At 42.5% G+C, this 51,241-nt stretch carries 40 protein-coding genes and 2 pseudogenes; 16 read left to right on the forward strand and 26 right to left on the reverse strand.

Annotated features, from left to right (window positions below):
* On the forward strand, window positions 1–284 hold a 284-nt coding region (locus tag Q7J63_RS10565; RefSeq protein ID WP_370691891.1), incomplete at its 5' end, for a Fic family protein.
* Window positions 265–3,369 carry a type I restriction endonuclease subunit R gene (locus Q7J63_RS10570; protein WP_304885976.1) on the forward strand — a complete coding sequence of 1,035 codons (3,105 nt, stop codon included), beginning with the start codon at window positions 265–267 and terminating at the stop codon, window positions 3,367–3,369. The genes Q7J63_RS10565 and Q7J63_RS10570, both read left to right, overlap by 20 nt.
* Window positions 3,370–3,688: 319 nt before the next feature.
* Here the strand turns inward: Q7J63_RS10570 and Q7J63_RS10575 are convergent, their stop codons facing one another.
* The 8 genes from Q7J63_RS10575 to Q7J63_RS10610 all read right to left on the reverse strand — a co-directional run bounded on the left by Q7J63_RS10575 (window position 3,689) and on the right by Q7J63_RS10610 (window position 8,345).
* Entirely contained in the window at window positions 3,689–4,438 is a 750-nt protein-coding gene (locus tag Q7J63_RS10575) for a hypothetical protein (RefSeq protein WP_304885978.1), read from the reverse strand.
* Window positions 4,428–4,907: a hypothetical protein gene (locus tag Q7J63_RS10580; protein ID WP_304885980.1), complete on the reverse strand. Its 480-nt coding sequence runs from the start codon at window positions 4,905–4,907 to the stop codon at window positions 4,428–4,430. The genes Q7J63_RS10575 and Q7J63_RS10580 overlap by 11 nt, the downstream gene beginning before the upstream one ends.
* Before the next feature lie 2 nt (window positions 4,908–4,909).
* Entirely contained in the window at window positions 4,910–5,584 is a 675-nt protein-coding gene (locus Q7J63_RS10585) for a hypothetical protein (RefSeq protein WP_304885982.1), read from the reverse strand.
* Between the two features lie 24 nt (window positions 5,585–5,608).
* Complete coding sequence (locus Q7J63_RS10590; RefSeq protein ID WP_304885984.1) at window positions 5,609–6,046, reverse strand: hypothetical protein; 438 nt, start codon at window positions 6,044–6,046, stop codon at window positions 5,609–5,611.
* A gap of 134 nt (window positions 6,047–6,180) precedes the next feature.
* Window positions 6,181–6,405, reverse strand: coding sequence for a DUF6140 family protein (locus tag Q7J63_RS10595; protein WP_304885985.1), 225 nt, complete (start codon window positions 6,403–6,405; stop codon window positions 6,181–6,183).
* 39 nt (window positions 6,406–6,444) lie between these two features.
* Window positions 6,445–7,662 carry a hypothetical protein gene (locus tag Q7J63_RS10600; RefSeq protein WP_304885987.1) on the reverse strand — a complete coding sequence of 406 codons (1,218 nt, stop codon included), beginning with the start codon at window positions 7,660–7,662 and terminating at the stop codon, window positions 6,445–6,447.
* Window position 7,663: 1 nt separating this feature from the next.
* On the reverse strand, window positions 7,664–8,110 hold the full coding sequence (locus tag Q7J63_RS10605; protein WP_304885988.1) for a hypothetical protein: 447 nt from the start codon (window positions 8,108–8,110) through the stop codon (window positions 7,664–7,666).
* Between the two features lie 13 nt (window positions 8,111–8,123).
* Complete coding sequence (locus Q7J63_RS10610; protein ID WP_304885990.1) at window positions 8,124–8,345, reverse strand: DUF6140 family protein; 222 nt, start codon at window positions 8,343–8,345, stop codon at window positions 8,124–8,126.
* Between the two features lie 410 nt (window positions 8,346–8,755).
* Here Q7J63_RS10610 and Q7J63_RS10615 point away from each other — a divergent pair, with 410 nt between their 5' ends.
* Entirely contained in the window at window positions 8,756–9,283 is a 528-nt protein-coding gene (locus tag Q7J63_RS10615) for a transposase (protein WP_304885992.1), read from the forward strand.
* A gap of 329 nt (window positions 9,284–9,612) precedes the next feature.
* On the opposite strand, the gene Q7J63_RS10620 is transcribed toward Q7J63_RS10615, so the two are convergent.
* Together Q7J63_RS10620 and Q7J63_RS10625 are read right to left on the reverse strand one after the other, a co-directional pair.
* Entirely contained in the window at window positions 9,613–12,621 is a 3,009-nt protein-coding gene (locus tag Q7J63_RS10620; RefSeq protein ID WP_304885994.1) for a sensor histidine kinase, read from the reverse strand.
* Window positions 12,611–13,351, reverse strand: a complete 741-nt coding sequence (locus Q7J63_RS10625; protein WP_019598169.1) for a LytTR family DNA-binding domain-containing protein — start codon at window positions 13,349–13,351, stop codon at window positions 12,611–12,613. The genes Q7J63_RS10620 and Q7J63_RS10625 overlap by 11 nt, the downstream gene beginning before the upstream one ends.
* Before the next feature lie 569 nt (window positions 13,352–13,920).
* Here Q7J63_RS10625 and Q7J63_RS10630 point away from each other — a divergent pair.
* Complete coding sequence (locus Q7J63_RS10630) at window positions 13,921–14,130, forward strand: hypothetical protein (protein WP_304885997.1); 210 nt, start codon at window positions 13,921–13,923, stop codon at window positions 14,128–14,130.
* Window positions 14,131–14,598: 468 nt separating this feature from the next.
* Here the strand turns inward: Q7J63_RS10630 and Q7J63_RS10635 are convergent, their stop codons facing one another.
* Window positions 14,599–14,913, reverse strand: a complete 315-nt coding sequence (locus tag Q7J63_RS10635; RefSeq protein ID WP_304885999.1) for a hypothetical protein — start codon at window positions 14,911–14,913, stop codon at window positions 14,599–14,601.
* 190 nt (window positions 14,914–15,103) lie between these two features.
* On the opposite strand from Q7J63_RS10635, the gene Q7J63_RS10640 reads away from it, so the two are divergent.
* The 5 genes and pseudogenes from Q7J63_RS10640 (at window position 15,104) to Q7J63_RS10660 (ending at window position 19,620) form a co-directional block, all read left to right on the forward strand.
* The gene (locus Q7J63_RS10640; protein WP_304886001.1) at window positions 15,104–16,783 is read left to right on the forward strand and encodes a sodium-dependent transporter; all 1,680 of its coding nucleotides are present in this window, start codon (window positions 15,104–15,106) and stop codon (window positions 16,781–16,783) included.
* On the forward strand, window positions 16,780–16,938 hold the full coding sequence (locus Q7J63_RS10645; protein ID WP_154654332.1) for a hypothetical protein: 159 nt from the start codon (window positions 16,780–16,782) through the stop codon (window positions 16,936–16,938). Before Q7J63_RS10640 ends, Q7J63_RS10645 begins: the two co-directional genes overlap by 4 nt.
* A 281-nt stretch (window positions 16,939–17,219) precedes the next feature.
* Window positions 17,220–17,606, forward strand: a pseudogene (locus Q7J63_RS10650) (transposase).
* 426 nt (window positions 17,607–18,032) lie between these two features.
* On the forward strand, window positions 18,033–19,139 hold the full coding sequence (locus tag Q7J63_RS10655) for a mechanosensitive ion channel family protein (protein WP_304886003.1): 1,107 nt from the start codon (window positions 18,033–18,035) through the stop codon (window positions 19,137–19,139).
* 277 nt (window positions 19,140–19,416) lie between these two features.
* A complete protein-coding gene (locus tag Q7J63_RS10660; protein WP_026333677.1) occupies window positions 19,417–19,620 on the forward strand; it encodes a YwbE family protein in 204 nt (67 codons plus the stop codon).
* 108 nt (window positions 19,621–19,728) lie between these two features.
* Here Q7J63_RS10660 and Q7J63_RS10665 read toward each other — a convergent pair whose 3' ends face one another.
* Together Q7J63_RS10665 and Q7J63_RS10670 are read right to left on the reverse strand one after the other, a co-directional pair.
* The gene (locus tag Q7J63_RS10665; RefSeq protein WP_304886005.1) at window positions 19,729–20,139 is read right to left on the reverse strand and encodes a response regulator; all 411 of its coding nucleotides are present in this window, start codon (window positions 20,137–20,139) and stop codon (window positions 19,729–19,731) included.
* Window positions 20,139–22,841, reverse strand: a complete 2,703-nt coding sequence (locus Q7J63_RS10670; protein ID WP_304886007.1) for a two-component regulator propeller domain-containing protein — start codon at window positions 22,839–22,841, stop codon at window positions 20,139–20,141. Before Q7J63_RS10670 ends, Q7J63_RS10665 begins: the two co-directional genes overlap by 1 nt.
* A gap of 456 nt (window positions 22,842–23,297) precedes the next feature.
* Between Q7J63_RS10670 and Q7J63_RS10675 the strand changes: the two genes are divergently transcribed.
* The 3 genes from Q7J63_RS10675 (at window position 23,298) to Q7J63_RS10685 (ending at window position 27,175) form a co-directional block, all read left to right on the forward strand.
* Window positions 23,298–24,293: an LLM class flavin-dependent oxidoreductase gene (locus Q7J63_RS10675; protein WP_304886042.1), complete on the forward strand. Its 996-nt coding sequence runs from the start codon at window positions 23,298–23,300 to the stop codon at window positions 24,291–24,293.
* A gap of 203 nt (window positions 24,294–24,496) precedes the next feature.
* Window positions 24,497–26,413 (forward strand): fumarate reductase/succinate dehydrogenase flavoprotein subunit, encoded by a 1,917-nt coding sequence (locus Q7J63_RS10680; RefSeq protein ID WP_304886009.1) that lies wholly within the window; start codon window positions 24,497–24,499, stop codon window positions 26,411–26,413.
* Window positions 26,414–26,434: 21 nt separating this feature from the next.
* Window positions 26,435–27,175, forward strand: coding sequence for a succinate dehydrogenase/fumarate reductase iron-sulfur subunit (locus Q7J63_RS10685; RefSeq protein ID WP_304886011.1), 741 nt, complete (start codon window positions 26,435–26,437; stop codon window positions 27,173–27,175).
* A gap of 690 nt (window positions 27,176–27,865) precedes the next feature.
* On the opposite strand, the gene Q7J63_RS10690 is transcribed toward Q7J63_RS10685, so the two are convergent.
* From Q7J63_RS10690 to Q7J63_RS10735, 10 genes are all read right to left on the reverse strand, one after another.
* Entirely contained in the window at window positions 27,866–29,245 is a 1,380-nt protein-coding gene (locus tag Q7J63_RS10690; RefSeq protein WP_304886012.1) for a hypothetical protein, read from the reverse strand.
* A gap of 726 nt (window positions 29,246–29,971) precedes the next feature.
* On the reverse strand, window positions 29,972–31,675 hold the full coding sequence (locus tag Q7J63_RS10695; protein WP_304886014.1) for an amidohydrolase: 1,704 nt from the start codon (window positions 31,673–31,675) through the stop codon (window positions 29,972–29,974).
* Window positions 31,676–32,074: 399 nt separating this feature from the next.
* The gene (locus Q7J63_RS10700; protein WP_304886015.1) at window positions 32,075–33,691 is read right to left on the reverse strand and encodes a hypothetical protein; all 1,617 of its coding nucleotides are present in this window, start codon (window positions 33,689–33,691) and stop codon (window positions 32,075–32,077) included.
* Window positions 33,688–35,937, reverse strand: a complete 2,250-nt coding sequence (locus tag Q7J63_RS10705; RefSeq protein ID WP_304886017.1) for a hypothetical protein — start codon at window positions 35,935–35,937, stop codon at window positions 33,688–33,690. Before Q7J63_RS10705 ends, Q7J63_RS10700 begins: the two co-directional genes overlap by 4 nt.
* Window positions 35,934–37,112, reverse strand: a complete 1,179-nt coding sequence (locus Q7J63_RS10710) for a BatA domain-containing protein (RefSeq protein WP_304886019.1) — start codon at window positions 37,110–37,112, stop codon at window positions 35,934–35,936. The genes Q7J63_RS10705 and Q7J63_RS10710 overlap by 4 nt, the downstream gene beginning before the upstream one ends.
* Window positions 37,112–37,981 carry a DUF58 domain-containing protein gene (locus Q7J63_RS10715; protein WP_304886021.1) on the reverse strand — a complete coding sequence of 290 codons (870 nt, stop codon included), beginning with the start codon at window positions 37,979–37,981 and terminating at the stop codon, window positions 37,112–37,114. The genes Q7J63_RS10710 and Q7J63_RS10715 overlap by 1 nt, the downstream gene beginning before the upstream one ends.
* A gap of 9 nt (window positions 37,982–37,990) precedes the next feature.
* Complete coding sequence (locus Q7J63_RS10720; protein ID WP_304886023.1) at window positions 37,991–38,965, reverse strand: MoxR family ATPase; 975 nt, start codon at window positions 38,963–38,965, stop codon at window positions 37,991–37,993.
* Between the two features lie 6 nt (window positions 38,966–38,971).
* Window positions 38,972–39,586, reverse strand: coding sequence for a DUF4159 domain-containing protein (locus Q7J63_RS10725; RefSeq protein WP_019598141.1), 615 nt, complete (start codon window positions 39,584–39,586; stop codon window positions 38,972–38,974).
* Window positions 39,587–39,641: 55 nt separating this feature from the next.
* Entirely contained in the window at window positions 39,642–40,958 is a 1,317-nt protein-coding gene (locus Q7J63_RS10730; protein ID WP_304886027.1) for a TldD/PmbA family protein, read from the reverse strand.
* 17 nt (window positions 40,959–40,975) lie between these two features.
* Window positions 40,976–42,619, reverse strand: coding sequence for a TldD/PmbA family protein (locus Q7J63_RS10735; protein WP_304886029.1), 1,644 nt, complete (start codon window positions 42,617–42,619; stop codon window positions 40,976–40,978).
* A gap of 683 nt (window positions 42,620–43,302) precedes the next feature.
* On the opposite strand from Q7J63_RS10735, the gene Q7J63_RS10740 reads away from it, so the two are divergent.
* Window positions 43,303–43,728 (forward strand): VOC family protein, encoded by a 426-nt coding sequence (locus Q7J63_RS10740; RefSeq protein ID WP_304886032.1) that lies wholly within the window; start codon window positions 43,303–43,305, stop codon window positions 43,726–43,728.
* A gap of 260 nt (window positions 43,729–43,988) precedes the next feature.
* Here Q7J63_RS10740 and Q7J63_RS10745 read toward each other — a convergent pair whose 3' ends face one another.
* Together Q7J63_RS10745 and arfB are read right to left on the reverse strand one after the other, a co-directional pair.
* A complete protein-coding gene (locus tag Q7J63_RS10745) occupies window positions 43,989–44,750 on the reverse strand; it encodes an EcsC family protein (RefSeq protein WP_019598135.1) in 762 nt (253 codons plus the stop codon).
* Between the two features lie 251 nt (window positions 44,751–45,001).
* Window positions 45,002–45,418 carry an alternative ribosome rescue aminoacyl-tRNA hydrolase ArfB gene (arfB, locus tag Q7J63_RS10750; RefSeq protein WP_304886036.1) on the reverse strand — a complete coding sequence of 139 codons (417 nt, stop codon included), beginning with the start codon at window positions 45,416–45,418 and terminating at the stop codon, window positions 45,002–45,004.
* Window positions 45,419–45,812: 394 nt separating this feature from the next.
* Between arfB and Q7J63_RS10755 the strand changes: the two genes are divergently transcribed.
* From Q7J63_RS10755 to Q7J63_RS10765, 3 genes are all read left to right on the forward strand, one after another.
* Entirely contained in the window at window positions 45,813–46,505 is a 693-nt protein-coding gene (locus Q7J63_RS10755; RefSeq protein ID WP_019598131.1) for a hypothetical protein, read from the forward strand.
* Between the two features lie 435 nt (window positions 46,506–46,940).
* Entirely contained in the window at window positions 46,941–49,379 is a 2,439-nt protein-coding gene (locus Q7J63_RS10760) for a TonB-dependent receptor family protein (protein WP_304886038.1), read from the forward strand.
* 637 nt (window positions 49,380–50,016) lie between these two features.
* Complete coding sequence (locus Q7J63_RS10765) at window positions 50,017–50,889, forward strand: hypothetical protein (RefSeq protein ID WP_304886040.1); 873 nt, start codon at window positions 50,017–50,019, stop codon at window positions 50,887–50,889.
* A 245-nt stretch (window positions 50,890–51,134) separates the two neighbouring features.
* Here Q7J63_RS10765 and Q7J63_RS10770 read toward each other — a convergent pair.
* Window positions 51,135–51,241, reverse strand: a pseudogene (locus Q7J63_RS10770) (DDE transposase); the annotation flags it as partial.

Genomic DNA, 51,241 nt, shown 5'->3' on the forward strand with positions numbered 1-51,241 from the left:
CACATGACACCGCACATGATCGTTTGTTTCTAACTTTAGAATACCTACCATATCGGTTACTTTGGATTTTGGATGGTGAGTTGAGCAGAGGTGAAATGATGGAAAGGCTGGGACTAAGCCACAGAACAAATTTTAACGAAAACTACCTAGACCAGGCATTTGAAAACGGCTGGATAGAAATGACAATTCCTGATAAACCGCAAAGTAAAAAACAACGCTACCGATTGACTCAAGCCGGAGCCCTAGAAAAAGAAAAAATCGCCAATGACTACCAGCCAGACTAACGAAGTCGCACTAGAATCTACCATTGAAAAACGACTTACCGGAACCTCTCTTGAGGATTTGAAAGATCAAAATATTTCCGTTAATGCTGTAAATGGAAGATCTGAGTTGTACCGTTCCGGCAATGGCTATTACATCGGATCTCCAGAAGATTTTAATGCAAAATTCGCGATCGATGAACTTCGCTTTTGGGATTTTTTAGAAACCACCCAAAAAGAGGAACTCTCCAAACTCCAAAAGCAGAGCGATTGGAAATTGAAGATTGTAGAACGCCTGGACCGGATGATCAAAAAATATGGCATCCTGCGTTCGTTTCGAAAAGGACTCGATGTGGATGACGCGCATTTTACCTTGCTTTATCCCCTTCCTTTGGCAAGCAGCAGCGAGACGGTGAAGGCAAATTTTGAAAGCAATCAGTTCAGTGCCACCCGTCAGCTTCGCTATTCCCTCACCAATACCAAAGAGGAAATAGACATGGTACTTTTTGTAAATGGTTTGCCATTTGCCACCATGGAATTGAAGAACCATTGGACAGGTCAGAACGCAAAAGTGCATGGCCAAAACCAGTACAAAACCAAACGAGACATCACGCAGCCCTTGCTCAACTTTGGTCGCTGTATTGTCCACTTTGCAGCAGATACCGATGAAGTGTATATGACTACCAAGCTAAACGGGAATGACACCTTCTTTTTGCCCTTTAATCTGGGTCAGCGCGAACCCTTGTTCGGTAAGGGAAACCCGCCAAATCCGTTTGGGCATAAAACAGCTTATCTATGGGAAGAGATTTTTACCCGGAAAAGTATCGCCAATATCATTCAGCATTTTGTCCGGTTTGATGGCAAAGACACCGATCCCTTGAACAAGAAAACCTTGTATTTTCCGCGTTACCATCAATTGGATGTCGTGCGCAGCATTATTGCCGATGCGAGTAAAAAAGGAGTAGGACAAACCTATTTGATTCAACATTCAGCCGGTTCTGGCAAATCCAATTCCATTACCTGGGCAGCCTATCAACTAATAGAAACCTATCCGGAAAGCGATACCATTCCCGGAAGTAAAGGCATTTCAAATCCCTTGTTTGATTCGGTCATCGTCGTAACCGACAGGAGATTGCTGGACAAGCAACTTCGGGAAAACATCAAGGAATTTTCGGAAGTGAAGAATATTGTCGCACCTGCTTACACTTCCAACGAGCTAAAACAAAGTTTAGAGAGCGGCAAAAAAATCATCATCACCACGATTCAAAAATTCCCCTTCATCGTCGATGGCATTGCCGATTTGAGCGACAAGCGATTTGCTGTCATCATTGACGAAGCACACAGCAGTCAAAGTGGAACTGCCGCAGGAAAGATGAATCAGGCGATGGGCAATACTTCTGAAGAAAACGAGGAGGAAGAGCGAGATCCTCAGGACATCATATTGGAAGCCATGCGATCACGCAAAATGCGAGGCAATGCGTCCTATCTCGCATTTACGGCAACTCCAAAAAACAATACACTCGAACGTTTTGGTGTAAAACAAGCAGATGGAAAGCACAAACCTTTCCATTTGTATTCTATGAAACAAGCCATTGAAGAAGGGTTTATTCTCGATGTGCTCGCCAATTATACTACCTACAAGAGCTATTACGAAATTGAAAAGTCGATCCAGGAAAACCCATTGTTTGATACCGTAAAAGCGCAGAAGAAATTGAGGAGCTATGTGGAGCAGAACAAACAAACCATCGTGACCAAGGCGGACATCATGCTCGATCATTTTGTGACCAAACTGGTTAACCCCAAAAAGTTGAAAGGGAAAGCAAAAGCGATCGTGGCCACACAGAGTATTGAATCCGCCATCAACTATTATTTCGCCCTGAGCACACTGTTGGAAGAAAAAGGCAATCCATTTAGAATTGCCATTGCCTTTTCGGGTATGAAGAAAATAAAAGGCATTGAATACACAGAGGACAGCATCAATGAATTTCCTGCACATTTGGACACCTCCAAATCAGGTGATCCCGGATACATCAGCGATAAAATTTCCCGGTATGTAGAAATGGAAGAATACAGGATTTTGGTGGTGGCAAATAAGTACCTAACGGGTTACGATCAGCCCAAGTTAACCGCGATGTATGTTGACAAAAAATTACAAGGCGTCATTGCTGTTCAGGCCTTGTCAAGATTAAATCGCTCCTCTGATAGGCTGGGCAAGAAAACCGAAGACCTGTTTATCCTTGATTTTTACAATGCCACAGAAGACATCAAGAGATCCTTCGATCCATTTTATACAGCGACTTCATTGAGCAAAGCCACAGACATCAATGTTTTGCATGAATTGAAATCGAATCTGGATGACCCTGGAGTTTATGAACAGCATGAGGTAGAGGATTTTGTTGAAAAATACTTCAAAGGGGTAAATGCCCAGGAATTGAGCACCATCATCGATATCGCTGCCGAGCGCTTCAATACCACTCTGGAAATGGAAGACAATGCAAAGGCAGATTACAAAATCAAGACAAAGCACTTCGTGAAAATCTATGGACAGATGGCTTCCATCATGCCCTATGAAGTTGCTGCATGGGAAAAGCTCTTCTGGTTTTTGAAATTCCTGATTCCCAAACTCATCATTGTAGACAAGGAAAAGGATGCCTTGGATGGATTGTTGAATTCAGTGGATCTCTCTACCTATGGATTGGAAAGGGTAAAGCTGAATTCAAGCATCACATTGGAGGCCGCAGAAACAGAAGTGGATCCACAAAACCCCAATCCAAGGGGCGCTCACGGAGGTGATTCGGACAAAGACGAATTGGATTTGATCATTAAAAGTTTCAACGAACGCTGGTTTCAGGGATGGGAAGCCACCCCAGATGAGCAAAGGGCAAAATTTATAAATCTTGCCCAGAAAATGAAGGAGCATTCCGATTATAAAGAGAAGTATGCCGACAATTCCGACCAACAAAACCGATCCATCGCCTTCAACAAGATTTTTGATGACGTGATGGGCAAGCAACGAAAAAATGAATTGGATCTTTACCGGCTAGTTTCAAAAGACGAAGGCTTCAGAATCGCCATGCAGGACACGATAAAAAGGATGTTGGGTGCTTGAGAATTTGGGGAATCGGAGGTGTCCGGTATTTAGCAAGCCTTATTTAAAAGATAATGAAGTAAATTTAGGTTTTGAATGATAGGAATATAACTTAGATCATTGTTAAGAATTTCTACAAGAAAATTTATGAAGCTAAAGGTTAATATAACATTTATTATGAAGCAGATAATTTGGGCAGATATTCAAAAGAAGCAGATACACTTATCTAAGTTGGTTACCGCAACCTTGGTGGGCCATTTGAAAGTGAAAAATTAAACTTTCTTTCAATTTTTAAGCATTTATTCGAAGTGATTTATAAATTAAAGCATTGGTATTTCATTTAAAATTTTATAATTAATCCTAAAAAAATATCTATTTTTTCTTTTGTAACAGAATTATAATTTGAATTCACAATGCCTCCTGGAAACTTAATACTGGCAACTAAATTAAAAGTTTTTTGCAAAGAATGAGTTAATGATACTTCCTGAGATAATTCAAAAATCTGGTTTCCTGTTTCCTTACTTTCTTTAACCATTTCGAATAAATTTTTCAGAAATGGATCAGAATGTAATCTACTTGATTTTAATAACCGCATAGCTTTATCAAAATCAGGATTTCCTCCATAAAATGTAGCATTTACATTGATTTGATTTTTCAAATTTTCAATTTCAGCTTGTTGTGCTTTTAAAGATCCAGATATTATGTTGTATTCAGCATCTAGATTCAATTCCTGATGTTTTTCTTTGTCAACAATTTTAATGTTTTTAACTGATACAGATTTTGCACCTAACAAAGAACAAAAACGAAGAGTTAAGGACGCTTTTTCAATAGCAATTAAACTTCTTGCATCTGATAATTCTACATAAGTATTGTCGTCATATGGTGACATTAATAACAACATTCCTGGCTGTGGCATTATACCTCCTAAGAGAGTAAATTTTTCTTCAAATTCTTCAGAATTTTTAATAGGATAAATGGTGACTTCCTGATTTTTCAATAAATTTAATCCTTCGGAATCATGTTCTAAACCATCAATATGAACATCCGTGGCAATTAAAACTAACCGCCTTCTCCATTTTTCAATATTCATTTATAAGATATTTTAAGGTTATAATTACAAACAATACAATAAGAAATATTAATATAGATATTTTTAATTTATTGTTATTTAAAGTTTTTTCTAAATGACTTAATATAGAATTTAATTTATTATTGTCAATTTTAATATTTTCTTCACTCAAAAGTAGATATAAATTTTGAACATCTAAATAAGAATATTTCTCATTTTTTGATTTTGATATTAATAAATCAACGGGTACTATTCTGTTTACCCTATCAGTATTTATAGACCACAATTCAATCAATACATTATTTTTACTTTTTAATATTTTTGCGCTAAAAGTTTTATTTTTAATTACTTTCCCATTTTTTTCTGTGAATTCAAATAGATTTTTTATACAACTTCTTCTTGTATCATCTTCAGATAGAATTTGTCCATTTTTAATAATTAAACTATATTCCGAACTTTTTGTTCCTTGAGAAAATATATAATAATCCACAATTAATCTTGGCTAATTCTTATTAAAACATCTCTTAACAATTTTTCTATACTTACTTTAGTTGCTAAAGATCCTATAAAAATATTACTAGGGCTTATACTGCCTTGAAGAAATGCTGGCTTAATTTTAACTCTTATTTTTTCTTCAAACTCTTGTACATTTGATTCATTTAATTGGTTAAATTCAGGTATCTTATCAGAAAATCCTCCAATCATAATAATTTTTGGATTTATATTAAGTTCCTCCTTCCAATTATTAATGTGCGTTAAATGAAAATAAATCTTTTCTATATAATCTAAATCATTATTATAAATTTTATATGTATCAAACATATAAAAACAAATATCACTAGTCTTAAAAACATTTTTCCAATCACTCATGTAATCCCTTTGTCCAGAAATATCTATCCCTTCCTTTATATTTATTTCCAATTCACCAAGTTTAAATCTGTTTTTAGAAACATTTACTTTTTTAGTGGAATTATGAGTGACAATAACTTCACCTTCTCTTAAATAAGTATGCATGGTAGATTTACCTGTTTCAATTGATCCTAATATGGCAATATTTTTACCCTTGAAGAATATAATTAAATCATCCCAGTATGCAGCTACTGTAAAGAGGCCGGCAACTGTAGACACTCCTACAATTATGATTGGAATTAAAAATGGTATTGGCATAGTTTTATTGTTTTGATATGAATTTTATTTTAAAATTTTGATTGTCAATTCATTTATCCCCCTATCCGCCTTCTCCAAAACCTTCCTCACCAATTCCAGATCAATCCCAAAATCCGCCACAACAGAAGGCTGGCGTATCCAATCCTCCATGCGTTTCTTTCCTTTGGAAATATTGATGCTGCGGAGGGTGACCCCCAAGTTTTCGGGGCAGTTGACGACTTTGGCGATTTGGTCGTTGGTCAGGCGGTCCCGGTATTTCATGAAGATTTCTTCGGAGGAGCGGATATGTTCGTAATCGTAGGGATCGCCGCCGAAGAGGACTTTTCCGGTATATGAATCCTGAAAAATTGCTCTTCCTCCGCCCCTATTGGTTGCTTCCTGGTGCATTTTGGACTTGACCTTGGCGAATTCCCTATCTATTTCTGCTCTCCAATATGGCCGATTCGGATCTGGATGACTCATTTGATTTTCTGATTTTGTGATGTGACCCAAGCCAGGATTAAATTCCTAAAGCTTTAATTTTGACAAATAACATTCTATTGTTCTCTCCCTCCAATTCATTGTCACCAGCTGTCACTGTTTGATTTGTCCGGGTTCTATTTTATCTCCACCACTTCCAAAATCGCGCTGTTCACCGCATTGGCCTTCCTCAGATCGACGGCCCAGATGCGCTGAAAAGCATCGACGATGGCTTCACCATTCTTATAGTGCAGGGGATAATGGGCGGCACTGATCATGATGACCTGAACACTCATGCCTTTTTCGAGGCGGATGCCGTTGCGGAACATCGGGTTTTTGACGGTGATTTTGAATAGAGCCATGTTTGAAATGAGTTTTAATAAGTCATTTTTCTATGAATATTATAGGGTTATTCTTTGACCCAATGTTAGAAAGTATTGTCTATAATTGTCTTCTTTCTTCATGTATTGCTTTTTTGCATACCATAATGTACCTAAACTAGCAATTTGTAAAATAAACCCAAAAATTGTCTCAGATAAAGATTTAACCTGAAAAAAAGTACGTTCTCTATTAAGATAAGATAGCATTTTATCCATTCCAAATATAAATGGAGTCACAAATAGGGACAGTATTAATGAAAACACCAGTGATTGAGTAATCACTAATGAAAGGAGCCCTACTCCAAAGAATATATATTTTGAGTACTCTATAAATGCAGATTTCATTTTTAAAATATTTTTAATTTCTTTAAAAAATACATTTCGGCTAATCCAATTTATATTGGGATTTTGATCATCATCTTCATAAAAGCTGTTTACTTGATTTAATATAGAGGTAAGCGCTATAAAATTTGCTTGATCCCAAATTCTCAACTTTTCTTTTTCTTTCGGTAAAACCGCATTTGCATGTACATTTACAAAAATTGAACCCAATAACCCATCATATTTTGAGAAAAGATACATAGACCCTGTTTTTTTACCATCTTTAAACAAATCCTTCAATCCAGAAGGCGCGAGTACTTCATCGATAATCTTAGACAAAGAATTATGCTTTAAGGGTTTAGGCAAATCACTGTTATGTTTGGAATTTTCCCAAGCTTCAAACTCTTTAGTCATAAAAAAACAAACATCATAGAGGTACAGAGAAAATGTATACATTTCAAAAGCTGAACAGCAATCTTTTCCATGAATCTCTTCAAATTCTTTTCGAAAAATTTTGCTAAAATCTCTATTTGCTTCTTCAGACAGTAGTTTTTTAAATCTTGGAAGTTTGGATTCAAGACTATTCAAATGATGAAAAATAATTGTTTTCTTATTCGCTGCGAGGGCCTGCTTTTTTGGAAGTAATTTCATGAGTTCATACTCTTCCTTAACCAATGAAACCCCCTTACCAAGGAGATTAACAGCAAATCCAGCTATTTTAACAATTTGACCTGCTCTTTGGTCTTTAAACGCTTTAGTAAACACCTTAGATAAACCCTGAATTTCCTTAGAAATGACGCTGAATTTATCAGAAACTTCTGCGGCTAATAAAGATGCTTCCTCCACATCCTTACGAATATCTATTAAAATATCTTCAAGCTCTTTTGATTGTTTTTCTTGTACAGATTCATTCATCATTTTAATATTTCATAAAAGTTATAAACATCATTGCTAAATTGTCAGAAGTATTTCTTAATTGTTCAAGTAATTCTGACCTTCTCTTTATATAATTTGGATCATCGGTTATTTCATTCATATCCAAAACCGCATCTAGAAGTTTGTCAACAGTAATTGAACATCTATCTAACGTCGTTTGAATAATTTTGGCATTTACCTTAACCTTTTCAATTCGCAAATCATATTCTTTACTCCTAAGTGCAAATTCTGCTTCAATTGTTTTAATCTGAAGATTTAGACTTTTTACATTTTCAATTGTAGAGGTTATAGACTGAACAGTATTCAAAATCAATTCGCCAGTTCCATTTATTCTGGTGAGAAACAATTCTGCTTTTTCAATCGATGAATTCAATTCATAAGTAACTTCCTCAGCCTCAACCTTAATGATTTCTGATTCTTTATTTCCCATATTATCAAATTTTTTAGAGTTTAACCACTTCCAAAATCGCGCTGTTTACCGCATTGGCCTTCCTCAGATCGACGGCCCAGATGCGCTGGAAGGCATCGACGATGGCTTCACCGTTTTTGTAGTGCAGGGGATAATGTGCTGCGCTGATCATGACGACTTGAACGCTCATGCCTTTTTCGAGGCGGATGCCGTTGCGGAACATCGGGTTTTTGACGGTGATTTTGAATAAAGCCATGCGTTGGGTGTCTTGCTTGGTTTTAAATGTATAGGTTTGGATCTTGGCTTTTTCATCAAATGTATAAGTGTGCCTGTTTTACCTATAAGTGTGTGTCAACATCCTTAAAAGTGTAATTTCTGAGGGTTGAAGGTTTGCTGGTCGAAATTTGCAATTTCGGAAAAACCTGCTATTTCACATTTGCAATGTCGAATCCAGATAAATGGGATTTGCAATCCCATTTTCGCTAACTCATGACCAGGATTGCAAATCCTGAAATATCTACAGTTCGAGATTATAAATCTCAAACAGCTCCACGATTGCAAATCCTGAAACATCTGCTGTTCGAGATCTTAATTCTCAGACAACGGTTTGCATAGTTTCGGATAAAAATGTAATTTCCTTAGGTTTAAAATTTTAACTCACTTTTTATGGGACATTCCTATACCGTCAAAGATCAGACTGCCATTCATTTTGTAACCTTTACTGTCCACCAATGGGTGGATGTTTTTACGCGGCAACTGTATGTGGATATCCTGCTGGATAGCATCCGACATTGTCAGGAGCACAAAGGTTTACAAGTATATGCATGGGTGGTAATGAGCAACCACTGCCATTTAATCATCAGCAGCACCAGAGTTCCCTTATCTGATATCATCCGAGACCTGAAAAAATTCACGGCCAAAAAGATCATTTTGGCTATCGAGGAAAATGAAAGGGAAAGCAGAAAAAGTTGGTTGCTGTGGCTCTTGAAAAAGGATGGGAATTTATGGTTTTGGGAACCCGGCTACCACGGCGAAGAAATCAACACCAAAAAATTCCTTGACTCCAAGATCCAATATATCCATTCCAATCCCGTAAGGGCGGGAATCGTGGAAAAGGAGGAAGAATACCTAAACGGAAGTTGCGGTGAATTTTATGGAATCAGAAGGAGTTCGCTAGTACTCGCGGAGGTTTAAATGTGCTATTCGACATTTGCAATGTCGAATTAAGATATAAGGGATTTGCAATCCCATTTGTCGAAAACGAGACCAGGATTGCAAATCCTGAAGTATCTGCAGTTCGAGATTATAAATCTCAAACAGCTTCCCAAACAGCTTCCGCACAGCGACAAAAAAAATGGTGAGTCCATCCCAGTACCCTACTGCATGGACCCACCTTGTTTATAAAAAGTTGGAAAAAGTTTTACGCTCATTTGCAAAACAAATATGGGGCATTGCCCGCTTCCAAATGGAGGAAATAAATAAGTGTAGCTTTTTTGGCAATAACTGCTGAAACCGGGATGCTTTCAGTGAATGGGTATGGTAATTTCTACAGTGGTTCCGTTTGGAGAATACTGTATCGATAAGGGTTCGGCTACAACACCTTCCAACAAACGGAGTCTTTCCAAGACCAGTTTTACTCCCTTTGATTCGTGGATTTTGAATTTTTCCCGGGCCTGCAGTCCCATGCCATTGTCCCGGATGGTACAAAAAAGCTGATTTTCGGACATAAGCCCGAAGTTTATCCGGATACTGGGGTTTTGGTGGCTTTCGGTGAAGGCATGCACGAAAGCATTCTCCACAAAAGGTTGGAGCAGCATGGGCGGAACATTGATCTTATTGGGGTCGAGCTCGGGATCCAAATCGATCTGGAGCTTCACCCTGTTTTCCGTTCTGGAATTTTCGATGGTGAAATAGGCCTTCAAATAGCTGGTTTCCTCCTCCAATGTGATCAGCAGTTTGGAGCTGTTGTCCAAAGTGCTGCGTACCAAACGGGAAAATTTATTGACATAGTCCAAGGCCTTTTCCGTTTCGTTTTTCAGGATAAAATACTGGATGGAACTGATGGCATTGAAAATAAAATGGGGGTTCATCTGACTCAGAAGGGCTTCAAGTTTTGTTTCGACAAGCCTTTTTGAGCTGCTGGCAATGTTCCTTTCCTGTGTCCTCATGTTTCTGATCCGGCGTTTATAGACTTTCATCCCTATCAAAATCAATAGGATAAGGCTGGGAAGAAGAAACCACACCTCAAAATAAAAGGGTTGTTTTACTCTGATCGTCAGCAGCGTGAAAATATTGCTAACGCCGGTATGACTGTCCTGAACTTCCACTTCGACGGGATACACTCCGGGGGGAAGATAGGGAAGGGACAGCTTGTTTTCCTTGCTGAATGGACTCCAGGCAGCATCGGATTTGAGCCGGTAGCGGTAACTCAGCTTTCCCGGGAATTGGTGCCCGCTGGGTTGGAAGCTTATGTAAACCGTATTGCGGTCGTGAGGGACCACAATTTCTTTTTGTTGTAGCACAAACCACGAAAAGGATTCTGCAGGTACTGGCTCATAGTTGATGGACAATTCATCCACCAGCAGTTTAAGAGGAGGGGATACCGGAAGCAACAGTCCGGGTAAATGTACTTTGTAATATCCTTCGCTTGTTCCCAGCCAGAGCACTTCCCCGATCACCTTGGCGGTTTGAAAGAGCTTGGAGGTAAATCCCTGTTCCTCGTCGAAGAACCTGGTTTTCCCATCCCGATAGACGGTCAAGCCCTTCTCCGTGCCGATCAGAATATTTCCCTGGTAGGATTCCAGAAACTGGATGGAATTTCCCTCAATGTCGTTTTTACCGATGGTTTCTTTGATGGTGAATCCATTTTTATCATCCGCAACAAATACATCCCCGAATTCTGAGGCGATGACAAGGCTGTTGTCTTCCATCAGATGAAGGACCTTGAGTTTTTCTTCGGACCACTTTTTTTCCCTCAGGTAGCTTGTAAACACCCCTTTTTCCCAGGTATAAAGCCCATGGAAAACTGAGGAAAAGTAGGTTTTATCTCCGCTATGGACGATTTGGGACAATTGATGGGGGATATGGGGGAGCGTATCGGAAAAATATTGGTAGTCCATTTTGGCCGGACTTTCATAAATCCTGAGTCCTCGATAGGGATTGGATTCGATGAATCTGCCATCCGGCGTAAAGCCCATCACAAAGGTATGCACGGGAATATAAGTCAAAAACTTCCCTGCTGCATTCAGCTCAAAAATACCGATGTTGCTGCTGACATAGAGCGAAGAATCCGTATGGATCAGTCCATAAAATTCCACATCAGCGGCATCAAGGTCGAAGTTCATCTCAAAAAAACCGTCTACATTTTTCGGGAGATTTTTGTGATTTTTCCGCAGATAATCCAGTTCAATCCGTTTGAATGCCTTTAAATCCACCTGATGGATTACTTGGTCTTCTTTGTCCAAGAGGGTAAGGCCAAGCGTATGCAGGACAGCTGTCTTGCCGGAAATTCCCGCAAATCCCAAAACGGAATTTTTATCGAATTCCGCATAAGCAATGGAGGGATTAAGGCTGATGGCAAAAAGTCCTTTGTCATTTGATCCCGCATAGAGCATATTGGTTTGGGGATTATATGCTGTAGCCAAAATCACTTTAGAGCTCACCCCAAAGGTTTTGCCCATATCCACCATCTTGTTTCCCGTGATTTTAAACAAGCCTCCATCTTTGTTGAAAATTCCCCAAGCGCCAGCGTAAAGATTATCTTGATTATCCCTGGCATAATCCCAAACCACGGATACGCCAAATCCGTCCTCCATTGGTTTACTGGAAGTGAGATCGGCAGGAGCAAAACGCTGGATGGCGCCGATATTGCTCAATAAGAGGCTATCACTGTCCCAGCCCAAGGCGTATATCTTATCGTGGTCCCTGACTTTTTTGATGGTGAATTCGGCTTTTCCGGTTGGCGATATGCTATAAATGCCATAGCCAAAGGTGGTGTAATGCAGCAGGTTGTCGTGGACAAAAAACCCGGAAGTATAGGACCTTCTTCCGGAGAAAACGCTTTTCTCCAAGCTGATGATTTCGAGTGAATGCACATCGATGGCCGCGATTCCGTCTTCAGTCCCCACCCAAATTCTGTCTTCAAAATAGAAGAGTTTTCTGATCTTGTCGTTGATCAATCCGGATTTGCTGGTGAAAGTATGGAAAAAACGACCATCATACATGGAAACGCCACCTCCATAACTCCCAAACCACATCCGCCCCATAGGGTCTTCGGCAATCACCCAGCAGCTGTTGAAAGCCATTCCATCGGAGGTATCAAAATTTTGGAAAGTATTGTTTTCCATTTTGGAAATCCCGTTTTCGGTCCCGATCCAGAGCAATCCCCTGGAATCGATAAAAAGGGAACGGATGGCATTGTTTGGCAATCCATCCAGGGTGGTGTAATTTCTGTTGGGAAACTGTTGGGCTTGGTTTTGCACAACAACACAAAAGACCAATACGAGGCAGGCAATAAAAAATCTAGTATGCAAAATACTTTTTCAAATCTTTCATCTTTCGACTGGAACCGGAAAGCTGTATTCCACCCTTTAATAGAACAAAATCTTCTTTTTTGTCAATCCGCAGGATCTGCTTCACATTGACCAGCAATTTATGGTGCATCCGGATAAATTGTCCGATTGGAAGTTTTTCCTGAATCACCTTCAGGTTTTTGCTGACCAGGATTTGAGAGCCATCCGCTTTGTGGATAGTGGTATAACTCATGCTGGCTTCGCAATAGAGGATTTCATCAAAATGAACAAATTCGATCCCGGATAAGGTATTATAGGCCTGGATTCCCAGGTTTTCCATGTTCTCGGACATTCGGTCCAACTTCACAATCAGGGAGCCCTGATCCTGTTTTTCAAAAAAGCGGTTCATCAGGTTTTGAAGCTCACTGATATCGATCGGTTTGAGCAGATACCCGAAAACCTTACCTGCCGAATTCCAAGCCTGGAGGGCATATTCTTTATGGGCAGTGGTGAAAATGATATCAAAATCAATTTTTTTCACTTCCTCAAAAATGGCAAAACCATTTTTTTTTGGCATTTGCACGTCGAGAAACAGGATGTCCGGGCGCTCCATTTGGATCGACTTTACGCCTTCATCGATGCTGCTGCACTTGGCCAAAACCTTGAACTGGCGTGGGAAATATCGGTCCAAAAACAATTCCAGAGTCTCTTGGGCCTTTTTCTCATCGTCTATAATAATTACCTTGATCATGGTTTAACCTTTAAAAGAATTTTTTTGCCCCCATTAAAAACGATGTTAAAGTATGCACTTTATTATCCATAATCAAATCGCTTTCGATAAGCAACCCTAAGAAACGTATCCATCCGACTCAATCCATATTGTTTGCCCCGCCCGCGATGCAAAAGATTATAGGTGGAAAAATTAGGCATCTGAGTGTGTTTTAGGCAATACCAGGCTTGAGTTCCGTGGATATAGTCGCAAGGCGGTCTTTAAGAGTGGTCTGCTCGACTGCTTTTCTTTATTCCTCAGAGATTTTCCCTTCGGGTAAATTGCTGCCTTTTTGAACAGCATTTATGGAATTCAGCAATACAATAGTGTTTAGACCAATGCGCATCACTTTAACCCGTCTTCTCCATTCCCTACTCAAGACCAAAATCACCAAATAATCAGCCTTTGCATTCTGCCTTTGACAGCAACATATCGGACCTATATGCTATATAAATAGCCTGATTTTCTTGCTGCTTCAAACGGCGAGGAAGGCCAATGCATATTTTGGGGTTGAATGGAATTCAAATACAAACTTTTTAATTTCTATAAAAATGAAATCCCACATCCAATTCTTTGCAGGATTGTGGGTCGTATTTTTGAATTATTCCTTTAGGAACTTCCAGAATATCGAAAATATCGAACCCTTTTCCGACCAGAGCAGAGAAGCATTTTTGCTGGTTAAATTTGAGAAATTTGTTCTTAGAGATGAGGTAAATTCAATCCCCGCAAATGACAGAACCCTATTCCTTTATTTTTCCTAGTTGAGGGCGACAATATAAGAGGACGGATAATCAAATCAATCCTACATCAGGATTGATTTGATTATCCTTGTGGGAAATTTGCAGGCAAGGGGCAATCATTCACTCAGGGTATCTAGGATCAATGGGCTGGCGACAACTTCCCTAGCCCATCTAGTGCTCACTCGGCATTCCATTGTGTTTTTTTCTGGCTTTGATGAATAATCATCTTTCAAATTTTTCGGATTTGGACCTTTTGTCCCCTAATTATCACATTGTAAAATGGAAGCATTTTAAGATACTGCTGAGGCATTTTGCGCTTTCGATTTGGAATTGATTTTTCTGTTTTTAAGAAAAAAAATCCGCCCAAAAAATAATTCCCCACAATCCATATTGAACACTCAAAAAAGGGTTTACATTTGACAGCTTATTGCCTCAAATAGACATCTACGCTTGCTTCCTTTCAGTTCCGACACCGTGAAAAAAGCCTTCCTATTTATCTCCCTCTTCTGGTTGATTGGTGTTTTTTTGGTCCCCATACCGGATGTCAGCAATTGCCAAGCTGAGTCTAGTCCGACAGCTTCTGAACTGTCTGCTGTGGAATGGGCTGACCAGCATTCTCCATTGATTTTTCAGGGTCATAGCCAGTTTTATTTTGCCGGAAAACAACAATTCCATCCTACTGCATTTGAGCTCTTTGGCCCAAAGCCCAATCATTTGATTCAGTTCTCCTCCGCTTCTACCCTCGTGGTCGATTGGGAAAATTTCTCCACGGATCAGAGGTTGAATACCCTCTTCCCCTTCCATTTTTTCTTCTGAACCCCTTGAATTGAATCCTGTTCAGGTTTTCAATCCAAATTTCTCCCTCAGCATCTCGCCCAAAATCCCCGATATTATTCCAATGCAATTGGATGAAGGATTCTTTGGTACATGCATTTCAAAAAATCCTACTTCGCTTGCTATAAAAACACGGTACCTAATCAAGCACTGAAACTCAATGAAGGACAATACAATAGTCAAAGAAGCCTGGGGTTCCAGGTTGGGGTTGATCCTGGCAATGGCAGGAAATGCAGTCGGACTGGGGAATTTTCTCCGCTTCCCTGTTCAGGCCGTCCAAAACGGTGGGGGCGCCTTTATCATTCCCTACCTGATCTGTTTTTTGGTCATGGGCATTCCACTGCTCCTGATCGAATGGTCCACGGGCAGGTACGGCGGAAAATCCAATAACCACAGTACGCCCTACATCATGGACAGCATGGGGAAAGGTAAAATCTGGAAGTATGTGGGTGTTTTCGGGATATTTACCAATGTGGCCGTGGTGGCGTACTACACCTATATCGAATCCTGGACCCTGTCCTATGTGCTGCATTCGATCTTGGGCACCTTCGAGGGAATGTCCCAATCTGAAGTGGCTCGGTTTTTTGAGGATTACATCGACATCGGCAAATCCACCCTTGGCATTCCCTACGAGGCAGTGGTCTTTTATGTGTTGGTCCTGGCCTTGAATGTATTTATCCTTTCCAAAGGCTTGGGTGGAATAGAAAAGGTGGCTAAAATCGGAATGCCCCTGTTGATCCTATTTGGGGTGCTCTTGTCCATCAAGGGATTGAGCCTGGGAGAATCCGGTCAATCCGAGCAATTTCCGGATGCGAGTGCCTGGGACGGATTGAATTTCCTTTGGACTCCCCAGTTCGATTCCCTCACCAATCCCAAGGTCTGGTTGGCCGCTGCGGGACAGATTTTCTTTACCCTATCCGTGGGAATGGGCACGATCCAATGCTACGCCGCCTATATCAAACCCAAGGAAGATATCGCACTGAATGCAGTCTCGGCGGGTTTTATGAATGAATTTGTGGAAGTCGTCTTGGGAAGCTCCATCGTGATCCCGATCGCGGCAGGCTATTTGGGACTGGATTGGGTGATGGAAAATGCAGGTTTCGGCATGGCCTTCCAGACCATGCCTTTCCTCTTCCAGCAATGGGGCGAGATCGCAGCGGCCTTTGCGGGGGTATTTTGGTTTGGCTTGTTGTTTTTTGCAGGCATCACCTCCTCACTCGCGATGGGCACGCCCTGGATGGGATTTATGAAAGATGAATTTGGCTGGAACAAGAACCAGGGCGCTTGGTCCTTTGGCGCCTTGGCTTTGGTCATGGGACTTCCGACGGTGTTGTTTTACCAATATGGTGTTTTTGATGAATACGATTACTGGGCAGGAACGGTGAGTTTGGTCGTTTTTGCACTTCTGGAATCGATCCTGTTTTCCTGGGTTTTTGGGATCAACAAAGGTTGGCGGGAAATCAATGAAGGCTCGGATATCTACATTCCGAATTTCTACAAATTCATCATCAAATATGTCACGCCCTTGTTGCTCCTGATGGTTTTTGTAAGCGCTTTGATCACACCGGAAAACAATGACTGGGCGCTGAGCCTTCAGGGACTGGGCGAAGGTCAGGCATGGCAGTTGGACAACAGTTCGATCATCCGCCAAATCTCCCATTTTGGGTTGAAGGAACAGCTGGCGCTTGACTTACCCGGCGACTTGAAACTCGAAATCGAGAACAAGATCTTCTATTCCAATCTGGCCAGAACACTGCTGGTGGGGCTGTTTTTGTTTATTTCATTACTTGTATACCTGTCACAAAAGAAACGTCAAAAAGAAGGGAGAACCAGATCATGATGAACACACAAGCATTGGTATTGATGATCCTGACCCAAGGTCTGGTCATCTGCACCACGGGATTCTTGCTTTATAAGGTGGTCTTTGGTATTAATGGAAAAGCACATTTGGAAAAGAAGGCAAGATTGGAGGAGGAAAAGGAGGAGATGGAGTAGCTTTTTCGGTTGATAAATTTATTGGATTGAAGAAGCCTGCTCCTGGTTTGGGGGCGGGCTTTTTTGTTTGAATTGGATGGATCTGGGATGATTTTTCCACTGCTTATTTTATTTTTTAATGGATAGATATGGGTTGAAATGCTGAGGCTATTGAGTTGAGTCGTACTGATAACTGAGAAAATTGATCCATCATGGCCAATACCTACACTCAAATTCAAGTTCAGATGATTTTTGCAGTACAAAATAGGGACTGGGTCATAAGAAAATCATAGAAGGAAGAATTGTCTAAATATATGACAGGAAGTATCCGAAATCATGATCATAAAGTATTGGCTATAAACGGAATGTCTGATCATGTCCATATATGAATTGGCATGAGACCTACCCAATCAGTTTCCGATTTGATGCAGGACATAAAAGGAGACAGTTCCAAATGGATTAGCCAAAAAGGTTTTGTCACGGGGAAGTTTTCGTGGCAAGCAGGTTACGGAGCATTTTCATACAGCAAGTCGCATGTGGATCGGGTAATTGATTACATCAAAAATCAGGAAAAACATCATGGAAAAAAGAGTTTCATGGATGAGTATCGCGATTTTTTAGAAAAGTTTGAAGTGAATTTTGACGAGCGATACATTTTTAAAGAAATTGCGTATGAGAAGGAAGAGTGATTTTGATGCAAAAAAATCCTAATCCTCTCTGCCGTTAGCCATTCAATGTCGGTAGAAACCACAAATGAAGGAAAGATCCCAGCCCATATGGCACAGGGTTTGGAAATGAAGTCAAAAGCCGGATTTATTGCCCGGCAGACCCTTTTGGTTCTTATTTAAATTGAAATATTGGTTCCAATTGATGTGACTCAAAAAGGAAAATAAGCCCAACAATCATTTGCGAAAAATTAAGAGCGAAAGTTTTAAAAAAAATTAGTCTTTGCTTTAGGGTCAAGATTACTTACCGATAACCAGATGATTCCAGATGAAAAATTTTTAGATTGGCATAGCCAATTGGCTAGGGATCCAAGCCAAAAAACTGGCAGAATATCAAAAAATAGTTAACAAATTTAACTAAGATTACATCCGACAAATTGGACAAGAAGTATGGAAAGTTCAGAACATATAGAAGACAAAGAAATAGAAGACATAAAAAAGGATGAGAAGGTACAAAGAGCCCTGATCGAAAACTCAATTGTTGTCCAAAAAGATAGCGTTGATGCTTTAGAGAAAGAAGCTCCATTGGTGGGAATCACCGCCATCATCTTTTTAGTCTGTGGTGCGCTTTATTATCTTTTGGGCTGGAAAAGTTTGCCTATTTCCAGCATGTATATTCCGCTGGCGCAAAAAATTGTCCTTGCCATCATGTTGATCTCTTTGGTGTTGATGGCAACAAGGCTTTTGAAAAAAGTATTTGACCGCAAAATTGAAAATAAAACCACTGTATTTAATTTCAACCGGATTGCAGACTTGTTTGCCGGTCTGCTGATCCTCGTGATTGTCCTCTCGCTGCTCTTTGCGAACTGGTATGCCGCCATGGTTTCATTTGGGATTGTCTCCCTGATCCTTGGCTTTGCCTTACAAAACCTGATTACCAGTTTTTTTGGATGGATTTACATTCTTACCCGTAAGCCTTACGAAGTCGGTGACCGCATACGGATTGGCAGTGTCTTCGGCGACATCATCAATGTTGGCTACCTTGATACCACCCTTTGGGAATTTAATGGCGATTATTTATCAGGCGACCATCCCAGCGGACGCATCATAAGATTTGCCAACTCAAAAGTATTCAGTGAATATGTATACAATTACTCATGGCCTTTATTTCCTTTCATTTGGAATGAACTTAGTTTTTTTATATCCTATGAAAGTGATTTTAAATTTACCACCGATACCGTGAAAAGTGTTGTCGAAAAAGAAATCGGTGAAGCCATGGTAAGACGGGTAAAGCGTTTTAAGAAAATATTGGCCGACACCCCGGTGGATGAACTGGACGTAAATGAATATCCTTCTGTTATTTTATCAGCAAATCCCAACACATGGATACAAGTGACTGTGCGCTACTTGGTGGAACCAAAAAATTCAGGCAGGGTCAAGAATAAACTATTTGAAGCGGTGATGGCCGAACTGAAGAAAAATCCGAAAAAGGTGTTCTTTCCAAATTCAAAAATAAAAGGCGATGAACCTATGGATATGCCACAAAAAATGGGGTGAAACTTGGCTCGTACTTCGCTGATTGTCAATGTAATCCGAGTGATGAAAAAAAAGGAAGGTCCGGGACCTATTATTTTTCATAGTAATAAAATTCTGTTTTAAGATTTATGGACACTCAAATTCCTCCTTCATGCAACTGGTATTGGAAGTAGCTGAAGCCAAAACAAAGGGAGGAATTCCGGAGGCTTGTCATGAATTTAAATATAGCCAGAACCTGATGGCAGTGCAATGGGCTCCTTTATCCCTCATTTCCCGGGCAATCCCTTATATTTGCAACATGGACGGAAAAAACAGAAAAGACATCAACATTGGACAGGAAGTGGAAATTGTAAAAAAAGAACATCAGCGAACGGGGGAACTTACACAGGGTCAGATAAAGCGGATCCTCACCAAGGTAAGTTTCCATCCACATGGCATTAAAGTCCAACTTGAAAGTGGGGAAGTTGGCCGGGTGAAAAACATTTTAGAAGAACCTTCCTAAGAACAAAAAAAGGGGATTGGGATTTTTCGGGATTTCAGAGCCTCTTTGGCTCCTTTTGATATCAAAAAAATATAGGAGAGGACAAAAAACAGGCGGAACAACAAAAATTTAAGAGGTCGTCCCAAACCAATCTGAATATCTTTCCTGAAGAAGGATCGCTTGGTCTTCGCTGATCGGTTTTTCCCAAAAATCAATTACAATAGGATATTTTTTACACTTTTCCCTGTCGATCCTGCTCAGAGAAGAAGTCACCATCACGACTTTGATATCTGCCTTCTTAATTTTCAAATTCAATTCATTTAAAAATTCCCAGCCATTCATTTTAGGCATATTGATGTCCAGAAAAATCAGAAGCTTTAAATCGGTCCGGTCATTTAAAAGAATGGAGTCCAATGCTTTTTTTGCATCGGTGTAGCTTTCAGGATGGTCTGTCAGTTTGGTTTCCTGTATGATGATCTCATGGAGGAACACCACTCCCGGATCATCGTCTATGATGTACACTATCGGTTTTGTCGGCATCAGTCCTCTCCCAGATTTTCTGATTTCCTATGCGTTTCCCTCACAATGGCATCAAGCTGCTGCAGTGCCGTGAGCATTTCCTTCTCCAGTTCCTCCCGGCTTTTTCCAATTTGGGCATACTTGGGATAATTGATCAACAGCTGATTGATACCCATCGCTTTGGTGAGAGGAGCCCTGACCAAGTGCGATTGATTCCAAGTAATTTCTTTGAGTGTGGTGTTTTGAGTTTCTATTTCCCGGACAGCTTGTTTCAGCTGATGATTCGTATCCCTGAGCTCCAATGTCCTTTGATTTACCTGTGTTTCTAAATCAATCTTCATTTTTATATTTAAGTAATATTTAACTATAAAGTAGGTCAATAAACAGAGAAATACAAGAGAAAGAATTTTAAAACTTTTAGTTTCAAAAAAGAAGGCTTCTACTTCAATCGGTATGGATTGGATAGATTCAATTTTTCCATATTTCAGAACTTGGATTTCGAGGAGATGGTTACCTGGTTTAAGCCCGTTAAAGAAGAATTGCCTTTGATTCTTTACAGGTAACCAAGCATTGTTTTCCCCACCTATTCGGTAGAAGAGCGTATACTGCTGTGGATTTTGGAAATCAATGCAGTTGAAGGAAACCTGAAACATATTTTCCCCTGCAGGTATCAATATTTTCTTGTCTATAGGGATTTTTTTTTCTCCATATACCAATTCATCCCATTGGAAGTTTATGGGTTGCTTTTCCAATACAATCTCCGAAGGATCAATGATCCCAACACCTTCAACGGTCGGAATCCAGATTTTTCCGGTAGCGTCTTTAAGGGCTGAAGGGTAAATTAATCCGTTGGTCTCGGCATTCGGCATTCCGTGGCTTTGATCGTACAAGATGGATGATATGAAAAAATCTTCGTCCTGACTTTCTTTGAATCTTTTGAGTTCTTGAGGAGAGATATACTGGACACCAAAGTTATTGCTAATCCACATTCCGTTCCTTTCATCTCTGGTCATGCTGAAAACACTTTGTGATTTCAAACCCTGTGATTTTTTAATCCTTTTGAATTGTCCTTTCGAGTAAAGGACAATTCCCCCATGGCTACCGAACCAAAGGTCCCCATCTTGATCTTCAACCATGCAATAAATGACGTTTTCTCCCGGAGCCAATGGAAGTATCAGGTTTTCGGCAAATTTTCCATCCACCAACCGGAAAACACCCTGTCCAATGGAGCCGATCAAAATGTCCTTATTTTTCAATTCCATAATTCCGATGAAATTGGTGTTGGAAAACTTCGCAGGGAGTTCAACTTTTTGAAGCTGCTGCTTTTGATCCAAATAATGCAGGCCACCATATCGGGTAAGTATCCATACCCGAGCCTCAGAATCCCCTAAGATCGCATTGACATAATTGCTTGCCAATCCATCATCCTGCGTGATTTGATTGATCACCTTTTCTGAAACAACATCAATTACCGATATACCTGAAGTTGACCCTACATACAATTGGTTTTTGTTCGCTCCTATGGTGTTGACACCGTTTTGTATCAATCCATCTGAGGTGGATATGGAGGTGATTTTTCTGTTTTTTATTCGGTAAACCCCTTCTGATTTGGTGCCTACCCAAATGCTTTGTTCATCAGAAGAGAAAATTGCCTTGATGTTTTTTTGCTGAAGTTCCGGATGGTTCGGCTGTTTTACTTTGGCAGGCTTGATTACAACCAAGCCTTTTCCATGCGTCCCTAGATAAAGGATATCCTTTTCGTGAATCAGTTTTCGGACTGGGTAATTATTGATTTCTGGATAATAAAAGCGGCTGACTTTACCGTTTTCTATCATGATAAGTCCTTTTTCAGTAGAGCTTGCCCAAATCCGATTGGAAGAATCAGTGGTCAGACTGCTTAAATTCAAGTCTCTGAGCTCGGTGATCGCATTTTCGAGCTGAAGATTGAAATCCTTCCCCAACCGATAAATCCCCTTTTCAGGGTTCGCGATAAAAACATTTTCAGGCGTTCCGAATATCCTGTTTCCGATAAAATCCTCCGATGAGATCAATCGAACGGTTTCGGTCACGTAATTGATGATATATAATCCTTTGGTCGTGCCCGCAATCATCTGGGAATTCCCCAAATGAAAAAGGCTTAACATTTCTAAGGGACCCTCTGGTTTCCAATAATCCAATTCTTCAAAAACCCCAACCTTCCACAAGTGAATTTGCCCCTCCCTGTTGCTGATCCAAATATTCCCCTTTTCATCTTCCGAAATGCCTCTGATCCAGGAATTTTCGGTAATGTGGGCACAATCCACCACCTTCTGGATGTTCTTTTCCAAAAGAGCAATGCTCCGGTCTCCCGAGGCCCAGATTCCACTTGTGGTTTTGAAGAAGGTGTAATAGGTCTGTTCAAGCATTTGAGGATTATTTTCCTGGTCAAACACCTTTGCAGAAGAACCGTCCAATCTTGTCAAACCTTCTTCTGTGGCCAGCCACAAAAAACCGGTGTTGTCTTTCCCCATGGCATAGACTGCATTCTGCGGAAGACCGTTGGAGTTATCCCAGGTTTCCACTACATAATTTTTTTCTTGCAAAAAGGTTTCCCGGAGACTGCTGTCCATGGGATATAGTCCCTGAATATCGTTGGCCAATAAGGTGGCTACAGGAAAAAAAACCAGCAACCACAACAGGCTAACATTGAATCTGGTCAAAACCTGTGTATTACGGGTGTTCAATTTAGGCGTAGCTTTAGAAATGAAGATGGGTGATCTTTCACAAGCCTATTGAGTTTTCCCTGATTCAATTTTCGAAAACTAAAATAGGCTTGATTCAATCTGAAAAGTAATGATTTTTCAGATGTTTTTTTAGGGGAATGAAAATAAAGATTTCGGAAATAATTTTCAGAATATTATATTGAATTTGAATTCCCTCCACTGATTATCCTTGGCTAAATGTCGCCATAGCCAAAAATGAAGGAAATCAAAACTTCTTACCCTAGCAATGAAAAAAATTCCAGAGGGCGCATGGAATGAACAGATAAAATAGCCGGTATACCGCAAATCGATTTGTGATCCCTAAATCCTATCCGATTCTCCAGCAGCATTTTGGCGGTAGCTTTTTTGGCTTAGGAACGATTCCAAAAATTTGGCTGTTTTTCCAACAAGCCCATCAAAAAAACAAAAGTTTTGACAATAAATATCCCCTATTCTGTATTGGAATTGGCCATCCTCCGAGAAAGTGAAGATGCCAAAGATGCTTACGACCGAAGTCTTGACCTTGCCCGACATGCCGAAAAATGGGGATATACCCGATTTTGGCTGGCCGAACACCACAATATGGCAAGCGTGGGAAGTTCCTCCCCTGCCCTCTTGATCGGTTACCTCGCCAATGGAACCTCCAAAATCCGATTGGGATCGGGAGGCATCATGCTGCCCAACCACAGTCCACTGATGGTGGCTGAGCAATTTGGTACCTTGGAGACACTTTTCCCGGGACGAATCGACCTGGGTTTGGGACGCGCTCCGGGGACCGATCAGACCACTGCCCGAGCACTGAGAAGAGGCCGAGTGGAAACCGTGCAGGACTTCCCCCAGGATCTGGACCAACTCCAATTGTATTTTTCAGACGACAATATGGATTCCAAAGTTCGCGCTTTTCCTGCTGAGGGCTTGGACGTCCCGATTTATCTGCTGGGATCAAGCATGAGCAGCGCAATCTTGGCTGCTGAAAAGGGATTGCCTTACGCTTTTGCCAGTCATTTTGCACCGACCTATTTCTTGCAAGCCATCAGACATTACAAGGCTAATTTTAAGCCTTCCAAATATCTGTCAAAACCTTACGTGATTTCCTGTATCAATGTCATCGCCGGCGATACCGATGAGAAAGCCAACAGCATGGCCACCTCCTTTTACCAGATGGCTTTGGGCATCATCCGCGGAAAATCCTACCCGCTCAAAAAACCTGTAAAAAGCATGGACAACATTTGGAGCCGTGACGAAGCTGCCGCAATCCAAAATATGATGGCCTGTACCTTTGTGGGAAGCAAAGCGACCGTCAAAACAGACCTCGAAAGATTCATCAAGCAAACCGAAGTCGATGAAATCATGGTCAGCACCAATATTTATGACAGCGCCGATCGATTGAGATCCTACGAATTGGTTGGGGAAATCATGCAGGAAGGAAAATAATTCCTTTTGCTTAAAAGAAGAGGCAATCTATAACCGCAAAACCCGCCAAATCGAATCAATGGTTTTATTCAAAACCACATCCATGGAAACCGTAGAAGCAATTTGAAAATGCACTTTCCTGAAAATTAAAAAATAAGGAGTGTGTTTCAATTTTTTAGCAGGATCATGACTCAAGGCAAGCATATTTTGAATAACTTGAGGACATGCTTGAATCCAAAATTCCAGATGGCCCACTTGAAGATAAGTGGCAAAAATATAAGGCCCATGCCCAGTTGATCAACCCAGCAAACCGCAGAAATTACAAGATTATTGTGGTGGGTACAGGCTTGGCCGGCGCTTCGTCTGCGGCAAGTCTGGCGGAACTGGGTTTTCAGGTAGAAGTATTTACCTTTCATGATTCTGCCAGAAGGGCGCATTCCGTGGCCGCCCAAGGCGGTGTAAATGCAGCCAAAGATTACAAAAACGATGGCGACAGCGTGTGGCGCATGTTTTATGACACGCTCAAAGGCGGCGATTTCAGGGCACGGGAAGCCAATGTGTACCGCTTGGCAGAATGCAGCATGGCATTGATCGATCAGGCAGTTGCACAAGGCGTCCCTTTTGCGCGGGAATACAGTGGCTATCTGAGCAACCGATCTTTTGGTGGCGTTCAGGTAAGCCGAACGTTTTACGCACGGGGTCAAACAGGGCAGCAACTTTTGCTCGGTGCCTACCAGGCATTGATGCGCCAAAATGCGGGCAGCAACCTCACCCTCCACACACGCCACGAAATGCTGGATGTCATCACCATCAATGGGGAAGCAAAAGGGGTGACCATTCGCAATCTGGACACGGGAGAACTGACCTCCCATCATTGCGATGCACTCCTATTGGCAACAGGTGGATATGGGAAAATTTATTATTTGAGCACGCTTGCCATGAATTGCAATGCTACGGCCATTTGGCGCGCGCACCGCAAAGGTGCGTTTATGGCGGCACCAAGCTGGACCCAGTTTCATCCCACATCCCTACCCCAACTTGGAGATTACCAAAGCAAACTTACCTTAATGAGTGAATCGTTGCGGAATGACGGCAGGATTTGGGTGCCAAAATTGGTGAATGAGAAACGTGCGCCTAAGGATATTCCAGAAGATGAGCGCGATTATTATCTGGAGCGGCGATATCCCTCTTTTGGGAATTTGGCACCGCGCGACATCTCCTCCCGTGCCGCCAAGGAACGGATTGATGCAGGTCATGGCGTGGGCCCAATGAAAAATGCCGTGTACCTCGATTTCAAAGATGCCCTCAATCGCGATGGACAACCAGCCATTGCACAACGCTATGGCAATCTCTTTGACATGTATCAAAAAATCACCGGAATGAACGCATACAAAGAACCCATGATGATCGCTCCGGCAGCGCATTTTAGCATGGGGGGTCTGTGGGTGGATTACCGATTGATGAGCAATTTGCCCGGACTTTTTGTGTTGGGTGAAGCCAATTTTTCCGATCATGGCGCCAATCGCTTGGGCGCAAACAGTTTGTTGCAATCCTGTGTGGATGGTTATTTTATCGCCCCCAGTACCGTGATGGATTATTTGGCAGAAGTAGGCTCCGCAAAATCCAAAAAAGATGCCACATGGGAAGCCGCCGCAGCCCTTTCCAAAGCCGAAGTGAGCAAACGACTTGAACATCTACTGAAAATCAAAGGAAACACCACCGCCGAAGAGTTCCACAAAGAACTTGGACAAATTCTCTATGTAAAATGTGGCCTTTCCCGCAACCAAACCGACATGGAGGCAGCCCGAGAAGCCTTATTTGCACTCCAAAAACGTTTTCAGAAAGAATTGCTTATTCCTGGAAACGCATCAGAAATCAACTTTGAATTGGAAAAAGCGGTTCGCGTAGAAGACTATCTGGAAATGGCGATCCTTATCGTTGAAGATGCTCTGCAGCGAGAAGAATCCTGTGGCGCGCATTTTAGACAAGAATACCAGACCGAAGACGGAGAAGCCTTGCGCAATGACGGGGATTTCAAATATGTAAGCGCTTGGGAATACAAGGGCGACAATCAATATGCATTGCACAAAGAGCATTTGAATTTTGAATTCGTGGAGTTAAAAAGCCGCAGTTACAAGTAAGTGCCAAAAAACAACGAAACCATGAAACTTGAACTACATATTTGGCGACAAGCTGGACCGAACGTAAAAGGTTATTTTGAAGACCACATACTGGACGATTTGGATGAACACATGTCCGTGCCGGAAATGCTCGATCATCTCAATACCAAGATCATCAAATCCGGAGGCAATCCAGTTGCCTTTGAAAGCGATTGCCGGGAAGGGATTTGTGGGCAATGTGGCTTTGTCATCAATGGTGACGTTCACAGTCCCAACAAGGGGACGACTACCTGCCAGACCCATTTACGCAGTTTCCAAGATGGGCAAACCTTATATTTAGAGCCTTTTCGCGCAGGAGCTTTTCCGATCAAAAAAGACCTTGTGATCGACCGTTCGGCATTTGACAGAATCATTCAGGCAGGCGGTTATATTGGTGTCAATACAGGCCAAGCGGCTGAGGCCAATACGCTCTTGATCAATCATGAACTTGCCGAGAAAGCATTTGATGCCGCGGCCTGCATCGGTTGTGGTGCTTGTGTGGCCACTTGCAAAAATGCCAGCGCGATGTTGTTTACCTCCGCCAAAGTGAATCATTTGTCCATGCTTCCCCAAGGCAAGCCAGAAGCCTCCAATCGTGTCAAAAACATGGTTGCTCAAATGGATATGGAAGGCTTTGGTTCCTGCTCTGCCACCGGTGCCTGTGAAGTGGTCTGCCCCCAGGGAATCACAATGACCAATATAGCCGAAATGAATGGTCGGTGGTTGTGGCAAAATCTAAAGTGAGGTCAGGTGAGGTAAAGCAATTTCACAAGGATCAGACAATTCCTCTAACATGTACTTTCTGCTTTGGCGGAAGATCTTTGGGATTCAATTTTTTTATTTGGCCAAAGACAAATGACTACGGGAAACCATTAATCCCCAGGTTTCGCCCGGGGCTATTGAAAAGTTGAAGCCTTTTGGCTTCCTACCATATTTCAAACTCAATTGAAAATATGATTGAGAGAACGAAAATTAAGCATCCATGCTTCCTCCTGAAGTATGGGCGGCCTAGATTTATTCGGTTTTTGGAAAGCATCGGAGCATGTTTGCTTGTTTTCTAGACAGCGAAGATTTAAGTCGTGCTGCTGGCACTTTGACCATCCAAAAGAATTCTGCCTTTCCCCAAATGAATTGTGGGATTAAGATTTGAACCAAGCCTATGGCTTTTGTAAGCGTAGATGTCGTGTTTTAAATCGCGTATCGATGAGAGAAATCTTAACCGAGGATTTTAATCCTCGGTTATAAGGATCACACTTTTTTTAGAATCCCATAGGGATGGGACAAATATTTCTCCACTTTAATTCAGTAATCCAAGCCTGATAAATTCATATTCAAAGTTGTCAAAAACTATATTGGGAGACTTATAGATAAAGGGAGACACATTTCCCGACTGAACCCTGTTTTTAAACATACCAAAAGACCGGGCCTAATATTTTAAAATTTAAAATTCAAGTTGATGATTGGGTTTGACAACAGGGAATAATTGCTGAACAAGGTTGCTCCTGCTTGAAGTTTTTGGTTTACGATGTAATTTTCAGGACGGAAAGTCAAATCGTAATTGATCCCTTTAACAGCGCTTGATCTTGACAAATTGAGGTTCAAGTTCTCGTTTCTGTACTTCGCAAAAAGATATTCTTGCGTAACAAGTGCAAAACCTGAAGCGAGACCCAAAATAACAGCCGGGGAGTCGCTTTGTACTATTGCCGCAATTCCGAGTCCAAGTAAAGCTGCACCGCCTGAGGCATAATTTATGGTGCTCCCCTGTCTGCCCGTTAGATTTACACCTTGAGCATTTCTTTGGCCGATGATTGTACCCAGGACTCCGAAGCCTGCAGGAATAAGAATAAGTCCTTCTCCACCATCACCATTGATCGCTATTTGACTGGAAATTGCAAACCCGATACCCACACCAACACTGCTCATATTGGTTGCATAGCGCGCATCACCTCTGGTATATGCATACTTTTTGGAGGCCATATTTCCCAATGCCAGCCCTACTGTACTCCCAACTAAAGCTCCTATTCCAAAAGGACGTCCAGTTTCTCCTTGAGCAGCTGCCACAACAGAAAGACCTCCAAAAGCTCCTAAAATCCCATGATGCCTCATGATTTCAATATGACCATCCGAATATTTTCTGTTTTTCTGCATTTGGAAAGCAACCTCTCCCAAAGCGATACTTCCTACGGAAGACATGATGAAAGCAGCCCTGCCTTCATCACTGCTATTCCCCACAGCGATCAAGCCGAGAGAACCTCCATAAATTAAACCAAGAAATTTACCAGCATTGGCAGCTCTGACAACCGACCGATCTATATTATCGTATTTTTTTGGGTTTAAAATTGGACCAAGTGCCCAAAGCCCGCCAGTCACTAGCGGAATACCAATAGCCCCTGCATTGTCTATTTCAAAAGCCGATACCAAACTGGCACCATAATAAATACCATAGCCAATATTAACGGCCCTATCTATTCCTCTCCATTCAAATTCTTCTGGTTGAATGATGGTTTTTTGGGGAGCTGTAACTTCCCTGTCCCATTCCACCCGCATTTTTTCGTATTTCGCTCTTTCCTCAGGAGACATTTTCTCATAATAGGAGGCCAAGAAAACTTCAAAATCATTTAAATAACCTATTTCGTCATCGGAAATCGGCTCTCCGAGAACCTGTTTTAGTTTGATTTTTTTGTAAGTAGGCTTATTGGATTCTTCCCAAAAACCTCGGGCTGTATAAACACTTTGCGCAGACAACTCCAAACTTAAGCCCATCAAGATCAAAACGATGATCAAGGAAAACTTGATTTTTAAACATCCATTCATATTCGGATTTCGCTAATTGGTTAGGTGATAGGGTAAACTCAAATAAAATTGTTGCTGAAAAATCTCAAATGAAGAAGAATTAATTTCAACAAAACAATTGCTAACTTAATAGTTTTTAGTCAAATATGGTAATAATTCACAGAAAAAAATGTATTAATACCGTGTTATGGATTGCCTATTTCATTCCAGACTGTAATTTTGAAAAAATATCAATCGGGAATTTACAATCATTGACTTCACCCTATCGGTTAAAAGCACAATTCTCTAAAAGACTGATTTTCATACAATTTCATCCCTTATCAAAAAATATGAGGATAAAACGGGTTTAAGGGAATTGGAAAACCTAAACCTACATATTGCTGATTAAAAGGTTTTTGGTCATGAAAAATTATTGGAGAAGACAGGCTTCTCTCCCAAATATCTGGAACAAAAGGCCTTGAACAAAAATGTTCAATTGTACTGTGTAGATTTCACTTTGGTAACAAATTAAACCCGTTTTATGCATTACAAACTCAATTCAATACTGTAATTTACTGATAATCAATTAGGTGTAGACTATTTTTGACTTCACCCTATTGGTATCAGGAATTATTCTCCCAATGGTCTGATTTTCTTTCCGTTTCAATCCCATTTGGAAACCCATTGCATATTTCGGGTCAAAGCTCCGTCCAATATTTAACCAACAAGAAAACCCAAAAGACCATCGAAAGTAAAAAAAGGCAGAAATCAATCTGCCTTGTACACAATCTTTCCACCCACTACCGTCATCATCACCTTGGTGTTGAGAATTTCGTTTTCCGGAACTTCCATGAGATTCTGGTCAAAGACCGTGAAATCTGCTGCTTTTCCCACTTTGATGGAACCCTTGAAATCTTCCTCAAACTCGGCATAAGCACCACTCAAGGTATAGGATTTCAATGCTTGGTCCCTGGTCAATTTCTGATCGGGTTCGTAGCCTCCTTCGGGTGTCATTTTTAGGGTTTTTCGGGCTACAGATGCATAAAAAGAGGGAATGGCATCCAGTGGTTCTACCGGGGCGTCTGTCCCGTTGGAGATCACTGCACCCGAACCGAGGAGTTTCTGCCAAACATAAGCACCATCCTTAATCCTTTTGGCGCCCAACCGACCGATGGCCCAAGGCCTGTCCGAACTCATGTGTATGGCTTGAATCGCTGCGATCACGCCCAATTCACCAAATCTGCTGATGTCATCCGGATGTAAATGCTGGGCATGTTCGACGCGGAATCGGTGGTCTTTTGCCTCTGGAAATTTGGCAAAAGCAGCTTCGTATCTGTCCAACACTTCTCTATTGGTTCTGTCCCCTATCGCATGGGAATTCACCTGAAAACCAAGCTCCAATCCTTTCTCAGAAATTTGTGAGACCAAGTCGATCGGCATGGTTTCATGTCCTCTTTGACCCGGCTTGTCGGCATAATCTTCCAATAGCCATGCTCCCCAGGGACCGAGTGCTCCATCCATGTTGAGCTTGATTGAGCGAACAGTCACCATGTGCTGTGGATCTATTTTCGGGCCCTTCTTGTACCAGGCTTCAATTAGTTCGGGAATACGGCTGGAAAGCATCACATACATCCTGGAAGTCAACCTGCCTTCTGCTTGAAATTTTTCCAAAAGATCGATCAAATCCTGATTGCCACCTGCATCATGAAAAGAGGTGATCCCTTTTTCCGCAAGTTCCTGTAATGCCAATTCCAAGGCTTTTTCGGCTCTTTCCGGGGTGTCTTTTGGAATCAATTTGCTGACCAAGCCTGAGGCTCTTTCCACCAATACACCGGTTGGGTTGCCGATTTCGTCGCGGATGACTTCACCCCCTTCCACTTCCTGCTTGGGCTTTTCACTACCCAAAGAGGTGATGCCTGCCATTTCCATGGCTTTTTTATTGACAAAAGAAGCATGACCGGAAGCATGCGCCAGGTACACGGGATTTTCGGGCGTGACCGCACTCAATTGATCATGGGTTTGAAAGCCATTGACTGACTGAGCAGGCATTTCGATCCACTTGTCCTGATGCCACCCCCGACCCGTGATCCATTCTCCCGGCTCGGCTTTGCTCGCTGCCTCGGCAACTTTTGCAACCAGTTCATCATAGGTTTTGACGTACATCAGGTCTATATCCAGTTTGTTGTATCCTATCCCCATCAGGTGCGCATGGGACTCGATCAAGCCGGGTGTCATGGTCATCCCCTGAAGATCGATGGTCTCAGTGTTCTTTCCGACAAAGGCTTGAATTTCTGCTGTGGTTCCAACCGCGATGATGATTCCGTCCTTGATGGCGACGGCTTCTGCGGTGGGTTGCTCCTCTTCTACGGTGTAGACGATTCCATTTAGAAATACCTGATCCGCGGTTTCTTTATTCTTTCCGCAAGAAAAAAGAATCAGCATGGCTAAACTTAACAGTATTGTATTTTTCATAAGGGTCCTATTCTTCACTAAATTTAAGGGTTTTTGAACTGCTGCTCCAAACCATCCCTGTAAAGTCTTTGTATTGATAAATAATCTTTTGGTTCATAATTGGCAATTATATGTTTTAGAACAAAAAAGTTGCTGTTCGGATGAATTTCGTGCAAATCAAATTTGGTGAGAACTTTAACCCAAAATATGCATTCCGTTTCCAAATAAGATCGAAACTAAAGGAAAATCAGACTATTTGGAGAATAGGGTTAAGTACCAAAATAGTGAAGGCACATATAGCAAACAACTTACTGATTACTAGACAATTTCAGGTTGAAAGAGAAATGGAAATGCATAACAGGGGTTCACCAATTTTACCCAAAACAAAGCCCAAAAACCAAATCCTGAGTTTTGTTCAAATCAAACCCTCGGTTCCAGCCAGACCAACCCAAAGGCAACCATAATCAAAACCAACCAAACCCAATCCCCGATTTTTCTGGCTTCCATCACCGTAGCAACGGCGGGAGTTGAGGATTTCGATGCTTTCAAAAAGGCCGACATGGCTTTGATCGGTTCCAGACCTGCCCATTCTGCCAGCCCGTAACTGTATGTGTCCAAGGAGTCATTCAATGAAATCCATCCACTTTCCGCAGGCTGCCAAAGACCGGATGCGCTCAAGGGATTGATCAGGGATGCTTGGAGGAATACGGTATCCTGACCGAGCACAGCAAATTCATCTGGCCCATTTTTTTGATTTAGGGAAATCCTATTCAGCGTATGTGAGAAAGCAGGTTGGGGGATGTTCCAATTCGTTTCTTCGTCCACCGCCATCGTACCCAAAATCTGATCCCAAACCTTGTTGTAGCCAATGCTGTCTCCCTGCAACAGAAGCGGAAATGTGCCTTCCAGCAAGCTGATGCCTATTTTGGAATTTCCGGTAGGTTGAAAAGCAAATGCACCTTCCAACAAGTCATTTTGACCCATTTTGGAGACAAAGCGATCGGGAAAAGCAGACAAACCATTTTGAATTTCCCTTTGCTCGCCAGTACCTATTGACTCTAATTCAAAATCTGTCTTCAAAAGTTTATTGATCATCGGGATTTCCCTGGAAGGAGCCGAAAGATTCATAATCAACAGAGAGGCTCCCTGTTCCAAAGCGACTTTAATTTTCCTGTTGTTCAGCTGGGAAACTTCGGTAATCACCAGCTGCGTGCTGTCTTTCGAAACAGTAGCGGTGACGACGTCCAAGCTTTGGGAAACCTGCGTGGTGGAACTGACCTTCTCCCCTTTCTCGGCCAAATACTGTGTCAAAAACCGGATTTCCGGATTGGGAAAGCCAAATTGGAAGACAATATTTTTGGGAGTCGCCTCTTGGACAAAAAAGTGAATCGCCCCCAATCGTTCTCCACCAAGCAGCAATTCCACCTCATTTTTGCCGGGGATCTTGCCCGTGAATTCCCACTGGAAAGTAGTTTGGGAAGGTCCCAATTCTTGTGTATCTATCGTTTCGCCATTCAATTGAAGTTCGATCTTCGCAGCGTCACTTTGAAAAAAACTCCCGGAAACCTGTTGGATTTCACCCTGTCGAATCATTCCTTTCCACTCAAGGAAAGACAATTGACCCTTGGGAATGTCTGGGATCCAATGGATGGTTTTTCCTTTCAGGGATTGGAGAAAAGGCATTCCATAATCCTGACCCAAAAGATAGACAGGATTTCCCTCCTGATTGTAGTCTTGCTTCGCAAGGATCTTATCGACCTTCAAACTGTCCTTCAGCAAATCGCGCTTTTCCTTTGGGATTTTATCGGAATAAATAAGAACAGGTGCCGAGGATTGTGAAGTTTGCCAGTTGGGTTGTAACAAGAAGGCAATCAAAACTAGGGTCAACCAACTGCTGAGCAGTGATTTTATGGCTTTCCGCTTTCCAGAAGCATGGGATTTCCAGAACCAAAACAGCTGCAAACCCCAAAGGACCACAAGGACAGAAACGAACAACATTGTCCAGGAAAAAGGAAAATAAGGCGTAAAATCAATCATTTAAGGTTTTTCCAAAAGGCTTTCTGTAAATCTTTATGCGCAATGGAGGAGGCATCCAATTGCTTGCTGTTGGCGATCAAGGGGTAAAGTTTGTTGTGCAGCGCATTTCTGCCTTTTGCATCGAGTTCGCCTGCACTAAGTTGCTGCAAAAGCAGCAAAACCGACCAATCTTCCATTCCTGAATATTGCATTCTTTCCGTCCACAGCCTTCCAAAGGACTGGATGGTTTCTTTGTCCCTTGGGGAAGCCGCTTCCTGATGCAGCATACTCAAAATGGAGCCCGATAGCGCGGAAAGCTCATTTTGAACAACAGTCAACTCCCGTTGGATATCTTTGTCCAATCCTTTCATTTCGCCTTTAAGCCGCTTTTCTTCCTCTTTGATGGGAGGCGGATCGAAGCCGGTTCGCTTCACATAGACCCGGGATTTTTGCTGGACAGTTTTCAAATAATCCAAGGCCTTGTACTGAAAGGGAAGTGCTTTTTCGGGTTCAAACAATCTCAAATGCAACTCGGATTGCCACATTTGTTCCAAGGCCATTTTCAGCAGACTACGGGTGGATGCCTCATACAGCGTATTCATTTCCTCGGAATCATGGTTGTGCAAATACTCTTCGAGCAATGCGGCCAAGTCGCCACCTTCTTCATCGCCGTGGTGATGATGGTGTTCCTCCTCGATATTGAGATCCCGTAGGATTTGATTGTCCACCTGCGGTCTTTCTCCTGTAGGATTGATGCCAAAAAACCGCTTGGTCTTTTCTTCTGACACCTCAGTGTCCTCCCCTTCATGGTCATGGTTGTGCATAAAACTCTGCAGTATATTCTCGGCATTGTCCTGACGCATTCCTCCACCGCCTGCAGTGCTTTCGAATTCCTCCCCCAAATACTGCCCATAGCGCATCCGAAGCAGTTTTTGCTCAAATCCGATTTCATTGGACGTGCTGTTGAATTCCTTTTCGGCAATCGTTTTTTTCGCCTTCAGCAATTTCTCCGTATCGATGATGATCTGCCGCTGGCTGCGGAAATATTCGGGCAGCACGTGGATCGCCATGCCCGGCAATTGGGATTCTTCCAGTCCTGAGGTATCGACGTAATGGATAAAATAGGTGTCTGATCGTGAAAAATTCGGCTCCGGTTTTTGATTGTCCAAGGCCGCCCAATAATAATAGAGCTCATCACCGGGTTTCAGTCCCAATAGATTCAGGTCCAGCTTCTGGGTTAATTCTGCACTCGCAAAATCACTTTTCCCTATCGGAATTTTGGTTTCCCTGAATTTTACATTCTCCCCGGATCCGCTGGCGAGTGTTGCCACGAGATAGACCTCTGTCACCTTGAAATCATCGGAAACCTTAGCGGCAATGTTAAATTGTTTGGCATCGTTTTGAAAATGGTAGCGGTACAATTCCTTCTCCCCAGGGAAAATCAAGGGGGGTTTGTCCGTCACGGCCTCAAGGGAATGGTAGGCACTCTCGAATGCCAAGACCTCATTTTGGTAGGCCCTGATGGCATAAATTCCAGAGCCGGTCAATTTGTCCTTCAAGAAATACCTCCCACTTTTCTCCGCAAATTCCAGTTCTGCTCCCTCCACATTGACAAGGGCAACCTTCAAGGCATCGTCTCCCTCAAAAGTCACTTTCCATTCCACCACAGCCCCTTTCAAGGCCTTGATGTTCAAATCCGTTTGCCTTCGGGTAGCTTGGCCCGTATAGGACGGTGGTGAAATGACCACCTCAAACGCGTTCATCTGCAAAGGTTTTGATTCAGAATCAAGCAGAATCGTGTTCTCTTCAAATCCCATTTCCACAGGATTTTGGGACAATGAACGCCAATCCAAAGTCCCCAGTTGATTCGCGATCAAACCCGTCAGGAGAAAAAGCACAAAAGGCCAAAGCTTTCGCTGAAAAACCCAGGGATTCTGCCTTTGGCCGAAGCTTTCATTGATCCGGTCCCATTGCAGCATTTCCACCATATTTTTCTGCTTCACATCGGCGAGCTCAAGGCTGAATTCCAGCATGGGGAATTCCTGATGCAGGATCTCAATGGCTTCTTTTTTCTTGTCCTTAAAAACACCAAAAAATACGATGCCCCCAATAAGGCCTGTTCCGCCCAATGCGACAAGCAACCAAACCGGAAGTCCGAAGACTGAAAGCAACAGTCCCATTCCCAAACCGATACATAGGGCTTTCAAGAAGCCATTGGTATGGAGTTGGAGCCCAAGCGATGCGATATGTTTTTCCAATCTGCTCATATCCCTTTTGTCTGTGAAAGGTATCTTTCGGTCATTAAAATCAATAAAAACAAAACCATCAACACCGCAGCAACATTTGCTTTTTTGTTTTGGCTTGGGCTTTCCTGAACCAGAAACCTGGCGGCGATTTGGGATGCACTCAGCGGAACATCCATTTTCTCAAATCCGATCTTTTCCAACAAGCCTTCCCAAATGGCTTCCGGCAAGCTGCCTTTTGCCAAGTCATTTGGGTTTCCGGTCCCAAATCCAACCGGTAAAACAATTACACTTGGATCGATAGAAAATGAATTGGGATCCAAGGAAAGATAAATTTTATCCGGAGTAATCTCTTTCGGCAGGCCTTTTTCAAAAACCAAAGTAGCATCGGCCAATGTGTTTTCCAAAGGAAATTCGATTCCATAAATTTCTGTGATGGCCAGCAAAGCGGCGACAATAAATTGCTCTTCTGTATCGGTATAATCCGAAAAATAGGTTGGGAAACTCTTTGGCCCCAAGCTGGATTTTTTGCTGTTTTGAGGGAATTCTGACTGAGAAATCAATAACCCTTTATCATTGATTGTCAATATTTTGTTTGCCTCTATTTGAATATATTGTTTAGATAAATTCCTTCCCTCAAAACCCTCCAGAAAAAGGATGGGTTTTACCGGACTGATGAAGAATCCATCTTTCAGAAAACTTGTCGATTTGTTCAGATAAACCCTCAATTCATTTCCCTCCACCACCAATGCATCAAGCGCTTTCTGCAAATCGGAATTGTCTTGGTCCAGAAAATCAGCAGACGGTTCAAGTGAAAGCAGAGGCGTCAGTTCAGGATCGAACCAATGGATCTCCTCCCCTTTATCCAACGCCTGCTGAAGCTCAAACCTAAATGCAGCTGTCAGTTCCTGATGGGGTTGTACCAAGTGGACAACTTTTGATGTTTCTTCTTTTTCGAATGCGGGAACAAAAAGATGGGCAAACAACAAAACGAGCAGCAGAAACAAAAACAGCCTCAAGAGCAAGACGAGCCATTGGTCTATCCTGAGTCCCTTTACAGGTTGGTTCTCCTTTTCGGAAAGCCAATGTGTGGCCGCCCACAAAATGGGTTTCCCCTGTCTTCCATTCCAAAGATGGATCAGGATAGGAATGCCCAGGCCGAGCAATCCCCAAAGAAAAACAGGTTGGAGCAATTCCATCAGTGCAATTGGTTTTTCAGTAAATACTTGCTGATTACTTCCGCGATACTTTCGTGGAAAGTCGTTCTCAAAAGATGAACTTGTGGCACATGAAAAGCTTGATCAAGTTCCTGCAAATATTTTTCGATGGCTGCATTGTACGTTTTCTGGACGGATTTCCCATCCATTTTGATGATATGATCCGTTTCCAGATCTTTGAACATGTAATTCCCCTTCAGGTCAAAATGCATTTCCTGTTCTCCCAACACCTGAAAGAGGACAATCTCCTTTTTGGGATGCCGCATGGAGGCAACGATATCCACCCATTCATTCTCCTTCTGCAAAAAATCAGAAACCATGATGATCAATTCTCTTTGGTTACTTTTCAAAACGGGAAAGTCCTGTTTCTGTATCGGCCAACTTCCAGAGGCCTTATCGGCATCCAGATGATAGAGGATTTTCTGAAAGCTCTTGGGTGAAGGCGCTACTTTTTGGAGAACAGCACCGTTTTGCAAGGTGAAGAATGTCATGGGATCTCCTTGCTGATGGGCCAAATAGGCAAGTGAAGCCAGCAGATTTTTGGCAAAATCCAATCTCCGTATCCCCTTCTCCTCATAGTTCATCGAACCGGAAAGATCAAGGATAAAGCGAATGTGAAGGTTGCTTTCCACGGGGGATTCCTTGACCATATATTTGTCCGATCTGGCAAACAATTTCCAGTCGATCCTTTTGGTATCGTCACCGGGTTCGTAATGTCGATATTGTTCGAACTCACTTCCCGCACCAATTCTTTTACCCAAATGAACACCGTTTTTCAACTGCCTGCTGATGATTTTGGCAGCCAATTTAAGGTTGTTCAATTTGATGATTTCCAAAGGATTGGCCTGCATCAGTTCATGTTATTTTAGAAGTTGGGAAATGATCGTGTCTGGCTGAATATTTTCAGCCTCTGCCCTGAAATGCAGAGAAAGGCGATGTCTCAAAACCGGGAATGCCAAGGTCTTGATATCCTCCGGAATGACCGCAAACCTGCCATGGATCAATGCCCTTGCCTTCGAGCAAAGGATCAAAGCCTGACCAGCGCGTGTTCCCGCTCCCCATTCCACATAGTCCTTTACGGCCTGAACCGTCGTCGTGGCGGGCCTTGAGGATCGGATCAGTTTGTTGATATACACGAGCAATTCCGAATCAATATGTACCTGACGGGTCAAATCCTGAAGCTGTTTGATCTCCTGTCCTGACAACACTTTCTTATGGTCGGGTCGATACGTCCCCGTGGTTTTTTCCAAGACTTCCAATTCCTCTTTTTCGGAAGGATAACCCAATTGGATGTACAGCATGAATCTGTCCAACTGTGCCTCGGGAAGTGGGTAGGTTCCTGCCTGTTCGATTGGGTTTTGGGTGGCGATGATCAGGAATGGATCAGGCAAGGCATGGTTTTGCCCCGCGTAGGTAACCCGTTTTTCCTGCATCGCTTCCAGAAGTGCCGCCTGGGTTTTGGGCGGAGTCCTGTTGATTTCATCCGCCAGGACCATGTTGGCGAAGATCGGCCCTTGGTTGAACTGGAAGAATTTCTTTCCGGTCTCGTGATCTTCTTCCAGGATTTCGGTCCCCAAGATATCCCCCGGCATCAAATCTGGCGTGAACTGAATCCTTTTGAACTGCAATTCCATGACTTCTGAAATGGTTTTCACCATCAATGTCTTGGCCAATCCAGGTACGCCTTCAAGTAAGCAATGCCCTCCGGCCAAAAGTGCAATGAGAATTTCTTCCACCACCCCTTCCTGTCCGACGATCACCTTTGCTATCTCCTTTTTCAAAAAGGGTAATTTACCGACCAGTTCCTTGAACTTGGTCAAATCGTTATTTTCCAATTGCTATCAAGTTAATGCATATACAATAATGTTGACTCCGAACTTGGTGTTGTCCTCTTTGAGAAAACGTTTGTTCCTGAAGTCATAATCCCATTCACAGCCATAGTCCTTGTTGCTGTAAAGCACCGCTATCCTTCCTTTCACCACGATGGCTTTGAGATAATCATGGACAAGGTCATCGCCCCAGCCATTCAACTCAAACGAAGTGGTCGGAGGACCCTCTTCAAACTTAAAAAAGCAATTGTAAATGGGATGGTCATTTGGGATTTTCTGAAGTGCTTCACTTCCGAAGGTTTTGGCCATTTCCGCTTCAAAGGATTTGGCAAACAATCCATCGATGTCATGGTTGCAGTCGTCGGCAAAGACAAAACCGCCATTTTGGACATAGGTTTTGAAATTTCTTCTTTCCTGTTCGGAAAACTCCACCAGCTTATGTCCACTGAGGTAGCAAAATGGACTTTTAAAGATTTCATTGCTGCTCAGGTCTACGATTTTTTCCTTTTCATCAATGGGAATGGTCGTGTATTCCACCAGGGAATTGAGCAGGTTCACAGGCATTCGCTGGTCGGTGTCCCAGTTGCCTGAATTGTATTTGATTCTGGTGAAAATGAATTTCTGCATGGAGAAATTAAATTAACCCCGACCAGATTTGCGGTCGGGGTTATTGTTCCTAAGCTTATACGGCGTCGGACAAACTGGTAAACGTAAAATCCCTGATTTTCATTGCAGGAATCATGCTTCCGCTGACACGCTCCGCTTTGCCCAATGCCTCGATGTTGTTGAGCATGATGATTGGGCTTTCGTTGAACCTGAAGTTTTTGACCGGGAATTTGATTTGTCCGTTTTCGATATAAAAAGTACCGTCCCTGGTCAATCCCGTGTAGAGCAAGGTTTGTGGATCCACAGCCCTGATGTACCAAAATCTCGTCACCAAAACACCTCTTTCCGTGCTCTTGATCATGTCGGCAAGCGATTGATCGCCACCTTCGATGATGATGCCTGATGGGGAAGCGATAGGCTCCACGCCTTTCAATTCCGCCCAATAGCGGGAATAGTACATGTTTTTGACCACACCGTTTTCAACCCACTTCGTTTTTTCCCTTGGTAGCCCTTCATTGGTCCAAGGCGAGGATGGGATGTCTGGATGGGTCGGATCTGAGTAGATGTTGACGCGCTCGTCAAAGAGTTTTTCGCCCAAACGGGTTCCCCCGCCTTTTTTGCTCAGAAAACTCCTTCCTTCGTCCGCACTCCTGGCATCCATGCTCCTACTGATCAACCGCAGCAGATCACTGGCAGCTGTTGGTTCAAGGATCACCGTGTATTTACCCGGTTCAATGGCTTGCGCACTGGTGGAAGCCATGGCTTTTTGCATGGCGATGTTGGTTACGTTTTTGGTATCCAAAAGCGCGGCATCGTTGAAATCCCGGATGGCATAGCCAGAACCGGTTCCATCGGCAGTTCTTACGGTCACGGAAAAGTCCACTGAAGTCCTTTTGTTGTACCCAAACATCCCCTTGCTGTTACCCATGGCGCTGAAACCCGAGTAATCCTCAAGGTAACCTGCTGCAGTGAGGTCTTTCTCTTTGCTTGGTTGGATGCTGTCTATAGCCGCTTTTGCCCTGTATTCTGGATTGATTTTATCCGTTGCTTCTGCAAATGTTCTGGATTCCGCATATTTCTGGGGACCCAACATGGGCATGTACTCGGGATTTTCCGGAGCCAGCTGGGCAATTTCCTCAGACCTGGAGACGGCTCTTTTCAGAGATTCATCGTCCAGTTCGTTGATGGTGGCGGAACCTGATTTCTTCCCATAAACAGAAGTGATGTTCAAGTTGATTTCATTGGATTCGCCGCTGGTGTTTACCGTATTTCGGGCATAACGGATGTTTCCGGTTTTTCCGCCGGAGATATTGACTTCTGTTTCGTCTGCCTTGGCATACGAAAGTACTTTATCTATGATTTGCTTCGCTTGTTCTTGCGTTAAAATAGCCATGATTTTACATTTAATGGTTAAATCCTTCTTCCCGTATTGATCACATTGACACCGTTGAATCTGGTGGTGGAACTTCCATGGGAAACCGCCGAAACCTGTGAAGGTTGGCCTTTTCCGTCGAAGAAGGTTCCAAAGAGTCTGTAATCATCCTGGTCACAAATCTGTGCGCAAGAGTTCCAAAATTCCTGGGTATTGGACTGGTAGGCGACATCTTCCAACATGCCTACGATTTCACCATTTTTGATTTCATAAAACAACTGGCCTCCAAACTGGAAATTGTACCGCTGTTGATCGATGGAATACGAACCTCTTCCCACGATATAAATCCCCTTTTCCACACCTTTGATCATGTCCTGAACGCTCAACTTGTCTTTTCCAGGCTTGAGCGATACGTTTGGCATGCGTTGGAATTGTACGGAATTCCAATTGTCTGCATAGCAGCAACCGTGCGATTCGCTTTCGTCAATGATCTTGGCCTGATCCCTGATCGCTTGGTAATTCACCAAGACGCCATTTTTGATCAAATCCCATTCCTTGCATTTTACGCCTTCGTCATCGTAACCTGTCAGACCCAAAGAGAAGGGCTGCACTTTGTCCGCGACAATATTGACCAAATCGGATCCGTATTTGAAATCCTTGGTTTTCCATTTGTCCAATGTGGCAAAGCTGGTTCCCGCGTAGTTGGCTTCGTAGCCAAGTACCCGATCGAGTTCCAACGGATGTCCCACCGATTCGTGGATGGTCAGGCCCAAATGGTCTGGATCCAAGACGAGATCATATTTTCCGGGAGCAACAGATTTGGCAGTCAGTTTTTCGTTGGCATGCTTGGATGCGGCGATGGCATCTTCCACCATGTCATAGGAATTCCTGTAACTGATCAATCCTGCTGGCCCTGCCATTTTTTCGGAAGCCAATCCGTCCAGGTACTCGTAGCCCATTCCCATGGGAGCACTTAAGGATTGGCGGGTTCTGAATTTTCCCTCGGCTTTGTCAATGGCTGTCACCGTGAAGGTTGGCCAGATCCTGTGGATATCCTGATCGATGTAGGAACCGTCGGTAGAAGCGAAATATTTTTGTTCATTGACCATAAACAAATTGGAAGTGACGAAAGCCGCTCCGTTGTCCATGGCTGAATTGTTGACTTTAAGCAACAAATCTATTTTGTCCTTTACAGGAATTTCGAATGCATTTTTGGTGATGGGCGTGGCCCAGGAAACTTCCCCAAATCCCTTCACAGGTGCGAGGATTACCGGCTCAATCTGAAGTTTTGCATTGGCCTTGGCAATCGCAACGGCAGTTTCAGCACAGGCTTTGATCCCGTCAGGCGTAACATCGGATGTGGCCGAAAAGCCCCAAGTTCCGTCTGCAATGACGCGAATACCCACGCCAAAGGACTCAGCATTGCTGATATTCTGCACATTTTTTTCCCTTGTAAACAAGAACTGCTGCAAATACCTGCCGATCCGAACGTCTGTATAGGTTGCCCCTTTCGACTTCGCGGCATTCAAGGCGATATCCGCCAATACTTTTTTGGCGGCATTGGCCAACCCTGGTTGAAGCAGTTGCTCTGCCGAAACCGTGTTTCCCATCATCATCAAACCCGGAGTCATCATGGCTCCAAAGCCCAAACTGGATAGCTGGATAAAATCTCTTCTTTTCAATTGACCTCCTTTTTAAAGTAACCTTGTTCAAATAAATTGCTGTAATTTTTACTAGTTGACGCTTAAAATTATATTATCCATCCGTCTAAAGCAAAGAAGATGTCTTCCATCTGTTTTTAATTTTACTGGTTGAAAGAATCTACTTTTATATGGTAAAGTGGGCTTTTGAATGGAATAAGGATACTCATGGCTTACCGGCATCAACAAGGCCTGCCGACGAAAGCCCAAACTCAAGTCCCTGGATGTATCCTTCGCTGTACTGTATCTTGAAAGATGAGGGAATCAATAGCTGAAAATTAAGATTTCTTGTCTTTGCCAAAATGATAATCATAGTCTTCCTTCTTCGGGTTGCTCTTTTCTAAGGTTGCAAAAATTGTTCAGCTAAACCTAAAGAAGAATTTTCCAGCCTCAAGAATGGGAAGGCATTGATCCTCTCCGATTTTTGTTTTTCCCTTAATTCTCAACACGGATTGAAATAATGATTAATTGGATTTTAATCCATTCGGCTTTATTCAAAGAAGGTAACATCGGATTTTATCAATGCAATATTGTTTCCGGAAAATATTGAATGGCTTTTTGAAATGGATGTAATTCCCATCAAAAAGAATTAAATTTAAGCAGCACAATTTTGAATAGGGAAATCCCTGTCTCGCTATTTTCAACTTATCTAAACCGACAAAACCATGCTAACAGCCAACATCTATCTCAACTTTCTGGGCAACTGTGAAGAGGCATTCAATTTTTACCAATCCGTGTTGGGCGGGGAATTAGAAGACCTCACCCGATTCAGCGAAATGCCTCCACAAGAAGGAATGCCTCCATTATCAGAAGAAATGGCCAATCAAATCATGCATGTTTCATTGCCCATCAGCAAAGAAACTTTCTTGATGGGAAGTGATACCGGTGGGGAATGGGCCCCAAAATTCATTCAAGGAAATAATTTTTCGATATCACTCAAGACGAATGACAAATCCGAAGCGGACCGTCTGTTCCACGGCCTATCCGTTGAGGGGCAAATAACCATGCCCATGGGCGACACTTTCTGGGATGCTTACTTTGGCATGTTCACTGACAAATTTGGCATCAACTGGATGATCAGTGCCGAATAATGCTTTCAATGTTTCGAAATTATTGAACCCGAAACAAGCATTCCGCTTCCCAATTGACTGATGTTTAAGTAAATTCTGACCCGAGTAAAAATGTTAATGCATAGCACAGGTCAAATAAAATTGCTTTGAGTTTTAGATAAAAAAATTGAAGCTGTACTCCAAAAATTGTCATCAAAAGGGAATGGTTCCAGACCAAAAATCTCGGAACCCTTCCTTATTTTGAGTGTGTTTTTGAAGAAGTTTTTTTACAAGGGAATAACTTACTCCTTTGCCCCCATCGTTCGGTCAAAATACCGCAACCGATAAGCGTTCATGGCATTCTCACCCAGCATTTTGGTCATTTTGTAATTGGCGATCGCTCCCACTCCAGCACCGATGATGGGAATTAACTGTGCCAACTTGGCCAGATCCATATAATCGCGGTATTCCAGCTGGAAAGTCCTCCAGTCAAAATCGTCCATGTTTTCGGGGAGGGTTTTGCTGAATGCTTCCCATTTTTCCAAAATACCGACGGCCTCAATTCTGGTGTCTTGGCTGGAAAAGGTGACTTTGAAGATATAGAGGATAAAAAACCTTTCCTTAAGATCCTTGACATTGTAGCCATAAGCAGATGCCATTTCGAAGAGCATCTTCATCTTGATGGCCAAGAAAGCTGGCAAATCCGCAAAACCCATCAAGATGCCACCGGCTCCGGTGATGGCGCCTTCGGCAGAAGCCGTCTTCGTATAGATGGATATCATTTTCTTCACTTTGATTTCCGCGGCCCAAAGTTCCATTTCGGCTTGTGGTGTCGAGGTGATGAACTTATTGCCAACCAATACGCCTTTCACCATTTTTTCGATGGCATAGGTAATGGCCTGATGTACTTTTTCGGGAATGAGGTTATTGATCTTGTTTTGGATTCCCTTGGCTGCCCGATTCAGAAGTGAGGCCTTCTTTTTGTTTTTATACAGCCATTCGTTCAACTCCCTCAAGGCGATCTCCTCGTACCAAAGTTGTTTTTTTTCGATCTTCGTGACCATGATAGCTGTCGGGAAAGGTTGAAATGGATATAATTGACGTTTAAAACCCGGAAAATTCCTCCTTTGGGTTTTGACAGATGCCTGTTTGAAATTTCATTTGGGAAGATTTGACATCAAGAACAAATTCGTTTTTCATGTTTCATCTCGGACAAAACCTGGAATCCACAGAGTGTCGAACGGGAATCCTTGTCGTGGGTTTTGGTTCTGATTTTTTGAATACCTTATTCCAGGTCAAAAAATCATGCCCTCCATTATTCCAATCGCCTTCTGTTGGCTTTCTTTTCCCCATGCGCTTTTTTCTCATTCAGCCGTTTTTGGACTGCCCCCTTACCCGGCTTGGTTTTCAAGCGGATTTTTTTGGGTTTGAATGCTTTCGAAAGCAACTCATAGAATTTTTGGATGGCAAGCTCCTTGTTTTGGAGTTGGGATCTTGTTTCCTGGGCATCGATGATCAAGACACCTTCCATGGTCACTTTGGATGCGTATTTTGTCAGCAGGACTTGCCTTTCCCTATCCACCAAAAATTCGGAGTTATGGATGTCAAAACGAAGGCTGACCTTTGTATTCACTTTATTGACGTTTTGCCCACCCGGGCCACTGCTGCGGGTGGCCTTGAATTCCAATTCGGGATCAAATACCCGCTCTGCTATTTTTTTTAAGATGTGCATGCCTCAATATACTCAAAACGGGGCTTTTTGTTGGGAAAAATTTGGAACTTATGCCCTACCGATTGGACAATAGTGCAGGTTTTTTGGGAAATCCAGGGATTGGCCCCTTGTAAAAATATTGTGAGGTGTGTAAATAACTCCCGGCATTTTTGAATATTCCTTTGTGGATCAGGATGTATCCTATATTTTTAAATCGAATATCCCATTCATTCGCAATGATTGAATTGTATTCACGCGTAGTTTCATTTATCTTTCCCCAATTGGACAATCCAAAGAAGTGCCCAATTCCATGTATCAAAAACATGAACTGGCCTAATTATTGACCAAATTTTGAGTCTTGACATCAATTCCGCTCACAAATTGATTTTTCAATCCATTCCATTCACCACTCGATATGTATAAAATTCTAGCCCTTACCTTTCTCCTATTTGGTTTTTCGGAAGCCCTCCATGCCCAACAATCTAGAGATCACGTTTCATTAGGCGTCGGTCCATCAATGGTTTATGGTGAAAACACAGGTGACTTTAGCTCCTTCAAATTCAAGATGCTTCCAGCAATGGCATTTTCCTACAACAAACAACTCTCACACAGATTTGACCTGAAAAGCACTATTGGTGCGCAATGGATGAACAGTGGAGGGTACGAAAACATCTCTGACCAAACTGTGATCGAGTGGGGAAACAACGGGCAGGCCTTTGATTTTAAGGGCATCGGATTTTTTGCAGATGTCATGCCCGTCTATAATTTTAACCCAGAAGTGCGCAACAGAGTGCCAGATGTGGTTAGTTTTTATGCAGGCTTGGGAGTTGGTGTCATGCATGTGGTGCGCGAGCAGAAAGTGACTAATTTTACACCAATGAGCGGAAATGTCATCGAGATTTCCGATAAATCAACTACGGCTGCCTATATCCCCTTTAGGTTTGGCGTTAGCTCCAACTTGGATTTTGATTGGGATTATGCCCTGGAATTCACGGCAATTACCATGACCAACTCGGAAATTGATGGCAACAACATGAAAAACAAATTGGTGAATCCCGATATTTTGATGCAGGTCCAAATCATTGTCAAGAGATATATCGGCTGGTAAATAGAATAAATTAGGGTTGTTCCAATCCGTAAATATTTACAAATCCTGACTATTTCCCCTCCCATTTTTTAATCTCCCAAAAGAGAATTATCCTGGTTTTGAGTTTTTATTCTTTTGATAATTCACAGGGATAGCGGGTTTATTCATTTTTTTCAGGATCAAATTTGGCGATCAAACAACCATAGATTGTTTTGTCCGGAACAACAGGATATACTTTTTTTTGCATGAATGGAGATTCTTTAAACTCAATCTTAAAATGCCCTATTTTTAAATGTAAAAAACACGCTTCCATCATAAATCTGCACAAACCCTCATCAGGAAAGAATATATTGCATTTAGGTTTTTACACCGAACATATTAAAACAACCAAGATCATCGTACTGCATTGCTATTGGTTTTATCTCATTTACCCAGAACATTAAGCCTCATCCTTTCATGAATTTCATTCCCTCCATTAGAAAGAAAGTAATCCTAGGAATCTTTGCGCTTTCACTGTGCACTTCTTTCACTTCATTAGGTCAGCAAATCCCCCGCAAAGGAAAGATCCAGGGAAAGGTAATGGATGCGGTTTCCTCCACTCCTCTTTCTTTCGCAACCGTGGGAATTTATTCTGATCAGGATGTTTTGGCAGAAGGGAATATCACCGATGACGAAGGGGTTTTTCTCCTGGAAATCCCATTTGGTAGCTATTATGCGCTTATCGAGTTTATGGGCTATGATGCTTTGAAAACCGCAACTTTTGAAGTCTCCAAAGACAACCTATCCATTGACCTTAAGGAAATCAGGCTCAAGCCAACCATTGGTGATCTAGACGAAGTTGTAGTCCAAGGAGAAAAAACCCTGATGGAGCTTTCCCTGGACAAACGGATTTTCAACGTGGGTAGAGACCTTGCAAATGCCGGTGGAACGGCTTCCGACATCTTGATGAACTTGCCCTCGGTTTCGGTGGATCCCGAAGGAAACGTGCGGCTCAGAGGCTCCGGAAATGTCCGGATTTTGATCGATGGAAAACCCTCCGGTTTGGTCAGTTTCAAGGGGAGCAGCGGCCTGCAACAATTACCTGCCAGCATGGTGGAGCGGGTGGAAGTCGTCACCAATCCATCCGCAAGGTATGAGGCCGAGGGCATGGCCGGGGTAATCAACATCGTCCTGAAAAAAGAAAACAACCAGGGTTTCAACGGTTCCTTTGAGGTCATTGCCGGAAATCCTACCAATTTGGGTTTGGCTGCCAACCTGAACTACCGGCACAAAAAAATCAACTGGTTTATCAATTATGGAATCGCCCATCGCAGGGTGCCAAGGGTAGGTAACCTCTACCAGGAAGTCTTTGGGGGGGATACTATTTTCATTTCAGACCAAAACACCAGCGGAACTGTAAAAAGTATGAACAACAATATTCGAGGCGGTTTGGATTATTATTTCAATGAAAACAGTATTCTGACAGCTTCTTATCTTCTCCGAAGAAGCGATGCAAGAAGGATTACGGATATCCGCTATGACGACTATTACAACTCCAAAAGCGAATTGCAAAGCTATTCCCAAAGAAGACAGGTAGAGGATGAAAAAGAACCCAATTCCGAATACATCCTGAGTTACAAAAGGTCCTTTGCCCAAAAAGGACATGAGCTCATCGCTTCTTTCACGCATTTGGACTACTGGGAAAATTCGGACCAGGTATTCACCCAATTCACCTTCAAACCCGATGGAACGCCAATACCTTCTCAATCGGAAGTCCAAACCTCGCTGAACGATGAGTTCGAAAAACAATATCTGCTACAGGTAGACTATACCAAGCCGATCGGAAGCGAGGGAAAATTCGAGACAGGTTTGAGGACAAGCTTCAGGAATATGGAGAATGATTTTGTCGTCAAAGAACAAAATGAGGCAGGTGAATTCATTGCCCTTCCGGGTTTGGATAATATTTTCCTATACCAGGAAAATATCCATGCTGCTTATGGGATTTTGGGAAACAAAACGAAAAAACTGAGTTATCAGGGAGGTGTCAGAGCCGAATGGACAGACGTAAAAACCACCTTGGTCAAAACCGATGTGGTCAACCCCAGGAATTACCTCAACCTCTTCCCAAGTGCCCATTTGACCTATAACCTATCGACAGAAAACGCTTTTCAATTGAGCTACAGCCGCAGGGTGAGAAGACCGTTTTACAATGATTTGAGCCCCTACGTCACCTTTTCGGATTCCAGAAATTTCTTCAGCGGCAATCCGGACTTGGAACCTGAATTTACCAATGCCTATGAATTGGGCCACATCAAATATTTCGAAAAGGGATCGCTGTTTTCGACGGTGTATTACAGAAGTACACTTGATAAAATCGACCGCATCAGGACCGTGGACGAAAGAGGCAATTCGGTGACGGTCACAGAAAATCTCTTGTCGGAAAAATCCTTCGGGGTGGAATTTTCGAGCGACTACTCCCCTTTTGACTGGTGGAAATTGGATGTGAATTTCAATCTCTTCTATGCGGACATCGACGGCAGCAATATATTGGATTCCTACCAAGCGACCACATATTCTTGGTTTGCCAGACAGAGCTCCCGTTTCAATCTCTCGAATGGGCTCGATCTTCAGCTTAGGTCCAATTATGAAGCCAAGCAGAAAACCGCCCAAGGCACCCGAAAATCCATTTATTTCTTTGATATTTCTGCCAGCAAAGATGTCTTCAAGGGTCGTGGAACCATGATCTTGAACGTGATGGATGTCTTCAACACCCGGAGAAACCGCTACACAATTGAAGGGGAAGATTTCATCACCATCGGAGATTTCCAAAATGTCCGAAGACAAATCAACCTCACGCTGAACTACCGCATCAAGCAAACCAAGACAGCCAAGAAATCCGATATTTTGGGGAATTGACAAATGGATTTTAGGCAAAGGATCGGCAAATATTGGAACTAATCCAACTTTAAATTCCTGATATGCATTACCCTTCCAGCCTGAAGTTTCTAAATAATCAGAGAGTTCTTTTACTGTTTTTGACTTGAGAATGGTACTCCGATTTGTGCTTTAAACACTCTGATTTTCTGGCAGTTTCAAACCCACTTGAAAGCCCATAGCATAGAAAGGGGTAAATGGTGAACAAGGCAATCAAGAATATTTTTTGATCGATGAGAGTCTGTGGTTCCCGGTTTCAATCGCGCTGTTTCAGTAAAATTGAATTTTAAAATCGTAATTCGCGGATCAAATTAAGGCTATCCCTTGCATATCAATTGATTAAAAACTATTTTCACCTATCTCCAAATCTCGAAAATTTCGATGTTTTGGATTGCTCCACCATTCAGGTTTAAGTTTTGGAATCCCCATGAAGCAACACGCTGGTAAAATACTCGGAAATAAAGGCAGATCAGGCCCCAATCAAAGGTCAATCAAAAATGGTAATCAAGCATCTCCATTGTATTTTTTGGATAAACGTCTTGAAACAAGTCTTCAGGAGAATTTGACGAAAGCTGCCAATAGTAGTCCTCATGCCAGCCAAAGCACTCAATTACAAGCAATGGCAAACAATTATGCCCTTAAACAGCAAGGATTTATCCAGAAAAAAGAAAAACACCGAAGTTCGGCAAGCCCTACCAAAACGGAATCAATCAACCAAGTCCAGTCCTTAAGCCCAAGTCAAGGGACAATACAGCGGGTAACCAATGAAGAAGTAGAGAGCGTAATTGGCCCAGCGGACAATGGCTCCAAGACTAAAATCGTCGATGACCTGGCGAAGAAATCTGGTGGAAAAGAAATCAACTTTGGAAATTCTCCATCCGGAGCACCTTGGGAAGACCGGGAAAAAGAAGTGAAGAAGGCTGCAACCGACTTAAGTTATTCCAATGAAGCGGCCGACCGCCTTGTCAGAAAAGACCCCTACAGATTGGATGAATTTGAACAGCATTCAAGAGTTCATAAAAAAGACTTTTCTGTCACGACATTTGAGGAGTTCGCGACTGACATATTCATCCCTCAAGTACACCAACTCTATTTCCACAACATCTTCAAAAATGGAAATTGGGAGATGCATGACAATTTCAGAAATCCATATATGGCAAAATTCTTTGCCAATGAAGCCATCCAAAAGCAGAAAGAGATTTTGGGAAATGCAACAGTGGCAGAAAATATCGGATTGAAAACCTTGAAGCGAATGAATGTGGTATCGGATTCCGGAAAAAAATGGAAAAGGGATCATTCCATTAAAAACGGTGTTTTAGATCAGCCTGATTTCGAATCATTTATGAGAACAGAAAATGGAAAAAACAGCTTACGAGTCGCACAAGACATGGGAATGGAATGTACTGGTGGAGAGGTTTGCAACGCAATTGACGGGAATGATGGTGGCTTTGAAATTAAATTGACTTGCGAAGCCATCAAAAATAACCTGTAGAATAAGACCACCAATCGGCTCTTTACTTCCTTTGACAACAGGCTCCCTGAAAAAATTCTGGAGTTGTTCTGTTATTGAAATGAAACCGAGGTTTGGGCAAAACTCATTTTTTCACACCTATTCCCGTTCAAAAATCAATTTTAGCTGCTAAACCCCTTCATTTTCCCTTTTGATGCGATGCTCTTCGATATGGTGTTTCAAGAGTTGTTTGGGATCAGTCCTAATATCTGGGGAGCCTAAAATTTTTATCCATAGATATTGGATAGCCTGAAGAGGAAGAATTCGATATTGGACACACCTCTGAACTGAGCCCTGAAGGCTTTTATTTTTGCATTGAATGATTCAGCTGATG

Origin of the sequence: Rhodonellum sp. (genome assembly GCF_030656585.1) — a bacterium.
GTDB lineage: Bacteria > Bacteroidota > Bacteroidia > Cytophagales > Cyclobacteriaceae > Rhodonellum > Rhodonellum psychrophilum.

What these genes read in the sequence shown, in the direction of transcription:
- Q7J63_RS10570 (WP_304885976.1), top strand. Translation starts at nt 265, where the DNA reads ATGACTACCAGCCAGACTAACGAAGTCGCACTAGAATCTACCATTGAA.
- Q7J63_RS10575 (WP_304885978.1), bottom strand. Translation starts at nt 4,438, where the DNA reads ATGAATATTGAAAAATGGAGAAGGCGGTTAGTTTTAATTGCCACGGAT.
- Q7J63_RS10585 (WP_304885982.1), bottom strand. Translation starts at nt 5,584, where the DNA reads ATGCCAATACCATTTTTAATTCCAATCATAATTGTAGGAGTGTCTACA.
- Q7J63_RS10590 (WP_304885984.1), bottom strand. Translation starts at nt 6,046, where the DNA reads ATGAGTCATCCAGATCCGAATCGGCCATATTGGAGAGCAGAAATAGAT.
- Q7J63_RS10595 (WP_304885985.1), bottom strand. Translation starts at nt 6,405, where the DNA reads ATGGCTCTATTCAAAATCACCGTCAAAAACCCGATGTTCCGCAACGGC.
- Q7J63_RS10600 (WP_304885987.1), bottom strand. Translation starts at nt 7,662, where the DNA reads ATGATGAATGAATCTGTACAAGAAAAACAATCAAAAGAGCTTGAAGAT.
- Q7J63_RS10605 (WP_304885988.1), bottom strand. Translation starts at nt 8,110, where the DNA reads ATGGGAAATAAAGAATCAGAAATCATTAAGGTTGAGGCTGAGGAAGTT.
- Q7J63_RS10610 (WP_304885990.1), bottom strand. Translation starts at nt 8,345, where the DNA reads ATGGCTTTATTCAAAATCACCGTCAAAAACCCGATGTTCCGCAACGGC.
- Q7J63_RS10615 (WP_304885992.1), top strand. Translation starts at nt 8,756, where the DNA reads ATGGGACATTCCTATACCGTCAAAGATCAGACTGCCATTCATTTTGTA.
- Q7J63_RS10625 (WP_019598169.1), bottom strand. Translation starts at nt 13,351, where the DNA reads ATGATCAAGGTAATTATTATAGACGATGAGAAAAAGGCCCAAGAGACT.
- Q7J63_RS10630 (WP_304885997.1), top strand. Translation starts at nt 13,921, where the DNA reads ATGAAATCCCACATCCAATTCTTTGCAGGATTGTGGGTCGTATTTTTG.
- Q7J63_RS10635 (WP_304885999.1), bottom strand. Translation starts at nt 14,913, where the DNA reads ATGGAAGGGGAAGAGGGTATTCAACCTCTGATCCGTGGAGAAATTTTC.
- Q7J63_RS10640 (WP_304886001.1), top strand. Translation starts at nt 15,104, where the DNA reads ATGAAGGACAATACAATAGTCAAAGAAGCCTGGGGTTCCAGGTTGGGG.
- Q7J63_RS10645 (WP_154654332.1), top strand. Translation starts at nt 16,780, where the DNA reads ATGATGAACACACAAGCATTGGTATTGATGATCCTGACCCAAGGTCTG.
- Q7J63_RS10655 (WP_304886003.1), top strand. Translation starts at nt 18,033, where the DNA reads ATGGAAAGTTCAGAACATATAGAAGACAAAGAAATAGAAGACATAAAA.
- Q7J63_RS10660 (WP_026333677.1), top strand. Translation starts at nt 19,417, where the DNA reads ATGGACGGAAAAAACAGAAAAGACATCAACATTGGACAGGAAGTGGAA.
- Q7J63_RS10665 (WP_304886005.1), bottom strand. Translation starts at nt 20,139, where the DNA reads ATGCCGACAAAACCGATAGTGTACATCATAGACGATGATCCGGGAGTG.
- Q7J63_RS10680 (WP_304886009.1), top strand. Translation starts at nt 24,497, where the DNA reads ATGCTTGAATCCAAAATTCCAGATGGCCCACTTGAAGATAAGTGGCAA.
- Q7J63_RS10685 (WP_304886011.1), top strand. Translation starts at nt 26,435, where the DNA reads ATGAAACTTGAACTACATATTTGGCGACAAGCTGGACCGAACGTAAAA.
- Q7J63_RS10690 (WP_304886012.1), bottom strand. Translation starts at nt 29,245, where the DNA reads ATGAATGGATGTTTAAAAATCAAGTTTTCCTTGATCATCGTTTTGATC.
- Q7J63_RS10695 (WP_304886014.1), bottom strand. Translation starts at nt 31,675, where the DNA reads ATGAAAAATACAATACTGTTAAGTTTAGCCATGCTGATTCTTTTTTCT.
- Q7J63_RS10700 (WP_304886015.1), bottom strand. Translation starts at nt 33,691, where the DNA reads ATGATTGATTTTACGCCTTATTTTCCTTTTTCCTGGACAATGTTGTTC.
- Q7J63_RS10705 (WP_304886017.1), bottom strand. Translation starts at nt 35,937, where the DNA reads ATGAGCAGATTGGAAAAACATATCGCATCGCTTGGGCTCCAACTCCAT.
- Q7J63_RS10710 (WP_304886019.1), bottom strand. Translation starts at nt 37,112, where the DNA reads ATGGAATTGCTCCAACCTGTTTTTCTTTGGGGATTGCTCGGCCTGGGC.
- Q7J63_RS10715 (WP_304886021.1), bottom strand. Translation starts at nt 37,981, where the DNA reads ATGCAGGCCAATCCTTTGGAAATCATCAAATTGAACAACCTTAAATTG.
- Q7J63_RS10725 (WP_019598141.1), bottom strand. Translation starts at nt 39,586, where the DNA reads ATGCAGAAATTCATTTTCACCAGAATCAAATACAATTCAGGCAACTGG.
- Q7J63_RS10730 (WP_304886027.1), bottom strand. Translation starts at nt 40,958, where the DNA reads ATGGCTATTTTAACGCAAGAACAAGCGAAGCAAATCATAGATAAAGTA.
- Q7J63_RS10740 (WP_304886032.1), top strand. Translation starts at nt 43,303, where the DNA reads ATGCTAACAGCCAACATCTATCTCAACTTTCTGGGCAACTGTGAAGAG.
- Q7J63_RS10745 (WP_019598135.1), bottom strand. Translation starts at nt 44,750, where the DNA reads ATGGTCACGAAGATCGAAAAAAAACAACTTTGGTACGAGGAGATCGCC.
- arfB (WP_304886036.1), bottom strand. Translation starts at nt 45,418, where the DNA reads ATGCACATCTTAAAAAAAATAGCAGAGCGGGTATTTGATCCCGAATTG.
- Q7J63_RS10755 (WP_019598131.1), top strand. Translation starts at nt 45,813, where the DNA reads ATGTATAAAATTCTAGCCCTTACCTTTCTCCTATTTGGTTTTTCGGAA.
- Q7J63_RS10760 (WP_304886038.1), top strand. Translation starts at nt 46,941, where the DNA reads ATGAATTTCATTCCCTCCATTAGAAAGAAAGTAATCCTAGGAATCTTT.
- Q7J63_RS10765 (WP_304886040.1), top strand. Translation starts at nt 50,017, where the DNA reads ATGGCAAACAATTATGCCCTTAAACAGCAAGGATTTATCCAGAAAAAA.